The organism is Streptomyces sp. NPDC058052 (assembly GCF_042885515.1).
GTDB lineage: Bacteria > Actinomycetota > Actinomycetes > Streptomycetales > Streptomycetaceae > Streptomyces.
Genome location: NZ_JBHVRX010000003.1, coordinates 339983 through 394072, shown reverse-complemented (window position 1 = coordinate 394072; position 54090 = coordinate 339983). Strand labels below are relative to the sequence as shown.

The window sequence follows — 54090 nt, the reverse complement described above, 5'->3', positions numbered from 1 at the left end:
ACAAGGAGATGGCGCTGCGCCTGCGCTGGCAGTACGACGCCCTGCGGATCGTGGTCTACGACCAGCATCCGGCCCACCGTGGGCCGGACGCCGCCGAGGAGTGCCGCGACCGCCGCAGCCGCGGCATGTGGCTGCTGGCCGCGGCGGTCGAGGACCACGGCGGGGACTGGGGCCTGACCCCCGCCCTCACCCCGGACGGCGGGACCAAGTCCTGGGCGTTACTCCACCGTTGACACCGACGCCGCACGGAGCTCCTCCGCCGACGTCGGCCGCAGGCGGCCGTCGAGGAGCAGCCGGCGCGTGATCCCCAGCGACTCCAGGAACGCCAGGTCGTGACTGGCCACGACCAGTGCCCCCTCGTACGCGCGGAGGGCCGCCGTCAGCTTCCGCACCGACGCCAGGTCCAGATTGTTCGTCGGCTCGTCCAGCAGCAACAGCTGCGGAGCCGGCTCCGCCAGCAGCAGCGCCGCCAGCGTCGCCCGGAACCTCTCCCCGCCCGACAGGGTGCCCACCGGCTGATCCGCCCGGGCCCTGCGGAACAGGAACCGCGCGAGCCGGGCCCTGATCGCGTTCCCCGACGCCGTGGGCGCGAACCGGGCCACGTTCTCCACGATGCTCAGCCCGTCGTCGAGGACGTCCAGCCGCTGCGGGAGGAAACGGAGCGGCACCAGCCTCTCCACCTCCCCCGACACCGGCTCCAGTTCCCCGGCGACCGTCCGCAGCAGCGTGGTCTTGCCGGCGCCGTTGCGGCCCACCAGCGCGACCCGCTCCGGGCCCCGCAGCTCGAACCCGCCGTCGACCCGCGCCCCGTACCGCAGCTCCAGATCCGTGATCCGCAGCACCTCACGGCCCGGCGGCACCGACGTGTGCGGCAGCTCGACGCGGATCTCGTCCTCGTCCCGGACCGCCTCGGCCGCCACGTCCAGCCGCTCCCGCGCCTCCGCCAGCCGGTCCGCGTGCAGGTTGCGGTGCTTGCCCGCCGAGACCTGCGCCGCACCCCGCCGGGTGTTCGCCACGACCTTCGGCACGACCTTGTTCTCGAAGCTCTTCTGCGCGTACCGCCTCCGGCGCGCCAGCTTCATCCCCGCGTCCGCCAGCTCCCGCCGCTGCCGCTGCACGTCCGCCTCGGCGACCCGCACCATCCTTTCCGCGGCCTCCTGTTCGGCGGCGAGCGCCTCCTCGTACGCCGAGTAGGGGCCGCCGTACCAGCTCACCCCGCCCTCGTGGAGGTCGGCGATCTGGTCGACGCGCTCCAGGAGCTCCCGGTCGTGGCTGACCGCCACCAGCACCCCCGGCCAGCTCTCCACCGCCGCGTAAAGGCGCGAACGGGCGTACAGGTCAAGGTTGTTGGTCGGCTCGTCGAGGAGCAGCACGTCCGGCCGGGCCAGCAGCAGCGCCGCGAGACGCAGCAGCACCGACTCGCCGCCGGACACCTCGCCGACCGTACGGTCCAGGCCGATCGAACCGAGACCGAGCTGGTCGAGCGTGGCCAGGGCCCGCTCCTCCACGTCCCAGTCGTCGCCGAGCACCGCGAAGTGCTCCTCGGACGCGTCGCCCGCCTCGATGGCGTGCAGCGCGGCGCGCTTGCCGTCGATCCCGAGGATCGCGTCGACCCGCCGGCCGGTGTCCAGGACCAGGTTCTGCGGGAGGTGGCCGATCTCGCCGGAGGTCCGGACGACACCGGCGGTGGGGGTGAGCTCCCCGGCGAGGAGCCTCAGCAGGGTGGACTTCCCCGAGCCGTTCGTACCGACCAGGCCGGTACGGCCGGGACCGATCGTCACCTTGAGGTCGTCGAAGACCTCGGTGCCGTCCGGCCAGGCGAACGAGAGGGAGGGGGCGGAGAGAAAGACGGGCTGATGTGACACGAGGGCCTCCGGTGCCGCGAGCACGGTGTGAGCGTGGGTGGGGTGCGACGCGTGAGACACCGGGGCGCGGGCAGCGTGGGGAACGGCTCGTCCACCGAGGTCGAGAACGGCACGCACGGCACGGGGCACGCGCGCGGCACGGTGTCTCGGGACCTCAGATGAACAACGTTCCTTCTCCGATCGGGAGGCGATCTGACGTCGTCGACGGTAGGACCGCGCCCGCGGGGAGGCAAACGATTTACGGCGGCCCGGAGGCCGCCGCGGATTCAGGGCAGGTCGCCCAGGAGGGCGTCCAGATCCCGGTCCCAGTCCAGGTACTGGTGCTCGCGCCCGGCCGGCACCAGATGCTGCGACCGCTCCAGGAACCGGCGCAGTTCCGAGGTGCGCACATGGACCATCGCCACGCCCTCCGGGGCGTGGAACTCCACCACCGTGCGGTCGTAGCCGTACGGACGGAGCCGTACGTCCCCGTCGCCGGCGGGCCGTTCGACCCCCTGCGCGAGCAGCTCGCGGGCGAACGCCCAGGAGACCTCGACGCCCTCCAGGGTCGCCGGTGGAGGGAAGGCCATGCTCACCGCGTAAGGGTCCTCCCGGTCGTACCGGAGGGTGGCGGGGACGGTCTCCATCCGGGGAGCGGAAGCGACCAGACGGGCCTGGACGGGCTGCTCGATCACGGCGGACACGGCGGACTCCTCTCGCGCGGTTGCGATCCTGTGCGTCTCCCCGACACCAGGGCACCTGACACCCATGAAGACGAGCGGAAGCGCCGGAACGTGCACTCGTCCCCTACGTGAGGTGCGTCACCGCCGGGCGGAAGGGCCTCCCGGGGGCCTCCCGCCGCCGGAACCGGAACGCCCGGTAGACCGCGCGGAGCCGGGCACGAACCGGTCCACCGGGCGGTCCGCACGGCCTCCGGGCGTGCCCCGGACGTTCCGCTCGGGTCCGAAAGACGGTCTAGCGCTCCTCGGCCACGTCGTCGTCGGGCTCCGCGCAGGGGCCGGAGCGGTCGCAGTACGGCTGGTTACCGGACGCCCCGCAGCCGCAGAGCATCACCCGCGTCTCGTGCCGGGTCTCCTGCCCGGCCGAGACCAGCAGGTCGCCGCGGACCACCAGCCGGCCCGACGGGGTGCGGCGTACGGTCGTGGGGACGTCGGGCCGCTCCTCCGCGCCGCCCTCCACCGGGTGGTACTGGAGCGCCCCCGACGGGCAGCGCCGGATCACCTCGGCGACCCGGCCGGGCTCGGCGGCGTCCGGCAGCACCCAGGGGCGGCGGGACAGGTCGAAGACCTCCGGCAGGCCGTGGACGCACTCGGCGGCGTGCAGGCAGCGGCGCGGCTCGAACGTGACGGTGATGCCCTCGCCGTCGTACTCCTTGAGCCGCGGCTTCCCGGCGATCGGTGACTCCGCTCCCGGCTCCGCTGTTCCCTCGGTCATGCGCCCAGCCTAGGAACGCCCGGCGCGCCCCGCACCCCGGCGGCGCCGGGCGGGAGGGCGCGGAGGCGGGCGCGGGGGACGCCCTCTGGACGGGCCCGGGCCGCCGCCGCTAGCTTCCGGCGCCATGACACCTGTGCGAAAGATGCGAACGACGCGACGCACGATGACGGCGGGGCTCGTGGGGGCGGTGCTGGCGCTGACCCTCGCGGCCCCCGCGCGGGCCGGGGAGACCCCCGCGGCCCCCGCGGCGCCTTCGTCCGCGGACGGCTGGCAGCTCACCCCGACCGGCACCGACGTCCGCTTCCGGGGGCTGGCCGCGGTGGACCGCCGCACCGCCTGGGCCGCCGGCTCCAAGGGCACCGTCCTGCGCACCACCGACGCCGGCCGCACCTGGCGAAACGTCTCGCCGCCCGGTGGCGAGGCCCTGGAGCTCCGCGACGTGGAGGCGTTCGACGCCCGCCGGGCCGTCGTCCTGGCCATCGGCGAGGGCGAGGCGTCCCGGCTGCTGCGCACCGAGGACGGCGGCGCCACCTGGACCGAGACCTTCCGCAACACCGACCCGCGCGCCTTCTACGACTGCGTGACCTTCCTCGACCGGCGCCACGGCCTCGCCCTCAGCGACCCGGTCGACGGGAGGTTCCGCGTCCTCTCCACCCGCGACGGCGGCCGCACGTGGGAGGTCCTGCCCGACTCCGGGATGCCCGCGGCCCTCCCCGGCGAGGCCGGCTTCGCCGCGAGCGGCCAGTGCCTGGTCACGGCCACCGGCGGCGGGAAGGACGTGTGGTTCGCGACCGGCGGCGCCGCCACCGCCCGCGTCTTCCACTCGGCCGACCGGGGCCGCACCTGGACCGTCACCGACAGCCCGGTCCCGGCCGGCGACCCCGCCCGCGGCGTCTTCGCGCTCGCCTTCCGCGACCGCCACCACGGCCTCGCGGTCGGCGGCGACTACCGCGCCGGACAGCCCTCGCCGCGGGCGGCGGCGACCACCGCCGACGGCGGCCGCACCTGGACCCCGGCGGCCACGCCCCCGCCGGCCTACCGCTCCGGCGTCGCGTGGCTCCCGCACACCAGGACCGCCGCCCTCGCCGTCGGACCCACCGGCACGGACGTCACCCGCGACGGCGGCCGCACCTGGCGGACCGTGGACACCGGCTCGTACGACACCGTGGACTGCACCCCGGACGGCGGCTGCTGGGCCTCGGGCGAGAAGGGCCGGATCGCGCGGCTCACCCGCTGACGGGCCGGGCCGGGCCGGGGCCCGGGCGGGGCGGGCCGGGTCAGGCCGGCGGCTGCTCGCGGTAGCCGGCCAGGCCCTCCACCGTCTTCGACGCGTAGAACTCGGTGATCCGGTACGCGCACACGCCCTCGGAGCTGAAGGGGTCGGCCGCCGCGATCCGCTCGATCGCGGCCCGGTCGACCCCGGCCGCCAGGATCACCCCGCCGTCGCGCGGGTTCTTCCGCCCGGACGCGAGGAACACCCCGGCGGCGTACTGCTCGTCCAGCCAGGCGATGTGCGCGTCCATGAGGGCGTCCGCCCGCTCGACGGGCGCGGTGTAGGTCAATTCCAGTACGAACATGCGTGCAAGGCTACCGGCGGGGCGGGCCGCGGAGATCAGCCGCCGAACGCCTCGGCGGCCGTCTCGAAACGGTGCACCGCCGGCTTCCGCACCTCGTACAGGTAGCCGAAGTAGGAGGTCTCCACGGTGGCCGTGAGCACCCCGAGCAGGAAGGCGGCGCACCCCGGCCCGTGGTGCTCCCAGAGCGGGCCGCGCCCCTCGTTGTAGAGCACCGGCCACGAGTCGGGGTGCCGCCCCGGCCGCACCAGCCAGTACAGGAAGGCCCCCGAGCCCTCCTCGAACGCCCACGGCACCACGCGCGCCCCCGGCTCCTCCAGCTCCTCGGGCCGCTCCTCGCCGATCTCCCACAACGACGCGAGGATCTCGTCCCGTTCGGCCGTCTGCGCGACGAGTTCGTGGCCGGGGTCCGCCGCGCCCGGGGCGAGGAGCCACACGGTCTCGTCGAACACCCCCCAGCCGTACGTCTCGACCAGCCGCTTGTAGTCGCCGGGGAGCGGCACCCCGAGGGCGCGCTCGGTCTTCGCCCAGTCCACGGCGGGCGGCGGTTCGGCGGGAGGCGGACAGAGACGCAGGAGGTCGTCGATCGCGTTCACCGGAGGGACGCTACCGGACGCCCGCGCGGCGGGGATCGGACGTGTGCGCCAGGGGTGAAGGACCCCTTCCCGGGCAGGTCGCGGCCGCCCCGCGCTGCCAGACTTCCGGCAGGGACGTGCCGGCGGGGGCGCGGGCGAGCCGGGGTGGGCGAGGCAGGGGTGGGTGTGACGGACCGCGGTGCCGCGGACGGGGTGCGCGAACGGCCTTACGGGGCACGGGAGTCCGAGGGCGGCCTCAGCGACCGGGGCGACGGAGCAGGAGAGCCGGAGGGCGGCGTACGCGAACGGCCGCACGGGGCACGGGAGTCCGAGGGCGACGTACGCGACCGGGTCGACGGGGCGGGGGAGCCGGCGGACGCCTCGCGCGCCCCGCGGTCCGGCGGGGAGGGCCGTCCGGTGCCCCGGCACGTGGCGTGCGTGATGGACGGCAACGGCCGCTGGGCCACGGCGCGTTCGCTGCCCCGCACGGCGGGGCACCGGGCCGCCGAGACCACCGTCATCGACACCATCGAGGCGGCCCGGTCCGCCGGGGTCGAATGGCTCAGCCTCTACGCCTTCTCCACCGAGAACTGGAGCCGGCCGAGCGCCGAGGTCGACTATCTGATGCGGCTCGTCCGCCGGGTCGTCCGCAAGCACGCCCCGCTCCTCCTCGCCCGCGGCATCCGCTGCCGGTTCCTCGGCGTCACCGACCCCCGCATCCCCGCCGAACTCGCCCGGGACTTCCAGGACCTGATGACGCTCACGGCCGACAACCGGGGCATGACCCTCACCGTCGCCTTCGACCACGGCGGGCGCCGCGACATCGTCGAGGCCGCCCGCTCGCTCATCCGCGACGGCACCCCGGCCGAGGCCGTCACCGAGGAGCTGTTCGCGGCCCATCTGCCCTTCCCCGACACCCCCGACGTGGACCTCGTCATCCGCACCTCCGGCGAACAGCGCATCTCCAACTTCATGCTCTGGCAGGTCGCGTACGCCGAATGGGTCTTCCCCCGGGTGCTCTGGCCCGACTTCCGGGCCCCCGACTTCCTCGCCTGCCTGCACACCTACCGGCGCCGCGACCGCCGCTTCGGCGGCGTCGTGCCCCGGCAGAACGGAGAACCACGATGACCACCGCCACGGACACCCCGGACGGCACCGCGCGGCAGACCCCTCCCGGACCGGAGGACGCCCCGCCGCTCTTCGGCCCCGGCTCGCAGTTCCACGCGCTCTTCGACGACCCCCGGTGGGCCCTCGCCATGATCCGCGCCACCGTCCTGGAGGCGGCCCACCCGCGGATCGGCGCCGCCCTGATCGACAACTCCACCTTCGTCGCCCACCCCTGGCGCCGGCTGCGGAACACCTTCCTCTCCATGCGCCGGATGTTCGGCGCCGACCCCGAGGAGCGGGAGCGGGAGGCCGCCCGCCTCAACCGGCTGCACGCCCGCATGAGCGGCACCGACACCCGCGGCCGCCCGTACGACGCCGTGGACCCGGAGGCCCGCGCCTGGGTCGTGGCGACCCTCTTCGAGAGCGCCGTCACCATGTGCCGCCTGAGCGGCCGGCCGCTCGACCCGGCGGCGACGGAGCGGATGTACGCCGAGTACCGGGCGTTCCTCGCCGCCCTCGACGGCGACGCGCGCCATCTGCCCGAGGAGCTCCGCGACTTCTGGCGGTACTTCGACCGGGTCGTCGAGGAGGAGCTGGAGAACACCGAGGCGGCCCGGGTCATCCTCTACCGGCTCTTCGACCACCTGCCCGCTCCCGCGCTGCTCGACGGCGTGCCGACGCTGTGGGCGGCCGGCCGGGCCGTCGTCGGACCGGTGATGGGCGCGATCACCATCGCCTCCCTCCCCGAGCCCTTCCGCCGCCGCGCCGGACTGCCGGAGATGCCCGGCGTCCCGACCCTCATGCAGGGCGCGTACATCGCCGCCGGACTCGCCCGCTTCCTGCCCGGGGACCTGCTCCGGGCGGAGGCCGTCATCGACCTGCTCTCGCTCACCCCCGGGAGCGACGACCCCCGCGCCCGCACCGTCGCCGCCCTCCGCGCCCGGATGCAGCGGGCCGCGGCCCTGCTCCGCCTCCTCACCCCGCTCGCCCCGGACCCGGACCCGGAGGACGGCCCGGAGCCCGCCGCCGGCGACGGCCGCCGGCGCACCGCCGAGGACTTCTTCCGCCAGGTGCTCGACCAGACCGGCGACGGCTACCTCGACTGGCCGGACCTCGCCGCCATGGCCCGGGAACTCGCCACCCGCCTCGACCTCGGCGAACCGGAGGAGACCCGGCTCTACGACGCCTTCGCCGGCTGGTGGCGCGAGCTCCAGAGCGCCCTCGACGCGGACGGCGACGGCCGGGTCAGCGCCGCCGAGTACGCCGCCGCCGTCCCCTCCCTCTCCGGCCCCGCGCTGATCCGGGTCGCCGAGGTGCTCTTCGCCGCCACCGACAAGGACGGCAACGGCACCATCGACGCGGACGAGTACCGCGCCCTCTTCCGCACCGCCTTCCGCCGCGACGTCACCACGGGCGACGGCGGCTACGCCCGCAGCGCCTTCGTCGGCGACTTCCTCTCCTTCATGTCCGGCCGCCGCGCCGGCACCGCCTACGACCCCCTCCTCGCCGACGCCTGACCGGCCCGCCGCCGTAGGGTGGCCCGCATGGGGATCATCGGGGTTCCGGCGGGCTGGCCCGCCGGCGAGGACGCGGCGCTGGAGGTCCAGCGCGGGCTGCGGGAGCGGCTCGTGCTGGACGAGGAGGGGCCGCCTGCGGGGGAGGGGCACGTCACCGGGCTCGACGTGGCGTACGACGACGAGCGGGACCTGGTCGCCGCCGCGGCCGTGGTGCTCGACGCCCGGACCCTGGAGGTGGCCGAGGAGGCGACCGCCGTGGGCCGGGTCTCCTTCCCGTACGTCCCCGGGCTGCTCGCCTTCCGCGAGATCCCGACCGTGCTCGCCGCCCTGGACGCGCTCACCGTCGATCCCGGACTCCTCGTCTGCGACGGCTACGGGCTCGCTCATCCGCGCCGGTTCGGGCTCGCGAGCCATCTCGGCGTGCTCACCGGGCGGCCCGCGATCGGCGTCGCCAAGAACCCGTTCACCTTCTCGTACGAGCAGCCCGGCCCGGACCGGGGCGACGCCGCCCCGCTGCTCGCCGGCGGCGAGGAGGTCGGGCGGGCGCTGCGGACCCGGAGCGGGGTCAAGCCCGTCTTCGTCTCCGTCGGGCACCGGATCTCCCTCGGCAACGCCTGCGCGCACGCGCTCGCGCTCTCCCCGCGCTACCGGATCCCCGAGACCACCCGGCACGCCGACGCGCTCTGCCGGCGCGCACTGGCCGAGGCGCTGGCGGCTGAGTAGCGTCTGAGTACCCGTACGGATGCCCGCTGTCAGACCCGCACGGCACAGTGGCCGTCATGACAACCCCCGTCACCACGCACTCCCGTGGCCGTTCGGACGGCCGGGCGCTGCCCGCCGTCCTCGCGGTCGCCGCACTCTCCGCGCTCGCCTGGACCTGCGCCATCCTGTACGTGCTCGCCGACTGGACCACCGGATGATCGGGCGGCTGCGCTGCGTCGTGCTCGACTGCCCCGACGCCCACGAACTCGCCGCCTTCTACCGGGAGATGCTGGGCGGCGAGATCACGGCGCCCGACCCGGGGCTCGCCGTCGGCGCCGGCTCCGCCGTGCTGCGCGACGCGCACGGACCGGTCCTCGCCTTCCAGGACGTCGCCGACCACCGGCCGCCCGTCTGGGGCGCCCCGGAACAGCAGTTCCTGCTGGACGTCCGGGTCCCGGACCCGGACGCCGCCCACGAGACGGTGCTCGCCCTCGGGGCCGTCGCCCTCGGCGAGGGCGGGGACGCCGGTGACGACACCGGACCGCTGTGGCGGGTGTACGCCGATCCGGCCGGGCATCCGTTCCGGATCATGGGCGGCTGAGGACCCGGCAGGGTACCGCGAAGGGTGCCCCGCGCCGGGCTTTGACCCGGGGGCGCGGTGGGCAGGATGACCGGATGGACCTGCACACCACCCGACGACTCGTCTCCTCCGGCTCTCCCCTCGAACCGGAGATCGGCTTCTCCCGCGCGGTACGGCACGGCCCGTACGTCTCCGTCGCCGGCACCGCGCCGATCGCGCCCGACGGCACCACCACCGCACCCGGCGACGTCTACGCCCAGACCGTGCGATGTCTCGACATCGCCGAGGCGGCGCTCCGCGAGGCCGGCGCCCGCCCCGAGGACGTCGTCCGCACCCGGGTCATGCTCACCGACGCCACCGCCTGGCGCGAGGCGGCCCGCGCCCACGGCGAGCGGTTCGGCGCCGTCCGTCCCGCCTGCACCTTCGTGGAGGTGTCCCGGTTCATCGACCCCGACTGGCTGGTCGAGATCGAGATCGACGCGGTGGTGGCCGCCCCCGCCGGCCCTGACATGATCGGCTGGTGAACCACGCCTCCGAGCGGCCCGGCCGCCTCCGCCCCGTCCTGTTCGACGTCGACGGCACCCTCGTCGACGCCCTCGACAACCAGCGCCGGGTGTGGGCCACCTGGGCCGGGCGGCACGGCCTGGACCCGGACGCGGTGTACCGGACGGCGCTGCGCACCCGCCCGCTGGAGACCTTCGCCGAGGTCGCCCCGCACCTCGAACCCGGGGCGTGCCTCACGGAGTTCCACGCGCTGGAGGACGAGGACGTCCGCACCGGCGACTACGCGGCCTTCGACGGGGCGGCGGAGCTGCTGACCGCCCTGCCGCCCGGCTCCTGGGCGCTGGTCACCTCCAACTACGAGCACCGGGTCCGCGGCCGCTTCGAGCGGACCGGGCTGCCCGTGCCGGAGGTGATCGTGGACGCGGCGGCCGTGGCGGAGGGCAAGCCCTCGCCGGTCCCGTACCTGACCGCCGCGGCGCTGCTCGGCGCGGCGCCGGAGGACTGCCTGGTCGTGGAGGACGCCCCGTCCGGGGTGCGGTCCGGGCGGGACGCCGGGATGACCGTGTGGGGCGTCCACGCGCCGGAGCCGGTGGACGGTGTGCACCGGCACTTCGCCGGCCTGCGGGAGGCGGCCCCGCACGTCCTCGCCCACGTCCTGGGGTGAGCGTCCGGCCGGCCGCTACTCCGCGTGTGCCACCCGGAAGCGCAGGCCGGCCGCCCGCAGCCGGGCGATGAGCGCGTCGCCCATCGCGACCGCCGTCGTGACCTGGCCCGCCGTCGCCGGCAGCGGGTCGAGGGCGAGGCAGAGCGCGGACTCCGCGAGCATCTTCGCGGTCTCGTCGTAGCCGGGATCGCCGCCCGACACCTCGGTGAGGACCCGGCGTCCGCCGCCCTCGCCGACGAAGCGGACCGTGAACCAGCTGCGGGCGCGCCGCTCGGCGGACGGGCCGGAGCCCGCCTCGTACCGGTCCATCATCCACCGCCGTGCGGCGGGCACCTGGGCGGCGGTGACGGCCGCGCCGATCGCCGCCGTGCCGCCGAGCGCCATCGGCAGGGTCTTCACCGAGGCGTAGTGGCGGTAGCGGAAGTCGGGGCCGTACCGCTCCAGCGCGGCCGCCGAGCGGGCCACCACCTGCGGGTCGAGGGTGGGCAGCGGCAGCGCCCAGGTGCCCGTCTCGGTGCTGAAGCGGGGGGCGCCCAGCGGGGCGCGGGCCCGCCGGCCCACCAGCCGGGGGGCGTGCAGGCGGCGTTCGCGGGCGGCCCGCAGGATCTCCCGGCCGCGGCCGAAGGCGGTCAGCGCGGAGGCGAAGGTGCCGCCGGAGAAGACGGCGCCGGCCCGGACGAAGCCGTCGACGCGCAGCGGTACGCCCTCCGGCAGCTGCTCCACGGTGAAGAGGACGCCGAGGTCGTGCGGGACGGAGTCGAAGCCGCAGGCGTGCACGAGCCGGGCGCCGGTCTCCCGGGCGCGGGCGTCGTGGCGGACGTACATGAGGTCGACGAACTCGGCCTCGCCGGTCAGGTCCAGGTAGTCGGTGCCGGCGTCCGCGCAGGCGGCGACGAGGCCCTCGCCGTACCAGACGTACGGGCCGACCGTGGAGGCCACGACCCGGGCGGACCGGGCGAGGGCCCGCAGCGAGGCGGGGTCGCCGGAGTCGGCGACCACCAGGGGCAGTGCGGCGCAGTGCGGCCGGCGGGCGGCGAGCCGGTCCCGCAGGGCCTCCAGTCTCGCGGCCGAGCGCCCGGCGAGGGCCCAGCGGCACCCGGCGGGGGCGTGCTCGGCCAGATACTCCGCGGTGAGCTCGCCCACGAACCCGGTCGCCCCGTAGAGGACCACGTCGTACGGCCGCGCTCCGGCGTCCCCGCCGGGGTCCCGCCCCGCGTCCGCCCCTGTCTCCATCGCCCCACCGCTCCCGTCGTCCCGTAGCGCCGTCACGTCTCGTCGTCACGTCGTCGGCGGAGGATAGCGGACCCGCGGCGCCCACCGAATTTCCAAGCGCTTGCTCGGCCAGGGGGCTTGTGCCGAGTGGAACACGTTCCTAGCATCTTCGGTGTTACATCATTGGTGTCACACACTCCTGGGGGCTCGATGGGCACGAGGCAGACCGAGCGGACCGGCCCGCTCGCCGGCGTCCGGGTCGTGGAACTCGCCGGCATCGGACCCGGTCCCTTCGCCGCCATGCTCCTCGCCGACCTCGGCGCCGACGTGGTGCGCGTCGACCGCCCCGGCGGTCCCGGCCTCGGCGTCGACCCGGCCAAGGACCTCACCAACCGCAACAAGCGCTCGGTCCTCGTCGACCTGAAGGCCCCCGGAGGCCCCGCCGCCGTCCTCGACCTGGTCGAGCGCGCCGACGTGCTCGTCGAGGGCTACCGGCCCGGCGTCGCCGAACGCCTCGGCGTCGGCCCCGAGGAGTGCCTCGCCCGCAACCCGCGGCTCGTCTACGGCCGGATGACCGGCTGGGGCCAGGACGGCCCGCTCGCCCCCGCCGCCGGCCACGACATCGGCTACATCGCCGTCACCGGCGCCCTCGGCATGATCGGCCCCGACCCGGACGGGCCGCCGACCGTCCCCGCCAACCTCGTCGGCGACTACGCGGGCGGCTCCCTCTACCTCGTCATCGGCGTCCTCGCCGCCCTCCAGCACGCCCGCGCCCACGGCGAGGGCCAGGTCGTCGACGCGGCCATCGTGGACGGCACCGCCCACCTCACCACCATGATCCACGCCATGCTCGCGGCCGGCGGCTGGCAGGACCGGCGCGGGGTGAACCTCCTCGACGGCGGCTGCCCCTTCTACGGCGTCTACGCGACCTCCGACGGCGGCCACATGGCCGTCGGCGCCCTGGAGCAGCGCTTCTACACCGAGTTCGCCCGCCTCCTCGGCCTCGGCGACGACGCCACCCGGCTCCGCGACGACCTCGCCCGCTGGCCCGAGCTGCGCGAGGCCGTCGCCGCGCGCTTCCGGAGCCGCACCCGGGCCGAGTGGACCGAGGTCTTCGAGGGCACCGACGCCTGCGTCGCCCCCGTCCTCTCGCTCCGCGAGGCCCCCGGTCACCCGCACCTGGCCGCCCGCGCCACCTTCGCCGAGCACGGCGGACTCGTCCAGCCGGCGCCCGCGCCCCGCTTCTCCGCCACCCCCGGCACCCTCCGTACCGGCCCCGCCCTGCCCGGCGCCGACACCGCCGAGGTCGCCCGCGACTGGGCCGTCCCCGCCCTGCACACCCAGGAGTCGAAGACCGCATGAAGCGCACCCTCTACACCGAGGACCACGAAGCCTTCCGGGCCACCGTCCGCACCTTCCTGGAGAAGGAGGTGCTGCCCCACTACGCCCAATGGGAGAAGGACGGCATCGTCTCCCGCGAGGCATGGCTCGCCGCCGGCCGGCAGGGCCTCCTCGGCCTCGCCGTCGAGGAGGAGCACGGAGGCGGCGGCAACCCCGACTTCCGGTACGCCTCCGTCCTCGCCGAGGAGTTCACCAGGGCCGCGGCCCCCGGCCTCGCCATCGGCCTCCACAACGACATCATCGGGCCGTACCTCACCAAGCTCGCCACCGACGAGCAGCGGCGGCGCTGGCTGCCCGGCTTCTGCTCGGGCGAGATCGTCACCGCCATCGCGATGACCGAGCCCGGCGCCGGCTCCGACCTCCAGGGCATCCGCACCACCGCCGAGGACCACGGCGACCACTGGATCCTCAACGGCTCCAAGACCTTCATCTCCAACGGCATCCTCGCCGACCTGGTGATCGTCGTCGCCCGCACCACCCCCGAGGGCGGCGCGCACGGCCTCTCCCTCCTCGTGGTCGAGCGGGGCATGGAGGGCTTCGAGCGCGGCCGCAACCTCGACAAGATCGGGCAGAAGTCCCAGGACACCGCCGAGCTCTTCTTCACGGACGTCCGCGTCCCCAAGGAGAACCTGCTGGGCGAGCTCAACGGCGCCTTCGTCCACCTGATGACCAACCTGGCGCAGGAACGCCTCGCCATCGCGGTCGCCGGAATCGCCGGAGCGGAGCACCTCCTGGAGCTCACCACCCGCTACGTCAAGGAGCGCGAGGCGTTCGGCCGGCCGCTCGCGAAGCTCCAGCACGTGCGGTTCGAGATCGCGGAGATGGCCACCGAGTGCGCTGTCACGCGGACCTTCGTGGACCGCTGTATCGCCGAGCACGCCGACCCTACCGGTCTCGGCCTCGACCCCGTCAACGCCTCCATGGCCAAGTGGTGGGCGACCGAGCTGCAGAAGCGCGTCGCCGACCGCTGCCTGCAACTGCACGGCGGATACGGCTACATGAGCGAATTCCCGGTCGCCCGCGCCTTCACCGACGGCCGCATCCAGACCATCTACGGCGGCACGACGGAGATCATGAAGGAGATCATCGGCCGCTCCCTGCTCGGCTGATCCCCGGCCCCCCGACCCCTCCCGAGAGCAACCCTCACACCGCGAAAGGCTTCCCGTGAGCACCGAAGCGTACGTGTACGACGCGATCCGCACCCCGCGCGGACGCGGCAAGGCCAACGGCTCCCTGCACGGCACCAAGCCGATCGACCTGGTCGTCGGCCTGATCCGCGAGATCCAGACCCGCAACCCGGGTCTCGACCCGGCCGCCGTCGACGACATCGTCCTCGGCGTCGTCGGCCCCGTCGGCGACCAGGGCTCCGACATCGCCCGGATCGCCGCCATCGCCGCCGGCCTCCCCGACACCGTCGCCGGCGTCCAGGAGAACCGCTTCTGCGCCTCCGGCCTCGAAGCGGTGAACATGGCCGCGATGAAGGTCCGCTCCGGCTGGGAGGACCTCGTCCTCGCCGGCGGCGTCGAGTCGATGTCCCGGGTCCCGATGGCCTCCGACGGCGGTGCCTGGTTCGCCGACCCGATGACCAACCTGGAGACCAACTTCGTCCCGCAGGGCATCGGCGCCGACCTCATCGCCACCATCGAGGGCTTCAGCCGCCGCGACGTCGACGAGTACGCCGCCCTCTCCCAGGAGCGCGCCGCGACCGCCTGGAAGGAGGGCCGCTTCTCCCGCTCCGTCGTCCCCGTCGTCGACCGGGCCGGGCTGACCGTCCTCGACCACGACGAGTTCATGCGCCCCGGCACCACCGCCGACTCCCTCGCCCGGCTCAAGCCGTCCTTCAAGGACATCGGCGAGCTCGGCGGCTTCGACGCCGTCGCGCTCCAGAAGTACCACTGGGTCGAGGAGATCGACCACGTCCACCACGCCGGCAACTCCTCCGGCATCGTCGACGGCGCCTCCCTCGTCGCCGTCGGCTCGAAGGAGATCGGCGAGCGGTACGGGCTGACGCCGCGCGCCCGGATCGTCGCCGCCGCCGTCTCCGGCTCCGAGCCCACCATCATGCTCACCGGCCCGGCCCCGGCCGCCCGCAAGGCGCTCGCCAAGGCCGGTCTCACCATCGACGACATCGACCTGATCGAGATCAACGAGGCGTTCGCCGCGGTCGTCCTGCGCTTCGTCAAGGACATGGGCGTCTCCCTGGACAAGGTCAACGTCAACGGCGGCGCCATCGCGCTCGGCCACCCGCTCGGCGCCACCGGCGCGATCATCCTCGGCACCCTCGTCGACGAGCTGGAGCGCCAGGACAAGCGCTACGGCCTCGCGACCCTCTGCGTCGGCGGCGGTATGGGCATCGCCACCATCGTCGAGCGCGTCTGACCTCCCCGTCCGCACCCTTCTACCGGAGAAGCATCAGTCATGAGCGAGAGCACCACCATCCGCTGGGAGCAGGACGACACGGGGATCGTCACCCTCGTCCTCGACGACCCGAACCAGTCCGCCAACACCATGAACGGGGCGTTCCGCGCGTCGATCACGGCCGTCGCCGACCGCCTGGAGGCCGAGAAGGACTCCGTCCGGGGCATCATCTACACCTCCGCGAAGAAGACCTTCTTCGCGGGCGGCGACCTCAAGGACATGATCCAGGCGGGCCCCGAGCACGCCCAGGACATCTTCGACGCCGCGATGGAGATGAAGCGCGCCCTGCGCCGCATCGAGACCCTCGGCAAGCCGGTCGTCGCCGCCCTCAACGGCGCGGCCCTGGGCGGTGGTTACGAGATCGCGCTCGCCTCGCACCACCGGATCGCGCTCGACGCGCCCGGCTCCAAGATCGGCCTGCCCGAGGTCACCCTCGGCCTGCTGCCCGGCGGTGGCGGCGTCACCCGCACCGTGCGCCTCATGGGCATCACCGACGCCCTCCTGAAGGTCCTCCTCCAGGGCACCCAGTACACCCCCAAGCGCGCCCTGGACAGCGGCCTCGTCCACGAACTGGCCGCCACCCCGGAGGAGATGATGGCCAAGGCCATCGCCTTCATCGACACCCACCCCGAGTCGTCCCAGCCCTGGGACGTGCCCGGGTACCGGATCCCCGGCGGCACCCCGTCGAACCCGAAGTTCGCCGCGAACCTGCCGGCCTTCCCCGCCAACCTGCGCAAGACGCTCAACGGCGCCCCCTACCCGGCCCCGCGCAACATCATGGCCGCCGCCGTCGAGGGCTCCCAGGTCGACTTCGAGACCGCGCAGGTCATCGAGTCCCGGTACTTCACCGAGCTGGTCACCGGCCAGACCGCGAAGAACATGATCCAGGCGTTCTTCTTCGACCTCCAGGCCGTCAACTCCGGCGCCAGCCGTCCCAAGGGCGTCGAGAAGCGCCAGGTCCGCAAGGTCGCCGTGCTCGGCGCCGGCATGATGGGCGCGGGCATCGCCTACTCCTGCGCCCGCGCCGGCATCGAGGTCGTCCTCAAGGACGTCACCGACGAGGCCGCCGCCAAGGGCAAGGCGTACTCCGAGAAGCTCTGCGCCAAGGCCGTCTCCCGGGGCCGTACGACCCAGGAGAAGGCCGACGCCCTCCTCGCCCGGATCACCCCCACCGCCGACCCGCAGGCCCTCGCCGGCTGCGACGCGGTCATCGAGGCCGTCTTCGAGGACACCGCGCTCAAGCACAAGGTCTTCCAGGAGATCCAGCACGTCGTCGACGCCGACGCGCTGCTCTGCTCCAACACCTCGACCCTGCCGATCACCGTCCTCGCCGAGGGCGTCGAGCGCCAGACCGACTTCATCGGCCTGCACTTCTTCTCGCCGGTCGACAAGATGCCGCTGGTCGAGATCATCAAGGGCGAGCGCACCGGCGACGAGGCGCTGGCCCGCGCCTTCGACCTGGTCCGCCAGATCAACAAGACGCCGATCGTCGTCAACGACTCGCGCGGCTTCTTCACCTCCCGCGTCATCGGCCACTTCATCAACGAGGGCGTGGCGATGGTCGGCGAGGGCATCGAGCCCGCCTCCGTCGAGCAGGCCGCCGCCCAGGCCGGCTACCCGGCGAAGGTCCTCTCCCTCATGGACGAGCTGACCCTCACCCTGCCGCGCAAGATCCGCAACGAGACGAAGAAGGCGATCGAGGACGAGGGCGGCACCTGGGTCACCCACCCGGGCGAGGTCGTCATCGACCGCATGGTCGACGAGTTCGGCCGCCCCGGCCGCAGCGGCGGCGCCGGCTTCTACGACTACGACGAGTCGGGCAGGCGCGGCAAGCTCTGGCCGGGCCTGCGCGAGCACTTCACCCGGCCCGGGTACGAGATCCCCTTCCGCGACATGCAGGAGCGGATGCTGTTCTCCGAGGCCCTGGACACCGTCCGCCTCCTGGAGGAAGGCGTCCTGACCTCGGTCGCCGACGCCAACATCGGCTCCATCATGGGCATCGGCTTCCCGGCCTGGACCGGCGGCATCCTCCAGTACGTCAACGGCTACGAGGGCGGCGTCGCCGGCTTCGTCGCCCGCGCCCGCGAGCTGGCGGAGACGTACGGCGAGCGCTTCGCCCCGCCGGCCCTCCTGGTGGAGAAGGCCGAGCGCGGCGAGACGTTCACGGACTCCTGAACGCGGAGCGCAACTCCGCGCTCAGCGACCGCTGAAAGGCGGTGACGAGGGCCTGGACCACCATCGGCTGCATGTGCGCCGAGAGCGACCTCATCGCGGTCAGGTGGTCCGGGTCCTCCCCGCTCTCCCGGTACGGGTTCCACACCTCCTCCTGGAACAGGCGGGCCAACTCCTGTGCGGCGGAACGGGCGTGGGCGAGCAGCACGGTCCGGGAGGCGAGGATGGTCTCGTGCTCGATGGGCACGTCCAGGAGTTCGACGCCCAGCCGCAGCAGGGTGCCGTCGAGCCGGAACACCTCGGTGTCGCCGGTCGCCTCCAGCACCCCGATGGCGGCGAGTCGTTCGACGTCCCGGTCGGTCAGCTCCCGTCCGGCGCGCCGCTCCAGCTCCCGCCGGGTGATCGTCTCGGCGGACTCCGGCGCCCAGGACGCCACGAGGGCCCGGTGCACGGCGAGGTCCTGCGCGCTCAGGTCGGGCGGCAGCTGCTCCAGGTAGCGTTCGATCGCGGCGAGGGTCATGCCCTGCCGCTGGAGCTCCTCGATGAGCGCGAGGCGCGCCAGGTGCTCGGGGCCGTACCGCCCGACCCGGCGGGGGCCGATCACCGGTGGCGCCAGCAGCCCCCGCGTTCCGTAGAACCGCACGGTCCGCACCGTGACCCCGGCCCGCGCGGCCAGCTCGTCGACGGTGTAGCCGGGCAGCAGTCCCTCGTCGCTCGCGTCCTCCATGGTGGAACAGTATTGCTGTCTCACCAGCGCTGTAAAAGACCCTGGAGCGTGCGCCCTCAGCGCGGGGCGGGGGCGGCGAGCGCCGCGTCGACCGCCGCGTAGGTCACGCCGTGGTCGGCCAGGGCCTCGGCGACGACCCCGCCGGTGGTGGTGAGGGCGAGGAGCAGGTGCTCGTCGCCGATCTCGCGGTCCTTGCGGGCCAGCGCCACCCGGAGCGACTTCTCCAGGACGGTCTTCGCCTCACGGGAGAAGGTGCGGCGGCCGGAGGCCCCGCGGCCGCCGGAGAGGGCCCCGGCCCCGTGGGTCTCCTCGACGCGGTCGACGATCGCGCCGACGTCGATGCCGAGGTCCGCCAGGGCCTCCGTGTCCGCCCGGGAGAGCCCGGCCCGGCGGCGGGCGTCGGAGAGGGCGGCGAGCAGGGACGGGCGGCGGTCCGGCGGGCAGAGCCGGCCGAGCGCGCCCGCCGCGCGGGTGTCCTCGCGGTCGAGCAGGGCCAGCAGGAGGTGCTCCGGGGTGACGGTCCCGGCGCCGTCGCGCTCCGCGTGCTCGGCGGCGCCCTTCACCACGGCCCGCGCGGCCTTCGTGAAGCGTTCGAACATCACTGCCTCCCGTACTTCTTGTGGACGGCCTGCCGGCTGACGCCCAGCTCGGTCGCGATCTCCTGCCAGGACCAGCCCTGGTCGCGCGCGCTGCGCACCTGGACGGCCTCCAGTTGTTCCAACAGCCGCCGGAGGGCGGAGACGGCCCGCAGTCCGACCCGTGGGTCGCGGTCGCCGGCCCGTGCGGCGAGATCGGTCGCATCGGTCATGCTGTCAATGTAGGTTGACAGATGGAAGGTGTCAACCCTGGTTGACGAGGAGTCCGCCGTCCTCCGTCCGGCGGGCGCGCAGCCCGGTCCGCAGGAAGCCGTCCGGCGTGAAGGCGCGGGCGTCCGCGTCCGGTGCGCGGTAGTAGCCGCGCGGCACGGACGGCCCCCGGGCCAGCAGCTCGCCCTCGGGCGCGTCCGTGCCGTCCGCGCCGACGACCCGGAACTCGTCGTCGGGCGTCAGCGGCCGCCCCTCGACGAGGACCACGCCCTCGGCGAGCGCGACGACCCGCCGCGAGTCCGCCCCGTCGGCCCGGACGAGACGCGCGCCGCCGCCCTCCGGGGCCGCGCGGTCCGGCGCGACCGTCACCCGCTCCTCCCCGCCCCCGCCCAGCACGACCGTGCCGCCGACCGCCAGGGTGCCCACGACGCCGGGGCAGCCCAGCGAGAGCGGCGACCCGGCGGGGGAGACGGCGAGCAGCACGTCGTCCTCGCCCAGCGACACCGCCGCCGCGGCCGCCCGCGCCTGGTGGGCGTAGTCGTCGTGGGTGCGCGGCACGAGCAGCCGCTCCCCCGGCCGCCCGGAGAGCAGCAGGAGGGCCACGTCGGCGGAGCTCCGCGCGAGCGCGGGCCCGGGCGGCGCGTCGACCGCGCCCAGCGGGAAGTACAGGCACCCCGCCGAGTCCGCCGCCAGCCCGCCGTACGGCGAGGCGCCGCCCGGCTCGTCCAGGGTGAACACCCGCCGCAGGAACGGGCTCCGCGCCGCGATCCCCTCGGCGGCCGCGCGCCGGTCCTCCCCGCCGTACGAGGACAGCCCCACGTACCCGGCGGCCTCGGTCAGCCGGACCAGCCGCTCCACGTCCTCGCTCGGGTGGGCGACCGGGCAGACCACCGGCACCGCCTCGGCCCGCATCAGCGCGAAGAGCACGGCCACGAACTCGGGGACGTCCGGCAGCCGCACGACGACCCGCTGCCGGGGGGCGATCCCGCGCAGCCGGAACCCGGCGGCCGTCCGGTCCACCCACCGGTTCAGCCGCGCGTACGTCAGCCGCTGCCCGCCCCCCACGAGCGCGGTCCGCGGCCCGTGCTCCAGCGCCCACCCCCGCAGCAGGTTGTCCAGGGTGTTGCCGCGCCAGTACCCGGCCGCCCAGTACCGGTCGACGAACTCCTCGGGCCAGGGCGTGACGCCGTCGAGCATGCTGCCCTCACTTCCTCGAACCCCGCGCGATCATGACTCCCGCGATCCAAGGCCGCCGCCGGCCCCGGCACAACCCGCCGACCCCACCACCCCGCCCCCGCCCCCTGGTCGGAACCTCCAACCCCGCTGTCGGACCCACCCCCTACGGTGAGCGCATGACGGAGATCGCATACGTGCGCGGCGACGCCACCGCGCCCCAGGGGAAGGGCGTCCGGATCGTCGCCCATGTCTGCAACGACCTGGGCGGCTGGGGCAAGGGCTTCGTCCTCGCCGTCTCCCGGCGCTGGCCGGAGCCCGAGGCGGCGTACCGCCGCTGGCACCGGGAGCGGGCGACGAACGACTTCGGGCTCGGCGCGGCCCAGTTCGTCCAGGTCTCGCCCTGCCTCTGGGTGGCGAACCTGGTGGGCCAGCGAGGGATCCGCACCGGCCGGAGCAGCGGTGTCCCCGTGCGGTACGAGGCGATCGGCACCGCCCTCGGCCTGCTGGCGGACCGGGCGGTCGAGCTGGGGGCCTCGGTCCACATGCCCCGGATCGGCTGCGGTCTCGCGGGCGGCACCTGGGACCGGGTGGAGCCGCTGGTCCGGGAGCGGCTGTCGGCACGGGGCGTAGCGGTCACCGTGTACGACTTCGGCGCGTAAGGGGCCGGGAGCGGGGGCGGGGGCGGCGGGCCGCCCCCAGGGGGTTTAGAGTCGGCGGCCGGTCCGCGTCGGCGGGCGGGAACAGGGGAGTGGGATGTACGCGCAACTCAGGGAGACCGCTTCGGAATTGGCCGGAGTCCTGTGGCGGGAGCACACGGTGTACCGGGAGCGGGGCGGTGGCGTGGTGATCCGGAACGAGCACGTGGAACGGTGGATCAGCCTCGCGCCGACGGGCGGCAAGGACCGGGCGCTGCTGCGGGCCGGCCGGCTGCTCGACGGGGGGACCACGGCCCCGGCCCGTACCGAGGTCGTGGTGGACCTGACGGCGCCGGTCTCCGAGCTGGCCACCGTCTGCCGGCGGATGCTCGCCGAGGTCGCCGCGGCGGCGGAGCCGGACGCCGGACCCTCGCGCGCCGGGCGGCCCGCCGCGCCCCGGCGGCGGCCGGAGAAGGCCCGGGAGGCCGGGGCGCGCCGAGCCGGGGAGCGGAGGGGCGGGGGCCGGCACACGAGCGCCGGCTCCTGGCTGGTGCTGGTGCTGGTCGGCATCGCCGTGGCCGCCTGGGCGTACTCCGCCTTCGGCGGCCCCGGCTACTGACCCGCGGGCCCGGGAGGCCGGCTCAGAAGCCGGTCACCGGGTAGTGGTCGGAGAGGTTGGTGTACGTGTACGACGTGCCCCAGCTGGAGACCGTCCACGGCGCGGTCGACTCCAGGACGACGTGGTTGGTCCAGTTCGCCGGGCGGGCGTGGCCGGCCCGGTGGAGGACGTAGTCCAGGTCCTCGCGCGGGTCGTCCGGGTAGCGGTCCGCCGCGATCGAGTTCAGCTCGGTGTCGAAGGAGTAGGGGTGGCCGGTGCGGGCGTCCGTGCCGGCCAGCCCCGCGTCGGCGAGCATCGAGGCGTACTCGGGGGTGTGGGAGTCGACGTTCATGTCGCCCGCGACGATCACCTGCTCGCCCGCCGGGATGTTCTTGGCGTCGAGGAAGGCGTCCATCGCCTTGAACTGGCGGCTGCGCATCTGCGCCGCCTCGCCCGCCGAGCAGCCCGGGTCGGTGGACTGGGCGTGGGTGCCGACGACGTGCACGCGGGTGCCGTTCACGTCGAGGACCGCGTAGGCGAAGCCCTTGTTCGAGAACCAGTCGGCGCCGCAGGCGTCCTTGTAGACGTACTGCTCCTTGCGGACGATCGGCCACTTGCTGAGGATCGTCACGCCGCCGTCCTCGGGAGTGGTGGCCGAGTAGGCGCCGCCGGTGGCGTCCCAGCCGCTCTTGGAGCGGCCCACGACGGGCGTCTGGTGGGGGTAGGACGTGGCGGCGTTCGCCCGGAGCGCGTCCGAGGAGGAGTTGTCGAACGCCTCCTGGATCACCACGACGTCCTGGCCCTGGAAGAACGGGGCCGCGGGGATCGCCCGGGCCCGGTGGTCCTGTCCCCAGTTCGGGTAGAGGGTCTTGCTGAAGAGGAAGGCGTTGTAGGTGAGCACCTTCAGGCGGGGCGTCTCGGCCGCCGGGGCGGCGGAGGCGGCGGGGGCGGTCGCCGCCAGGCAGGCGGCGGCGAGCGCCAGCGGCACGGCGACACCGGGGATGCGGCGGAACGCGCTGAGGGACACGTGAACTCCCGACGAGTGGTGGGGGGTTGGACTCGGCGCGGGCCATACAACCAGTCGTAGTTACCTTCCGGTAGCCTTCAGGTGCCGGGAATCTTGCCCGCGTCGTACGAGCGCGCCAACGATCGCCCGGGTGTACGATTCGCCGCTTCCGGGACCAGGTAGAATGCGCGCCATGACGACCCTCGCCTCCAACGCCAAGATCTTCGACATGGACCTCGGTCCGCTCAACCCCGTCTGGGCTGAGCTCATCCTCGGCTTCGCCGTGTTCTTCCTGACCTTCTTCTTCCTTGCGAAGGTCATCCTCCCGAAGATCAAGCGGACGATCGAGCTGCGCGAGGACGCGACCGAGGGCGCCACCGGCCGCGCCGACGACCTGCGCGCCGAGGCCGCCGACATCCGCGCCCAGTACGAGGCCGAGCTGGCCGAGGCCCGCCACGAGGCCGCCCGGATCCGCTCCAAGGCCGTCGAGGAGGGCTCCGCCGCCATCGCCGCCGCCCGCGCCGAGGGCCAGGCCGAGCGCGACGCCATCCTCACCGCCGGCACCGCGAAGATCGCCGCCGAGCGCGACGCCGCCGAGCGCGAGCTCAACGCCGACGTCGACGCCTGGGCCCACGCCCTCGCCGGCCGCATCGTCGGCGAGCCGGTCGGCGCCGACCGCGCCTGACCGCGACCGCACGCACATCACCACGCCGGGGCCGTTCCCGGGGCGAGAGCCCTGGGAGACGGCCCCGGCGTCGTCGTCAGGAGCGGAGGGTGCACCCTGGAGGGGCGGCCACCGAGGCGAGAGGCAGGGGGACCCCGTATGAGCACCAGCGGCGAGGCCACGACGGGCCCGGCGGGCCCCTCCGGCACCGGAGCACGCACCGGCGGCGGAGCACGCACCGGACCCGGAGCCGGGACCGGCGCCGACGGCGGAGCCGGGACCGGAGCGGGGACCGGAGCCGGCGCGGGCGCCGCCCGGCCGTCGGCCGACCCCGTGCCGCCGCCCGTCGGCGGCGTGCTGTGGAGCGTCGCCGGTGACGTCCGCGCGCTCCTCATGCTCCCGGCCGCCCTCACCATGCAGGTCGCCCACCCCGCGATCGGCGCGGGCGTCGACGACCACTCCGTCTTCCGCACCGACCCCTGGGGACGCGGCGAGCGCTCGCTGCGCTCCGTCCAGCTCTGGGTGTACGGGGGCGACGCGGCCGCCGCCGAGGGGCGCCGGCTGCGCAGGCTGCACCGCGACATCCAGGGCACCGACGCGCACGGGCGCCGCTACCACGCCCTCACCCCGGCCTACTACGCCTGGGTCCACGCCACCGGCTACCCCGTCTACCGGCACGGCCTCGCCCTGCTCCACCGCCCCCTCACCGAGGCCCAGGACCGCAGGCTGTACGCCGAGTGGCTCCAGGTCGGCCGGATCCTCGGCATCCACGACCGGGACATGCCCCAGACCGTCGAGGAGTTCTGGCCCTACTACCGCAAGGTCCTCGCGGAGGAGCTGGAGGCCACCGCCGTCGTCCGCGAGCTCCTCGACCCGGACGCCCCCGTGCCCGCCCCCGACCGGGGCCCGCTCCCGCTCCGGCTCGCGCTCCGCCCGCTCTGGCCGCTGCTCCGCCGCCCCTTCCAGCGGATCCGCGCCTTCCTCACCGTGGGCCTGATGCCGCCGGACGCCCGCGCGGCCATCGGCCTGGAGTGGACGCCGGAGCAGGAGCGCCGGCTGCGCCGCCTCGCCCGGATCGTGCGGGCCGTCGTCCCGGTCCTGCCCGAGCGGCTGCGCTATCTGCCGCTCGCCCGGCGCGCCCGGGAGGCCGCCCGTCGCGCGGGGCGCTGACGGACGGCCTCCCGGGGCGGTGGCTCAGTGGTCCTCGTGGTCGTGGACCGTGTTCGTCGCGGCGATCTTCTTCCACGACTTCGGCGGGACGGGCTTCGACCGGACGGTCTTCGCCGGGGCGGCGTCCGTGCCCGCCGCCCGCGCCGCGGGGGCCGCGGCCGGCGAGGGGCCGGCGGCCGGCTTGGACGGCTCGTACAGCCAGGTGTCGAAGAGCGCCGCCAGCGGCTTGCCGGAGACCTGCTCCGCGTACCGGACGAAGTCCGCGACCCGCGCGTTGCCGTGCGCGAACCGCTGCGGCCAGCCCTTGAGGATCGCGAAGAAGTCCTCGTCGCCGATCTCGTTCCGCAGCGCCTGGAGCGCCAGCGCGCCCCGGTCGTAGACGGCGATGTGGAACTGGTCGTCCGGACCCGGGTCGCCCGGCTTCACCGTCCAGAACGGGTCCTCGGCCGTGCGCGTGGCGTACACGTAGTCCGCCAGCTCCTGGGCCGTGCCCTCGCCCTCCTTCTCCGACCACAGCCACTGGCTGTAGCGGGCGAAGCCCTCGTTGATCCAGATGTCCTTCCAGTCGCGCACCGAGACGCTGTCGCCGTACCACTGGTGGGCCAGCTCGTGCACGACCACCGACACGTTCGCGCCGTTGGCGAACTGGCGAGGGCTGTAGAACGGCCGGGTCTGCGTCTCCAGCGCGTAGCCGCTGGTCACGTTCGGCACGTAGCCGCCGAGCGCGTTGAAGGGGTACGGGCCGAAGACCCCCTCCAGCCACTCCGCGACCTCGGCGGTCCGCTCGATCGAGGCGCGGGCCGCGCCCGCGTTGTCGCCGAGGTCCTTGCTGTACGCGTTGAGGACGGGCAGTCCGTTCGCCGTCCGGTCCGTCGTGATGTCGAACTTCCCGACCGCGAGCGTGGCCAGATAGGTCGCCTGCGGCTTGTTGGAACGCCAGTTGAAGCGGGTCCAGCCGAGCCGGGAGGACTGCGACTGGAGCACGCCGTTGCTGATCGCCTGGGTGCCGTCCGGCACCGAGACGGACACGTCGAAGGTGGCCTTGTCGCGCGGGTGGTCGTTGGACGGGAACCACCAGGCGGCCGAGTCCGGCTCCTGCGCGGCGACGCCGCCGTCCGGGGTGCGGTGCCAGGCCGACCAGCCGTCGACCTTGAACTCGGACGGCTTGCCGGCGTACCGGACCACCACCGTGACCTGCTTGTTCTTCGGCAGCGGCACGGCCGGGACGATCTCCAGCTCGTGCGCCCCGGTCGCGGTGAACTTCGCGAGCCGGCCGTCGACCCGCACCTCGCTCGCCTTCAGGCCGAGGTCCAGGTTGAACCGGGAGAGGTTCTGCGTGGTCGTCGCCAGGATCGTCGCCGTGCCCTCCAGGAGGTCGGTCGACGGCTGGTACTTCAGGCGCAGGTCGTAGTGGGAGACGTCGTAGCCGCCGTTGCCGCTGGCGGGGTAGTAGGAGTCGCCGATGCCCGGCGCGCCCGGGACGTAGTCGGCCGCCGATGCCGGGATCGCCAGCAGCAGCGAGGCCGCGAGGGCGCTCGGAACGATGAATCTGCGGTGCACGGGTGTTCTCCAAATCGTCGGCAACGTAAGAGACGTAAGACGCGTGGGTGGGCGTCGGTCCTTAGTTCGTACGCTTCGGACTCTATGAACCACGCGACGCAGCGTCACGTAAAGGGCGCGTCCCGTCACATGATCGCCATTCGGCCGACATGAACCGCCGGTTCACCCGTTTCCCGCACACGGTCTTCCGCCCCGCCCGGCGCGGCGAGTACGTTCCCGCCCATGCCGATGCGATTCCGTGCCGCACGCCGCGTCCTGGCCCTCGCCGCCGGGACCGCCGTGCTCGGACTGCCCCTCGTCGCCCTCCCGGCGAAGGCGGCCGGCCCGACCGGGCCGCCGGCCCCGCCCCGGACCGGGTTCGAGACGAGCGGCGGCGCCCGCTGGACCACGGACGCGGAGGAGCGGGACTTCCTCGCCGCCGTCGACCGGGGCAGCGACCGGGTCACGGTCACCGCCATCGGCACCACCGAGCAGGGCAGGCCGCTGCGGCTCGCCGCCCTGGGCCCCGCGCGCGGCGCCACCACCGTCCTGCTCGTCTGCGGCCAGCACGGCGACGAACCCGCGGGCCGGGAGGCGTGCCTCACCACCGTCCGCGACCTCGCCCACACCCGCGACCCCGCCGCCCTGCGCCTCCTCGCCCGCACCACCCTCCTCGTCGTGCCCAACGCCAACCCCGACGGGCGCGAGGCCGACACCCGGGGCAACGCCGCCGGCGTGGACGTCAACCGCGACCACCTCGCCCTGCGCACCGCCGAGGCCCGCGCCCTCGCCGCCGTCCTGCGCGACCGGCGGCCCGACCTCGTCCACGACCTCCACGAGTACGGCGCCACCCCCGGCTACTACGACAAGGACCTGCTCGCCCTCTGGCCGCGCAGCCTCGACACCGACGCCCGCGTCCACGCCGAGTCCCGGACCCTCTCCGAGGAGTACGTCCGCCCCGGCGCCGGCCGCGCCGGGTACACCCACGGCGTCTACGGCATCTGGACCGACCCCCTCACCGGACGTCCGGTGCGGCAGGTCGCCGGCGACGGCCAGGAGCGCATCCTGCGCAACACGGCCGGGATCAAGCACATGGCCGCGCTCCTCGCCGAGACCCGGGAGGACCCGCTCGGCGAGGCGGAGGAGCGCGACCCGGCGCTCAACCAGCGGCGCAGGGTCGCCACCCACCTCACGGCCCTGGAGGACGTCTTCGGGTACGTGTCCGAGCGCCGCGGCCCGCTCGCCGCCGCCTCCGCCGCCGCCCGTCTCGCCGGGCTGGCCGACCGGGGCCCGGTCTACCTCGGCGGCGCCGACAACGACCCGCCCGAGCCCGCCGAGATCCTCGCCGACCCGCCCTGCGGCTACCGCCTCGACGCCGCGCAGTTCGCCGAGGCGGGCGACGAACTCGCCCTGCACGGGGTGAAGGCGATCCGTCACCCCGACGGCGGCGCCTTCGTCCCGCTGCGCCAGTCCCAGCGACCGCTCGTCCCGCTGCTCCTCGACGGCCGGGCGACCTACCACCTCGTCAGTGGGCGTCCTGTGGAGGCGTGTTGACGATCGGGTGGATTCGGCGGGTCGTGTCCGATCGGTCCTTTCGCTCCAGGTAAAGTTACCGATCGGTACTGACCATGCCTCATCCGGTCCCGCACGGACCCGACTTGGAGAAGCACATGCACCACGCGACGCGCGCGCGCCGCATCCTGCCCGCCCTGTTCACCACGACGCTGCTGGCCGGGGGCCTGCTGCTCGGACAGGCGGCCGCCGCCCCGACGGCCGAGGCGGCACCGCACCGCACCTGCAACGTCAAGCAGTTGAGGAGCCAGGCCCAGGACGAGCGCGACCGGGGAGCGCAGCTCAAGCGCCTCGGCGCCCGCGAGGAGTCCCGCCGGGCCTACGCCCGCGCCGCGGCCCTGGACACCCGCGCCAAGCAGTGCGAGCGCGCCGACGAGATCGTCGCGCCGCCCATCTGGAAGTGACCGGCGGCGGGACCTCCCGCCCCCGGGCCGAAGGCCCCCGTCCCCTCAGGGCGGGGGCCTTCGGCCGTTCAGCCCGTCACCAGCTCCGCCGCCCGCAGCGCGCAGCCCCACGCCACCGTGACCCCGGCGCCCCCGTGGCCGTAGTGGTGCACCAGGCGGGTGCCGTCCGGCAGCCGCTCCGCCTCGATGCGCACCCCGCCGGAGCGGGACGGGCGCAGCCCCACCCGGTGGCCCAGCACCCGGGCCCCGGCGATCTCCGGCCGGATCCGGGCGCACCGCTCCACGATCCGCGCCGCCGTCGCCGGATCGGGCGCCAGGCCCTCCGCCCCCTCCTCCGCGGTCCCGCCGAGGACGAGCCGCCCCGGCTGCGGGAAGAAGTACGTGGTCTCCGCGGCCCCCGCGTCCGCCGCCGTGAACCACTCCGCGATCCCCGGGTTCTCCACCAGCACCAACTGCCCCCGCACCGGCCGCAGTCCGTCGTCCCGCGCCAGCTCCCGCGCGGCCAGACCCGTGCAGTTCACTACCACGGGCGCCGCCGAGGCCGGCTCCGCCCACCCCCGTGCCGTCCGCCGCTCGACCACCCCGCCCGCCGCCTCCAGACGCGTCCGCAGCCAGGCCAGGTGGACCGGCATGTCGATCAGTGGAAGGCGGGCCGCGAGCCCGGTGGCGTACGGCCCCGGGACCTCGCCCGCGGCCAGCTGCCGCAGCCCCTCCACCCGGGCCGCCCAGGCGCCGAGGCCGTCGAGGACCGTGTCGGCGTGGACGCCCGCCACCCACCGCACCCCGGTCGCCTCCGGCGCCCCGGCCAGCTCCCCGTACACCCGCAGCGACTCCAGCGCCCAGGCCCCGGCCTCCTCCGCCGGCTCGATCCGGTACGGCCACCACAGGGCGCCGGCCACCGCCGAGGTCGTCTCCTCCGCCGCGTCCCGGGACCAGACCCGTACCCGCAGGCCCCGCTCCGCCAGCGTCACCGCCGTCGTCAGCCCGACGACCCCGCCGCCCACCACGATCACGTCGCTGTCCATGCCCGGACCGTACCCGGACGACCCCCGGCGCCCACGTAGGATGCGTGGTCTGATGACTGCCACTCTCGTCGCCAAGGACCTCGCCGCCGGCCACGGCGAACGCACCCTCTTCGCCGGGCTCGACCTCGTCGTCGCCCCCGGCGACGTCATCGGCCTCGTCGGCGTCAACGGCGCCGGCAAGTCCAGCCTGCTGCGGCTGCTCGCCGGGCTCGACGCCCCCGAGGAGGGCGAGGTCCGGCTCTCCCCGCCGACCGCGAACGTCGGCCACCTGCCGCAGGAGCCCGAGCGGCGCGCGGGCGAGACCGTCCGGGAGTTCCTGGCCCGCCGCACCGGCGTCGCCGCCGCCCAGGCCGCGATGGACGAGGCCACCCAGGGCCTGGTCGACGGCACCCCCGGCGCCGACGACGCCTACGCGACCACCCTGGAGCGCTGGCTCGACCTCGGCGGCGCCGACCTCGACGAGCGCGCCGAGGAGGTCGCCGCCTCCCTCGGCCTCACCGTCGGCCTCGACCAGGCGATGACCGGCCTCTCCGGCGGCCAGGCCGCCCGCGCCGGCCTCGCCTCCCTCCTCCTCTCCCGCTACGACGTCTTCCTCCTCGACGAGCCGACCAACGACCTCGACCTGGACGGCCTGGAGCGGCTGGAAGCCTTCGTGAAGAGCCTGCGGGCCGGCACGGTCGTCGTCAGCCACGACCGCGAGTTCCTCACCCGCACCGTCACCAAGGTCCTCGAACTCGACCTCGCCCAGCAGCAGATCACCCTCTACGGCGGCGGCTACGACGCCTACCTGGAGGAGCGGGCCACCGCCCGCCGGCACGCCCGCGAGGAGTACGAGGAGTACGCCGACAAGAAGTCCGCCCTGGAGAGCCGGGCGCTCATGCAGCGCAACTGGATGGACAAGGGCGTCCGCAACGCCCGCCGCAAGGCGGGCGACAACGACAAGATCGGCCGCAAGCTGCGCGGCGAGTCCAGCGAGAAGCAGGCCGCCAAGGCCCGCCAGACCCAGCGCATGATCGAACGCCTCGACGTCGTCGACGAGCCCCGCAAGGAGTGGGAGCTGCGGATGGAGATCGCCGCCGCGCCCCGCTCCGGCTCCGTCGTCGCCACCCTCAGGGACGCCGAGGTCCGCCGGGGCGACTTCTCCTTCGGGCCGGTCTCGCTCCAGATCGACTGGGCCGACCGGGTCGCCGTCACCGGGGCCAACGGCGCCGGCAAGTCCACCCTGCTCGCCGCCCTCCTCGGCCGCCTCCCGCTCGACTCCGGCCACGCCGTCCTCGGCTCCGGCGTCGTCGTCGGCGAGGTCGACCAGGCCCGCAAGCTCTTCCACGGCACCGAGACCCTCCTCGACGCCTTCTGCGCCGCCGTCCCCGACACCGAGCCGGCCGACGTGCGCACCCTGCTCGCCAAGTTCGGCCTCAAGGCCGAGCACGTGCTGCGCCCCGCCACCACCCTCTCCCCGGGGGAGCGGACCCGCGCCGCCCTCGCCCTCCTCCAGGGCCGGGGCGTCAACCTCCTCGTCCTCGACGAGCCGACCAACCACCTCGACCTGCCCGCCATCGAGCAGCTGGAGTCCGCCCTCGACTCCTACGAGGGCACGCTGCTCCTGGTCACCCACGACCGCCGGATGCTCGACGCGGTCCGCGTCGACCGGCGCGTCGAGGTCGCCGACGGCAAGGTCACCGAACTCTGATGGGCGTCGCCTTCGGCTGGGGGCCCGTCGAGGCACGGGCCCTCGCCCCGGCCGCGGCCTGCCTGGTCGTCGTCGACGCGCTCTCCTTCACCACCGCCGTCGGCGTCGCCGTGGAGCGCGGCACGGCCGTGCTCCCGTACCGCTGGAGGGACGCCACGGCCGCCCCGTACGCGCGCGAGCGGGACGCCACCCTCGCCGTCGGGCGCCGGGAGGCCACCCCGGACCACCCCTGGTCGCTCTCCCCGGCGGCACTGCGCACCGCCCCCGCGCCGGCCCGGCTGGTCCTGCCGTCGCCGAACGGCTCCACCATCGCCGCCGGGGCGGGCGGGGCGACCGTCGTCGCCGCCTCCCTGCGCAACCGCACCGCCGTCGCCCACTGGCTCGCCCGCCACGGGTACGGCTCCGGCGAGCGGCCCCTCGCCGTGATCGCCTCCGGCGAGCGGTGGCCGGACGGCTCGCTGCGTCCCGCCCTGGAGGACCACCTGGGGGCCGGCGCGGTCCTCGACGCCCTGCGCGCCCTCGCGCCGGGGCTCCACCTGACCCCGGAGGCGACCGCGGCGGCCACGCTGTGGGCGGCGACGGACGACCCGGCCGCCGCCTTGCACGGCTGTGACTCGGGCCGTGAACTGTACGAGTACGGCTATCCCGAGGACGTGGCCGTGGCCGCCGAGATCGACGGCTCCACGACCGTGCCGGTCCTCGTGGACGGCGCATTTACGGAGGCACCATGACCGACGACAGCGTGACCCGGCTCCTCGCGATGCTGGACGACCTCGACGCGGACGTCGACGCCACGATCGACCTCGCCGACGAGATCGCGGCCGGCGGCGACCGGGCGCTGCTGCCGCGCCTGGAGTCCGAACTGGACCGGGCCGTCGCCGAACGCAACGGCTACGCCCGCGAACTCCTCGGCGGCGTCCTCGCCGCCGTCGGCGGCCCGGACACCCTCCCGGTGCTCGTCCGGGCCTCGGCCGCCGACCTCGGCGACGACCAGGACGGCCTCGCCACGGAGATCGTCGACCTCGTCCAGGCCGACCCGAAGACCGCCGAGCGCGTCCTGCGGCCGCTCGCCGGGGACGACGACCTCACGATCGCGAACCGGGCCGACTGGGCGCTGCGCTTCCTGCCGTGACCCCCGCGGCGGCGGGGCCGGCCGCGAGCAGCGCGGCGAACGCGAGCGGAGCCACCGCCTGGTAGCCGACCCACAGCTCGCCGCCGGACCCGCCGCCGCGCCACGCCACCAGGGCACCCGCCGCCGCGGCGAGCGCCCACCCGCCGTCGTAGGCCGCCATCAGCGGCAGGTGCCTCCGGAGCGGCCGGCGGCGCAGCAGGGCGAGCTCGACGGCGCCGCCGAGGAGCAGGGCGGCGCCGGCGGCGGCGCACAGCGGGCCGGGCACGCCGAGCAGCCGGCCCGCCGGGGCCGCTCCGGCGAGGAAGGCGCCGCCGAGCAGCACCTTCACGATCCCGTCCGCGACGATCCCCGCCGCCATGACGCCCCGTGCCTTCTCCATCGCCGTCTCCCCTCGGTCGGTGGTGCGTGTCGGTGATTGCGTGTGGGTGGTGCGCGCCGAATCCGTAATCCGGTTACTAGAATAACGGGATGACGAGAATGACGAGAGCGGAGTCCAAGGAGCGCAACCGCCGCGCCCTGCTGGACGCGGCGGGCGAGCTCGTCGCCAGGGACGGCCACCGGGCCCGGCTGGACGAGATCGCCGAGCGGGCCGGGCTGACCACCGGCGCCGTCTACTCGCTGTTCGGCAGCAAGAGCGGCCTCGTGATCGCCCTCGTCGCCGACCGGCTCGGGCCGTACTACGAGGAGCTCGGACGGGCGGTGCCGGACGGCGCCGACCTCCTCGGCGCCGTGGACGCCCTCGCCCGCCACCACCGCCGCGGCTGGGACGCCCCCGAGGCGCGGGCCGCCGTCGTCCTCCAGATCACCCTGCTCGACATGGCGCTGCGCGACGCCGCCCTCGGGGAGCGGCTCGCCGTCGCCGTCCGGGAACAGGACGCGCACCTCGCCGCCCTGCTCACCGGCAGGCGGCACCGGGACGGCACCGTCACGAAGGAGCGGGCGCGGCAGCTCGCCCTCGCCCTCCGGGCGCTCCTCGTCGGCCTCGGGCAGGGCGTCGTCCTCGGCCTGGCGCCCGGCGCGGACGAGGAGCACGTCGCCGCCGCGGCCCGGGCCCTGGCCGGGGCCGCCTTCCCGGAGCCCGCCGGCGCGCGGGACTGACCGGGCGGACCACGCACGACGCCCCCGGCGCCGCGGAGAGCGGCACCGGGGGCGTCCGTCACGGGGTCAGCGGCGCTTGCCGCCGCCCTCGCCGAGCAGACCCGCCTTCCGGAGGGCGTCCGCCATCGCGCTGTTCGCGGGCGCGGCGGCCTGGCCCCGGCCCTGCCCCTGGCCCTGGTTCTGGCCCCGGCCCTGCCCCTGGGCGCGACCCTGGCCCTGTCCCTGGCCACGGCCCTGACCGCGGTCGCGGCCCTGGCCGGCCTGGCCGCCCTGGCGCTGCTGAGGCGGCCGGCCGCCCCGCTCGCGCCGCTGCCCGCCGGGGGCGTTCGCGCCGTCGGCGCCGTCCGCGGCCGCCTCGTCGTCGAGCCGCAGCGTCAGCGAGATCCGCTTCCGCGGGATGTCGATGTCGAGCACCTTCACCTTCACCACGTCACCCGGCTTCACCACGTCCCGGGGGTCCTTCACGAAGGTCCTCGACATGGCCGAGACGTGCACCAGGCCGTCCTGGTGCACACCGACGTCCACGAACGCGCCGAACGCGGCCACGTTCGTCACCACGCCCTCCAGGACCATCCCCGACACCAGGTCGCCGATCTTCTCGACGCCCTCCTTGAAGGTGGCCGTCCTGAAGGCCGGGCGCGGGTCGCGGCCCGGCTTCTCCAGCTCCCGCAGGATGTCGGTGACGGTCGGCAGGCCGAAGGAGTCGTCGACGAAGTCGGCCGGCCGCAGCGACCGCAGCGTGCCGGTGTCGCCGATCAGCGCGGCGACCTCGCCGCCCGTGGTCTTCGCCATCCGCCGCACCACCGGGTACGCCTCCGGGTGCACCGAGGAGGCGTCCAGCGGGTCGTCGCCGCCTCGGATGCGCAGGAAGCCCGCGCACTGCTCGTACGCCTTCGGGCCGAGCCGGGCCACGTCCTTCAGCCCCTTGCGGGAGCGGAAGGGGCCGTTGGTGTCGCGGTGCGCCACGATGTTCTCGGCGAGGCCGGCGCTGATCCCGGAGACCCGCGAAAGCAGCGGCGCGGAGGCGGTGTTGACGTCCACGCCGACACCGTTCACACAGTCCTCGACCACCGCGTCGAGCGAGCGCGACAGCTTCGTCTCGGCGAGGTCGTGCTGGTACTGGCCCACGCCGATCGACTTCGGGTCGATCTTCACCAGCTCGGCCAGCGGGTCCTGGAGGCGGCGGGCGATCGACACCGCGCCGCGCAACGACACGTCCAGGCCAGGGAGTTCCTGCGAGGCGAAGGCGGAGGCCGAGTACACCGAGGCGCCCGCCTCCGAGACCATCACCTTCGTCAGGCCCAGCTCGGGGTGCTTCGCCAGCAGTTCGGCGGCGAGCTTGTCGGTCTCGCGGGACGCCGTGCCGTTGCCGATCGCGACCAGCTCGACCGCGTGCTCCTTCGCGAGCCGCGCCAGCTTCGCCAGCGACTCGTCCCACCTGTTGGCCGGGACGTGCGGATGGATCGTGTCGGTGGCGACGACCTTGCCGGTCCCGTCGACCACCGCCACCTTCACCCCGGTACGGAAACCGGGGTCGAGGCCCAGCGTCGCCCGGGTGCCCGCCGGGGCGGCGAGGAGCAGGTCCCGCAGGTTCGCCGCGAAGACCCGGACCGCCTCGTCCTCGGCGGCCGTCCGCAGCCGCAGCCGCAGGTCGATCCCGAGGTGCACCAGGATCCGGGTGCGCCAGGCCCAGCGGACCGTGTCCTGGAGCCACTTGTCGCCCGGGCGCCCCCGGTCGGCGATGCCGAAGCGGCCGGCCACGATCGGCTCGTACGACGAGGGCCCGTCCGTGGCCTCCTCCGGCTCCAGGTCCAGGCTGAGCACGTCCTCCTTCTCGCCGCGCAGCATCGCGAGGATCCGGTGCGAGGGCAGCTCGGTGAACGGCTCGGCGAAATCGAAGTAGTCGGCGAACTTCGCGCCGTCCTGCTCCTTGCCCTCGCGGACCTTCGCCGCGAGCCGGCCCCGCACCCACATGCGCTCGCGCAGCTCGCCGATGAGGTCGGCGTCCTCGGAGAACCTCTCGGTGAGGATCGCCCGCGCGCCCTCCAGGGCCGCCGGGGCGTCCGCCACGCCCTTGTCCGCGTCGACGAAGGCGGCCGCGGCGGCGGCCGGCTCCACCGACGGGTCGGCCAGCAGCCCCTCGGCCAGCGGCGCGAGCCCGGCCTCGCGGGCGATCTGCGCCTTGGTGCGCCGCTTCGGCTTGAACGGCAGGTAGATGTCCTCCAGGCGCGCCTTGGTGTCGGCGGCGAGGATCCGCGCCTCCAGCTCCTCGGTGAGCTTGCCCTGCTCGCGCACGGAGTCGAGGACGGCGGTCCGCCGGTCCTCCAGCTCGCGCAGGTAGCGCAGCCGCTCCTCCAGGGTGCGCAGCTGCGCGTCGTCGAGCGTCTCGGTCGCTTCCTTGCGGTAGCGCGCGATGAACGGCACGGTGGAGCCGCCGTCGAGCAGCTCGACCGCCGCCCTCACCTGTCGCTCGCGTACGCCGAGCTCCTCGGCGATCCTTGCTTCGATGGACGTGGTCACGGTGTCCCGACTCGCCTTCTCGTGCCTGCTGCTTGCGACAAGCATTCTGCCGGGTCGGTCACCCGTACGCGGCAACCGACCCGTCCCCGCGCGCCGCGGGCCGCGGGGCGCCCGGCCGGCTCAGCCCTTGCCGACGAGGTCCGCGGGGAAGGCGCCCGAGCCCGCGGCGGCGATCAGGAAGCCGCGGCCCAGCTCGGTGAGCCGCTCCACGCCGGCCGCGCCCAGGTGCTCGTACGGGGCGGCGTCCAGGCGGTCGGTGGTCTCCTCCAGCTCCTCCCGCAGCCGGACCCCGGCCTCCGTCAGCTCGCCGTCCGCGTCGAGCAGCCCGCGCCCGCGCAGCCGGTCCCGGGCGGCCTCCCAGTCGGCGCGGCCCCAGCCGCGGGTGCCGAGGACCCAGCGCGGCGCCATGCCCTTGCCGGTGGCGGTGTGCGAGGCGAGCGCCTCGACGGGGTCGAGCCCGGAGGAGAGCAGGGCCGCCAGGTGGCCGTCGCCGCGGTGCTCGCGCAGCAGGGTCGCCGCGTGCCAGTAGGCGAGGTGCGGCTCCTCGGGGACCGGCAGGTCGGCGTTGGCGGAGTAGAGCGGGCGGGCGTGCCGGGTACACGCCTCGGCGGCCTTCAGGGCGAGACCGGCGGCCTCGGCCATCTCGGGGGAGGCGACGGCCTCCTCTCCGAGCAGCCGGCGCAGGGTGGCGTCGGCGGTCCGCAGCCGGGCGTCGAGGACGGCGGCGGGGGAGGCGGTGTCCCAGGCGGCCGGCAGGTGCCGGGAGAGCAGCTCGTGGCGGTAGTTGTAGAAGGTCGCGGCGACCGTGCCGGCGCCGACGGCGCCGAGCGGGGCGCTGCGGGCGGCGAGCCGCATGGCGGCCGGGTCGGTGAAGCCGAGCGCGCCGAACTCCCGGTCCAGGTCGGGGGAGAAGTACAGCGTCGAGTGGAGCGGGTTCAGGGCGTTGTGGCAGCGGCGCCCGGCCCGCGGCGGCAGCGAAGTCGTCATGACACCAGAACCTAACCGACTGCTTGGTACGGAGGGAACGCCCCCCTGCCCCTCTCCCGCGCCGGACGGCGGAACGGACGGGGAGGCCCCCGGGGCGGGAGAGGGCGGAGCACCCCCGCCCGCCGCCCCGCCCCCATGGCAGAAAAGGTGGGGTCGTCGTCCTTGCCGCCATCCCCGGCGGACGCGAAGGATGGAGCCATGACCCCGCGCCCCGTCCTCGTCGTCCTCTTCGACGGCGTGCAGAGCCTCGACGTCACCGGCCCCGTCGAGGTGTTCCACGCCGCCGCCTGGGCCTCGGGTGCCGAGGAGGACCCGTACCCGATCCGTACCGCCTCCCTGGACGGCGGACCGGTCCGCACCAGCAGCGGCCTGCGGATCCTCCCCGACACCGGGCTGGAGGAGGCCGTCGCCGGCGGACCGCCGCACACCCTCGTCGTCCCCGGCGGCGAGGGCACCCGGGGCACCGATCCGGCCCTCGTCGACTGGCTGCGCGTCCACGGTCCGCGCGCCGAGCGGCTGGTCTCGGTCTGCACCGGGGCGCTGCGGCTCGCCGAGGCGGGTCTCCTCGACGGGCACCGGGCCACCACCCACTGGATCGCCTGCGAGCACCTCGCCCGCCGCCACCCGGCGGTCGACGTCGACCCGGAGCCGATCTTCGTCCGGGACGGCCGGATCGCCACCTCTGCGGGCGTCACCGCCGGCATCGACCTGGCCCTCGCGCTCGTCGAGGAGGACCTGGGCCGGGAGGCGGCCCTCGCCATCGCCCGGATGCTCGTGGTCTTCCTCCGCAGACCCGGCAACCAGGCGCAGTTCAGCGCCCAGCTCGCCGCCCAGACCGCGCGCCGCGAACCGCTGCGCGACGTCCAGGCATGGATCGCCGAGCACCCGGACGGCGACCTCTCGGTCGAGCGGCTCGCCGCCCGGGCGCGGCTCTCGCCCCGGCACTTCGCCCGCGCCTTCCGCGCCGAGACCGGGGTCACCCCGGGCCGCTACGTCGAACGGATCCGCCTCGAACACGCCCGCAGGCTCCTGGAGGAGACCAGCCACGGCGTCGAGGAGGTCTCCCGCGCCGCCGGCTACGGCACGCCCGAGGCGATGCGCCGCGCCTTCACGAAGGCGCTCCGCACCGCCCCGGTCGACTACCGCCGCCGATTCCACTCACCCGTCACCGGACCCGTCAGCTGAAAGGCACGCCAGCCATGCAGATCGCCATCCTGCTCTTCGAGGGCTTCACCTCGCTCGACGCCGTCGGCCCGTACGAGATCCTCTCCCGGCTCCCCGGGGCGGAGACCGTCTTCGTCGCCAAGGAGGCGGGCCCGGTCCGCAACGACCAGGGCAGCCTCGCGCTCTCCGCCGACAAGTCCCTCGCCGACGTCCCCCGCCCGGACATCGTCCTCGTCCCCGGCGGCCCCGAGACCCGGAAGGCCGCGCACGACCCGGAGATCCAGGAGTGGCTCCGCACCGCCGACGCCACCAGCACCTGGACCACCTCGGTCTGCACCGGCTCGCTCCTGCTCGCCGCCGCCGGGCTCCTCTCCGGCCGCCGCGCGACCACCCACTGGCTGGCCTTCGACGAACTGCGCGAGCTGGGCGTCGAGCCCACCGGCGAGCGGGTCGTCTTCGACGGCAAGTACGTGACCGCCGCCGGCGTCTCCTCCGGCATCGACATGGGCCTGCATCTGCTCGGCCGGATCGCCGGCGACGAGGCCGCCATGACGGTCCAGCTGCTCACCGAGTACGACCCCCAGCCCCCGTACGACGCCGGCTCCCCGCTCAAGGCCCCCGCCCACCTGGTGGAGCGGTGGCGCGGTGTGGCGACCGAGGAGCTGCCCCAGGGCTGACCCTCAGAGCCCGTAGGTGAAGCGGGGCGCCCGGCGCTCCAGGAAGGCGGCGACACCCTCCGCGGTGTCGCCGCTGCCGTGCGCCTGCGCCGTCCAGTGCGCGTCCCGGTCGAGGCGCCCGTCGGAAAACTCCTTGGCCGCGGCCTGGGTGAGCAGCGACCGCGAGGCGAGGATCCGGCAGAACTCCTCGACCCGCTTCGCCAGTCCCTCCGCCGGGTGCACCTCGTCCACGAAGCCGGTCCGCAGGGCCCGTTCGGTGTCGATCAGCTCGCCGGAGAAGAGCAGGTATTTGGCGGTCGCCGGGCCCACCAGGGCGGTGAGCCGCCGGGTGGAGGAGGACGGGTAGACGATGCCCAGTTTCGCCGGGGTGATCCCGAAGAGGGTGCCCTCCGCGGCGAACCGCAGGTCGCAGGCGCCGGCCAGCTGGCTGCCGCCGCCGACGCAGTAGCCGCGGACGGCGGCGAGGGTCGGCTTGGGGAAGGCGGCGAGCGCCTCCTCGGCGCGGACCGCCAGTGCCTGCTGCTCGTCGCCGGGTTCGCGCAGCGTCGAGATGTCGGCGCCGGCGCAGAAGGTGTCGCCCGCGCCGGTCAGCACCAGGACCCGGACGGCGGGGTCGGCGGCGAGGCGGTCGAGCACGCCGGGCAGCGACCGCCACATCCCGGCCGTCATGGCGTTGCGCTTGGCCGGGTTGGTGATGACGAGGGTCGCGACCCCGTCCGTGACGGTGTCGACGAGGCGGGGCTCCACGGTCTCCATGGGCCGGATGCTATCCACCGGTGCCGAACGTACGATCAGGAAGGGGTCGTCAGGCAGCCGTGAGGAGGCAGGCACGATGGCCAAGGAGTCCCGGGACGACGGCCTCGATCCCGTGCAGGAGATGGCCCGTGAGGGGAAGAAGCTCGGCCGGAGCTTCGGCTGGCTCGCCGCGCTCGGCGTGATCCTCGTGATCTGCGGCGTCGTGGGCCTGGTCTACACCGGGCTCGCCACCCTCACGTCCATGTGGCTCTTCGGCTGGCTGCTCCTGATCGGTGGCCTGGTGGGTCTCCTCCAGGCGTACTCGTCGAGGGGCACCAGCTACTTCTGGCTGGCGGCGGTGGTGGCGGCGGTGAACCTCGCGGCCGGCTGCGTGGTCCTCCGTCACCCGGAGGGCTCCGCCGAGGCGCTGACGATGTTCGCCGCCCTGCTCTTCCTCACCGGCGGGGTCTTCCGGCTGGTCGGCAGCGTGGTGGTGCGCGGCCCGCAGTTCGGCTGGACGCTGCTCCAGGGCGCCTTCGGGGTGCTGCTCGGCCTGCTGGTGCTCTTCGACTGGCCGGACAGCAGCCGGTACGTTCTCGGGGTCTTCTTCTCGCTGGCGCTGCTCTTCGACGGCCTGGGGCTGATCGCGATCGGTGTCGGTGGCCGGCGGATCATCGGCCTGGTCACCCCGCAGCCGGAACCGGCCACGGGACCGCCCCCGGCGCCTCCCGCGGAAAAGGAACAGGACCAGTCGAACAACTGACGTCGGCATACTCCACCGATCAGAAGGTGGTCGATAAGTGTCGACTTCTGGTCAGTAGGTCGGGAGACCCCTCCGGATTGCCAAGACTCGCAGTGTGGCGAGAATCGAGCACGAGGGTGGGAACCGGATCATGGATGCCCGCGGAGGTGTCCCCGCCCGGCCACCGTCCTACGAAGGAGTCTGGCGCTTCACCGCTCCCGCGGTCGACGTCTCCGTCCCCCAGGCCCGGCACGCGGTACGCGACCTGCTGGCCCGCCAGGGAGTCCCGGTCCACGAGGACATCAAGGACGGACTGTTGCTGATCGTCTCCGAGCTGGTCACCAACGCCGTGCGGCACGCGGCGCTGCTCTCCCCGGAGATAGCGGTCGAGGTGGCCATCGGGCCGGAGTGGGTGCGGGTGTCCGTCGAGGACAACCACCCCTACCGGCCCAAGGCGCTGGAGGCCGACTACGGCCAGACCGGCGGCAGAGGGCTGCACCTGGTGAAGGAGATCGCGCTGGAGAGCGGCGGCGCCTGCGACGTCGAGCACACCGCGGGCGGCGGCAAGATCATCTGGGCGGCGCTGCCCCTGGCCCCGATGGCACCGGGGCCGGGGACGGCGGACGGCCGGGTCACCAGCCCCCGGCAGGACCCGTCAGCTCCCTGATCGCGGGACGCGCCGCGTCGAGCACCGTCATGAACCAGGCGGAGAACGGCGCGGCCGCGTGCCGCTCGGCCAGCTCGGCCGGGGTGACGAAGGCGTACTCGCCGATCTCCTCCGGGTCCGGCCGCGGCGTCGCCTGCACCAGGCCGACGAAGAGGTGGTTGAACTCCTGCTCCACCAGGCCCGAGGCCGGGTCCGGGTGGTTGTACCGGACGGTGCCGGCCTCGCCCATCAGGGTGGGGGAGACGCCGAGCTCCTCGAAGGTGCGCCGGGCGGCCGCCGCGAACGGCGCCTCGCCCGGGTAGGGGTGGCCGCAGCAGGTGTTCGACCACACGCCGGGGGAGTGGTACTTGCCGAGCGCCCGGCGCTGGAGCAGCAGTCGTCCCTCCTCGTCGAAGAGGAAGACCGAGAACGCGCGGTGCAGCTGCCCGGGGGCCTGGTGGGCGGCGAGCTTCTCCGCCGTACCGATGGTGTTCCCGGCCTCGTCGACCAGTTCCAGCATGATCGGCTCCGGGGTGACGGACGGCTCCACGCCGTTCGACGAGAGCTTCGACGCAAGCCCCGGCGCGATCGCGGCCGCGGTGCCCTGTGTGGTCGGCATACCCATCCTTCGCTTCGGTCCTCGGCCCGTGGGGGCCACCCCAGTCTGCCGCACAAAAGCGGCTTGTCCGCACTTCGGCGGCCGGAGCCCGCCGCTCCCACCGCACCGGAGTACCCCGGCACGGGGGAGCGGCGGGCCCGTCAGGGGCAGGTCAGACCCCGAAAGCCGCCGGATAGACGATCATGCCCGACGGAACCGGACCGGAACCGTCCAGGGTGAGGGCCATCATCGCTTCGTCCGGAACATCGAAACCTGGCTTGATTCCGTACGCGGACGCCCGTACGAAGCCGAACCGGGGGTAGTACTCCGGATGGCCCAGCACCAGCACCAGCCGCTCGCCCGCGAGCCGCGCCGCGTCGAGCACCGCCCGGGTGACGGCCTGTCCGGCGCCCGTGCGCTGGTGCTCCGGCGCCACCGAGACCGGCGCGAGCGCCGCGGCCGGCACCCCGCCCACCCGGCAGCGGGTGATCAGCGCGTGGGCGGCCACCGAGCCGTCCGGGGCCTCGGCGACCACCGAGAGCCCGGGCAGCCAGGCGTCCGGGTCGGCGCGCAGGGCGTCGACCAGGTCCGCCTCGGCCGGCGACCCGAAGGCCGCCGCGGTCACCTCCCGTACGGCCGCGCGGTCGCCCTCCCGCTCGGTGCGGGTGGGCCAGTGGGGGTCGGCGGGCCGGAGCACGAGGCCCGCGTAGCCGTAGTCGCCGCCGTGGGCGCGGCGCAGCGCGATCTCGGCCCGGGCGCCCGCCACGGCCTCGGCCATGCCCGGCACCGAGGTGTCGGCGGCGTCGGCGTGCCGGGCGAGCGGGACGTAGTACTCGTCCCAGTCGCCGTCGGGCTGGGTGAAGGCGCCGAGGACGTGATAGCCGGCCGCGACGGCCGTCGCGGACAGCTCCGCGACGGAACGGAGCGGATAGTGCTCGTCCCAGAAGGCGCGGGCCTCCTCGGCGGGCGTGCCGGTGGTCCACACGCACTCGGTGAGGACGAGCGTCCCGCCCGGCGCGAGCAGCCGGCGCCACTCGGCGAGCGCCCGGTCGAAGCCGATGACGAAGACCGAGCTCTCGGCCCAGACGAGGTCGAAGGAGCCGTCGGGGAAGGGCAGCGCGCCCATGTCGGCCCGCACCGGGCGGACCAGGCCGGCGAGACCGCGGGCGGCGGCCGCCGCCCGCAGCTCGTCGAGGAACGGCTCGTGGGTGTCGACGGCGGTCACCTCGGCGCCCGCCTCGGCGGCCAGGAGTAGCGCGGAGCGACCGGGGCCACAGCCCAGGTCGAGGACGCGCGGACGCTCCGGCAGCCTCCCCGCGAGCGCGAGGAGACGACGGGTGGTGGCGTCGGAGCCCGGACCCTGCCGCGGAAGACCGTGGTGCAGGGCGAAGAAGGCGTCGTGGGACGCGGAAGCGTTCTGGATGTCGTTGTCGGACAACGTGGAAACCCTTGGTGTGAAAGGGTCCCGGCCGACGACGTGACGGACCGGTGGAAGAACCGGGATCAGGTCAGCCGGAGACCCGGGAGCTGAAGCTGGACCGGGTGCGGCCGCGCACAGCGGCCTCCATCGCGACGGTCATCAACCCCAGCTCCTCTCACGCACGTGTTCGTACGACGAGCCTAACAGTCACAGACAGAGCTTCGCCTCGTGCTCGGCGTGCCCGGCCGGCTCCAGCTGGAAGGTGCAGTGCTCCACGTCGAAGTGGTCGCCCAGGCAGCCCTGGAGCTGGTGGAGCATCTTCTCGTGGCCTCCCGAGTCCAGCGTCCCCGCGTCCACCACCACGTGCGCGGAGAGGACCGGCATCCCGGAGGTGATGGTCCAGGCGTGCAGGTCGTGCACGTCCTCGACGCCCGGCAGGGCCAGGATGTGCGCCCGCACCTCCGCCATGTCCACGCCCTTGGGCGCCGCCTCCAGGAGCACGTCGAGCGTCTCCCGCAGCAGCTTCACCGTGCGCGGCACGATCATCAGGCCGATGACCAGGGAGGCGATCGGGTCGGCGTACTGCCAGCCGGTCGCCAGGATGATCGCGGCGGAGACGATGACCGTCACCGAGCCGAGCGCGTCGGCCAGTACCTCCAGATAGGCGCCGCGGACGTTCAGGCTCTCCTTCTGTCCACGCATGAGCAGCGACAGCGAGATGACGTTGGCCACCAGGCCGACCAGGGCGAAGGCGATGGCGAGCCCGCCCTTGGTCTCGGCCGGCTCCATGAACCGCTGGACCGCCTCGTAGAGCACGTACCCGCCGACGCCGAGCAGCAGCAGACAGTTGGCGAGCGCCGCCAGGATCTCGGCCCGGGCGAAGCCGAAGGTGCGGTTCCCGGACGGCGGCCGGTTGGCGAAGTGGATCGCGAGCAGCGCCATCGCCAGCCCGATCGCGTCGGTCGCCATGTGCGCCGCGTCGGCGATCAGCGCGAGCGAGTCGGCGACCACGCCGCCGACGATCTCGACCACCATCACGGAGAGCGTGATCCCGAGCGCGATCCGCAACCGGTTGCGGTACGCGGCGCCCGCGGTGCCGGTCGGCGGCGTCCCCCCGTGGCTGTGCCCGTGGTCGTGTCCAGCCCCCATGACATGGCCTCCCAAGTCCTGTTCCGTCGGTGCCCCAAGTCGCCAGTGAACTACGGGTGGGGGGTATGTGCAACACGGTACTGAACACCGTTGTCATTGCTCTGACCTGCGGTGATGCCCGAACGGCCGGCATTCGTGCGATCACCTGCCGGAATGCCGCCGGAGGCTTCGCCGGGACGGGTTTGGAGGGCGGGCCGCCGATCCCCGATGATGATCGAGCGGAGCGCGGCGCACCCCGGCGGCGAGGGGCGGACCGGGGGGAGTCCGGCGTGCGAAGCCTCGGTGAACTCACGCTCCGTTCATCCGATAGCCTCAGCCGACGTGCCGCCGCCCGGTGCCGGGGCGCACCGCCGCGCCCGGGGCCGTCAGGGCCCCGCCGGCCCACTGCCCGTTCCAAGGAGTGAGTTCGTCTGTCGACCGCCATCCTCACCGGCCCGCCGGCACCCGGATCCTCGCTCGACGCTGATCTGCGGTCGCTCGGCTTCGACGTCCGCCGGGCCACAGGCGCCGAGGAGGCCCGTACCCTCCTGGCCGCCGTCCCCGCGGGCGAGCGCGTCGCCCTCGTCGACTCCCGCTTCGTCGGACACCCGCACGCCCTGCGCCTCGCGCTGACCGACCCCCGCTTCCCGGCCGCCGCCGTGCCCGGCGCGCTCACCGCGCAGCCCGAGGCCCGCCCGGCCCTGGCCCGCGCGCTGACCGCGGCGCCCGTGCTCACCGTCCCGGCCGCCGCCGAGCCCGAGCGGGACCTCACCGAGTCCGTGGCCGACGCCCTCGACGCCGACGGCGTCGCCGTGCACCGGCCCGCCCTCGGCACCCTCGTCGCCACCGTCCCCGCCGACGCCGCGGCCCGCCACGAGGCCCGCGCCGCCGTCGACGCCGTCGACGACGAGGCCGTCCGCCTCCGCTCCGCGGTGAAGGCCCACGACGGCTTCTTCACCACCTTCTTCATCAGCCCGTACTCGCGGTACATCGCCCGCTGGTGCGCCCGCCGCGGCCTCACCCCCAACCAGGTCACCACCGCCTCGCTGCTCACCGCCCTGATCGCGGCCGGCTGCGCGGCCACCGGGGAGCGCGGCGGCTACATCGCCGCCGGCGTGCTGCTGCTCGTCTCCTTCGTCCTCGACTGCACCGACGGGCAGCTCGCCCGGTACGCGCTCAAGTACTCGACGATGGGCGCCTGGCTCGACGCCACCTTCGACCGGGCCAAGGAGTACGCCTTCTACGCCGGCCTCGCCCTCGGCGCGGCCCGCGGCGGCGACGACGTGTGGACGCTCGCGCTCGCCGCGATGATCCTCATGACCTGCCGCCACGTCGTGGACTTCGCGTTCAACGAGGCGAACACGCCCGACGAGGCGACCGCCGGCACCACGGCCAGGACCGGCCTCGCGCTCTCCAGCCGCCTCGACGGCGTGGGCTGGACCGTCTGGGCCCGCCGCATGATCATCCTGCCGATCGGCGAGCGCTGGGCGATGATCGCGGTCCTCACCGCCGTCACCAGCCCCCGGATCGTCTTCTGGGCCCTGATCGCCGGCTGCGCCTTCGCCGCCTGCTACACCACCGCCGGCCGCGTCCTGCGCTCCCTCCGGAACCGGACCCCGCGCGGCGAGCGCGCCACCCGCGCCCTGTACGAGCTCACCGACTCGGGGCCGCTGGCCCGCGGCGTCGGCCGGGTGTTCGGCGGCAGCGCCAGGGGCGCGGGCCTCAGGGTCCCCCTCGGCGCCGCGATCGTGGCCGGGCTGCTGTACGCGGCCTGGCAGTGGCCGCACGACCACCGCCTGGCCGTGATCGCCGCCGTCGGCTACGTCGTCGTCTCCGGAGCGCTCGTCGCCGCCCCCCTCACGGGCCGCTTCGACTGGCTCCTCCCGCCGCTCTTCCGCGCCGCCGAGTACGGCACGGTCCTGGTCATCGCCGCCCGGTCGGACGTGCCGCAGGCCGTCCCCGCCGCATTCGGCCTGGTCGCGGCGGTCGCCTACCATCACTACGACACGGTGTACCGCATTCGCGGCGGCACCGGCGCGCCGCCCGCCTGGCTGGTGCGGATCACCGGCGGACACGAGGGGCGCACGCTCCTGGTGACCGTCCTCGCCGCGCTCCTCGGAGACCGCGGCGACGACTTCACCCTGGCGCTGACCGCTCTGGCGGGCGCGCTCGCCCTCGTGGTGCTCGTGGAGTCCATCCGCTTCTGGGTCTCCTCCGGAGCACCCGCCGTTCACGACGAAGGAGAAACAGCATGATCGGCCTCGTTCTGGCAGCCGGTGCCGGACGGCGACTGCGCCCCTACACCGACACCCTCCCGAAGGCCCTCGTGCCCGTCGACGGTGACACCACCGTCCTCGACCTCACGCTGAAGAACTTCGCCGAGGTCGGCCTCACCGAGGTCGCGATCGTCGTCGGCTACCGCAAGGAAGCCGTCTACGCCCGCAAGGAGGCCCTGGAGGCGCAGTACGGCCTCTCCCTCACCCTGATCGACAACGACAAGGCCGAGGAGTGGAACAACGCCTACTCCCTGTGGTGCGCCCGTGAGGTCCTGAAGCGCGGTGTGATCCTCGCCAACGGCGACACCGTCCACCCGGTCTCCGTCGAGAAGACCCTGCTCGCCGCCCGCGGCAAGGGCCAGAAGATCATCCTCGCCCTCGACACGGTGAAGCAGCTCGCCGACGAGGAGATGAAGGTCGTCACCGCCGAGGGCAAGGGCGTCCAGAAGATCACGAAGCTGATGGACCCGGCCGACGCGACCGGCGAGTACATCGGTGTCACCCTCATCGAGGCCGAGGCCGCCGAGGAGCTCGCCGACGCCCTGAAGACCACCTTCGAGCGCGACCCCGACCTCTACTACGAGGACGGCTACCAGGAGCTCGTCAACCGCGGCTTCACCGTCGACGTCGAGCCCATCGGCGAGGTCTCCTGGGTCGAGATCGACAACCACGACGACCTCGCCAAGGGCCGGGAGATCGCGTGCCGGTACTGACCCGACTGATCCCGTCGCCGGTCGTCGTCGACATCCGCAGGGGAGCGCTGGACGACCTGTCCGCGCTCCTCGCGGACCAGCGGATCTCCAGCAACGGCAAGATCGCCGTCGCCATCAGCGGCGGCTCCGGGCTCAAGCTCCGCGACCGGTTCGCCCCCGAGCTGCCCGGCGCCGACTGGTACACGGTCTCCGGCGGCACCATCGACGAGGCCGTCAAGCTCGCCGACGCCATGCGCGGCAAGCGGTACGACGCCGTGGTCGCCCTCGGCGGCGGCAAGATCATCGACGTGACGAAGTACGCGGCGGCCCGGGTCGGGCTGCCCCTGGTGGCCATAGCCACCAACCTGTCGCACGACGGCATCTGCTCGCCGATCTCCACGCTGGACAACGACAACGGGCGCGGCTCGTACGGCGTCCCGACCCCGCTCGCGCTGGTCATCGACCTCGACGTGATCCGGGACGCCCCGATCCGCTTCGTCCGCTCCGGCATCGGCGACGCGATCTCCAACATCTCGGCCCTCGCGGACTGGGAGCTGTCCCACCGCGAGAACGGCGAGAAGATCGACGGCCTGGCGGCCGCGATGGCCCGCAGCGCGGGCGAGGCGGTCCTCCGCCACCCCGGCGGCGTCGGCGACGACGACTTCCTGGTGACGCTCTCCGAGGGCCTGGTGATGTCCGGCATCGCCATGTCGATCAGTGGCGACAGCCGCCCCTCCTCGGGCGCCTGCCACGAGATCAGCCACGCCTTCGACCTGCTCTTCCCGGCCCGCGCGGCCAGCCACGGCGAGCAGTGCGGCCTCGGGGCGGCCTTCGCGATGCACCTGCGCGGTGCCCGCGAGGAGTCCGGCGTGATCGTGGAGACCCTGCGCCGGCACGGGCTGCCCGTGCTGCCGGAGGAGATGGGCTTCACGGTCGACGAGTTCGCGCGGGCGGTGGAGTTCGCTCCGCAGACCCGGCCGGGCCGGTTCACCATCCTGGAACACCTCGACCTGTCAGCCGACGAGATCAGGGACGCGTACGCCGACTATGCCAAAGCCATCGGTAGCTGAGCTCCGACCGGTCGTCCACCCGCCGGGTGTGAAGGACCGGCGGAGCGGCGAGCACTGGGGCGGCCGCCTCTACATGCGGGAGATCTCCCTGCGGATCACCCGCCAGCTGGCGAACACCCGGGTCACCCCGAACCAGCTGACGTACCTGATGACCCTGGCGGGCGTCCTCGCCGCCCCGGCCCTCCTGGTGCCGGGCGTGTGGGGCGCCGTGCTCGGCGTCGTCGCGGTGCAGCTGTACCTGCTGCTCGACTGCGTCGACGGCGAGCTGGCCCGCTGGAAGAAGCAGTACTCGCTCGCCGGCGTCTACCTGGACCGGGTCGGCGCCTACCTGTGCGACGCGGCGGTGCTGGTCGGCTTCGGCCTGCGCGCCGCCGACCTGTGGGGCGAGGGCCGGATCGACTGGCTGTGGGCCTTCCTCGGCACCCTGGCCGCGCTCGGCGCCATCCTGATCAAGGCCGAGACCGACCTGGTCGGCGTCGCCCGCCACCAGAACGGCATGGCCCCGGTCAAGGAGGCGGCCTCGGAGCCGCGCTCCTCCGGCATGGCGCTGGCCCGCCGGGCCGCGGCCGCGTTCAAGTTCCACCGGCTGATCCTCGGGATCGAGGCGTCCCTGCTCATCCTGGTCCTGGCCGTCGCCGACCAGATGCGCGGAGACCTCTTCTTCTCCCGGCTCGGCGTCGCCGTCCTCGCCGGCATCGCCCTGCTCCAGACCGTCCTGCACCTCGTGTCGGTGCTGGCGTCCAGCAGACTGAAGTAGAGGCCCCCGGGTCCGCCGTCCGCCGGGAAGATCGCCCGGCGTCCCGGCGGGCCGCCCGGATGGCGTACGGTGTGGCGGCGGACCCGGTGCCGGGGGCCGCCCACCGGTCAGCTGACATCGTGGCACCCCGACGTGCCGCACATCGTGAACACGAAAGTTTCGACTGTGAGTGACATTCACCAGGGCGGGGCGGTCGCGACCAGCGCGCCTCCGGCCCCCGTCGACGCGGGCCTCACCCCGGGCGACCTCGCCGCGAAGTACGGCCTCGCGGTCAGCGGCGCCAGGCCCGGACTGTTCGAGTACGTCCGGCAGCTGTGGAGCCATCGCCACTTCATCATGGCCTTCTCCTCGGCGAAGCTCACCGCCCAGTACAGCCAGGCCAAGCTCGGCCAGGTCTGGCAGGTGGCGACGCCGCTGCTGAACGCCCTGATCTACTACCTGATCTTCGGCCTCATCCTGGGCGCGGGGAAGGGCATGGACAAGGACGTCTACATCCCCTTCCTGGTCACCGGCATCTTCGTGTTCACCTTCACGCAGAGCTCCGTCATGGCCGGCGTACGGGCGATCTCGGGCAACCTCGGACTGGTGCGGGCGCTGCACTTCCCGCGCGCCAGCCTTCCCATCAGCTTCTCGATCCAGCAGCTCCAGCAGCTGCTCTTCTCGATGATCGTGCTCGTCGCGATCGTCATGGTCTCCGGCAGCTACCCGTCGGCGAGCTGGCTCCTGGTGATCCCCGCGCTGGCGCTCCAGTTCGTCTTCAACGTGGGTCTCGCGCTGATCATGGCCCGGGCCGGCGCCAAGACGCCCGACCTCGCGCAGCTGATGCCCTTCGTCATGCGGACCTGGCTGTACGCCTCCGGCGTCATGTTCTCGATCCCCGTGATGCTCCAGGACAAGCCGCAGTGGATCGCGGACATCCTCATGTACAACCCGGCGGCGGTCTACATGGACCTGATCCGCTACGCCCTCATCGACGGCTACGGCTCCGAGAACCTGCCCGACCACGTCTGGGCCACCGGCCTCGGCTGGGCGCTGCTCCTCGGGATCGGCGGCTTCGTCTACTTCTGGAAGGCCGAGGAGAGGTACGGCCGTGGCTGACACCATCCAGGGCGCCAAGACGCCCACCGTCATCTGCGACGACGTCCACATCGTCTACCGGGTCAACACCGGTGGCGGCGGCAAGGGCAGCGCGACGGCGGCCCTCAGCCGGATCGTCGGCAAGGGCAAGGCCGAGGTCTCCCGGGGCGTCCGCAAGGTGCACGCGGTCCGCGGCGTCACCTTCACCGCCTACCGCGGCGAGGCCATCGGCCTCATCGGCACCAACGGCTCCGGCAAGTCGACCCTGCTGCGCGCCATCGCCGGCCTGCTCCCCACCGAGAGCGGTCAGGTCTACACCGACGGCCAGCCCTCGCTGCTCGGCGTCAACGCGGCCCTGATGAACGACCTCACCGGCGAGCGCAACGTCATCCTCGGCGGCCTCGCCATGGGCATGAGTCGCGAGGAGGTCCACGCGCGGTATCAGGACATCGTCGACTTCTCCGGGATCAACGACAAGGGCGACTTCATCAGCCTGCCCATGCGCACGTACTCCTCCGGCATGGGCGCCCGGCTCCGCTTCGCCATCGCGGCCGCCAAGAACCACGACGTGCTCCTCATCGACGAGGCGCTCGCCACCGGTGACCGCAAGTTCCAGATCCGCTCCGAGGAGCGCATCCGCGAGCTGCGCAAGGAGGCCGGCACGGTCTTCCTGGTCAGCCACAGCAACAAGTCCATCCGGGACACCTGCGACCGGGTGCTCTGGCTGGAGAAGGGCCAGCTCCTGATGGACGGCCCGACCGACGAGGTGCTCAAGGCGTACGAGCGCGAGACCGCACGCTGACGCCACGCCCCCTCGCGTACCGCACGCCCCCCGCCGGTCCGGCGGGGGGCGTTCCGGTTTTCGCCGGTCGGGCCGCCGGCGGAATGTTCATGCGGTCAACATCGGGCAGGATGAGCCCATGGCAGGGATCTCGGGCGGAAAGAACTACCACCACGGCGACCTGCGCAACGCCCTGGTCTGCGCGGCCGTCGGCCTCGCCGCCGAGGGCGGCCCCGAGCGGGTGGTCCTGCGCGAGGCGGCCCGCCGCGTCGGCGTCTCGCCCACCGCCGCCTACCGGCACTTCGACGGACGCGGCGAGCTGCTCCGCACCGTCCGCGCCCACGCCCGGGTCCGGCTCGCCGAGGCCATGGAGCGGGCCGCCGCCCGCGAGCCCGGAGCCGACGACCCCGCCCTCGCCGCCGAGCGCCGGCTCGCCGCCCTCTGCCGCGGCTACGTCGGCTTCGCCGTCGAGCACCCCGGCCTCTACCGGGCCGCCTTCGGCACCGTCCGCCCCGCCGCCGAACCGCCGGCGGGCCGCCCCGTGCCCCCGGAGCCCGAGATCCGCGCCTTCACGCTGCTCCGCGAGGCCCAGGAGGCCCTCGACCGGACCGGTGGCCGGCGCCCCGCAGCCGGCGCCGCCGCCTGGTCGGCCGTGCACGGCCTCTCGCTGCTCCTCCTCGAAGGCCCGCTGCGCCGGCTCTCCGCCCAGCGCCGCGCCGACGTCGTCGAGACCACCCTCGCCATGGTCGTCTCCGGAGCCCGCGCCCGCTGACCTTCCACCGGGCCCCGCATCGCCACAGGTCAGCCCCGCCGGACCGGCCCGGCGTGGCGCAGGGCCCCCCGAATGGCGACATCTCTCGTACAACGTAAGCTGTACCGGTCTGATCCACACCGCCCCACGGCGCCCCCGGACGCCCCGGCGGGCGCGTGCTCCGTGTGCGGCGGCGTGTCCGAAATAGGATGGATTGGGTCGGCAGTGTAGAACGGGAGATATGACGGCCATGACGCAGAATCTCCAGCTTCACGTGGGTGTCGCCGTCCCCGCGCCGGGCGCCGCCCGGTGACGGCTTCCCGGTACGTGCGCGCCGACGACCCCTCGCGCACCACACTCGGCAAGGCCGCGGACGAGAACTTCCCCGTGGCCCCCTTCTTCCTGCCCCGCGCCTGGCGCGACGACCTCATGGCCGTCTACGGATACGCCCGCCTGGTCGACGACATCGGCGACGGCGACCTCGCCCCCGGCGGAGCCGACGCCCGCCGGCTGGGCCTCGGCCCCGAGGAGGCCGCCGACCGGCTCGTCCTCCTCGACGCCTTCGAGGAGGACCTGGAGCGGGTCTTCGACAGCACCCCCCGCCACCCGCTGCTGCGCGCCCTCCAGCCCACGGTCCGGCGCCGCGGCCTCACCCCGGGTCCCTTCCTCGGTCTGATCCAGGCCAACCGGCAGGACCAGCTCGTCCGCCGCTACGAGACGTACGACGACCTCCTCGCCTACTGCGAGCTCTCCGCCAACCCCGTCGGCCGGCTCGTCCTCGGCATCACCGGCACCGCCACCCCCGAGCGGATCCGCCGCTCCGACGAGATCTGCACCGCCCTCCAGATCGTCGAGCACCTCCAGGACGTCGCCGAGGACCTCGCCCGCGACCGGATCTACCTGCCCGCCGAGGACCTCAAGCGGTTCCACGTCACCGAGGACGACCTCGCCCGGCCCACCGCCGGCGCCGCCGTGCGCTCCCTCGTCGCCTTCCAGGCCGAACGCGCCCGCGGCCTGCTGCACGCCGGAACCCCCCTCGTCGGCAGCGTCCACGGCCGTCTCCGCCTGCTGCTCACCGGCTTCACCGCCGGCGGACTCGCCGCGCTCGACGCCATCGCCGCCGCCGGCTTCGACGTCCTCGCCGGACCGCCGAAGCCCACCAAGCCGAGCCTGACGCGCCAGGCGGGAGCGGTCCTGCTCCGGGCGCGGAGAGAGGGGGGATCGTGACCGTGGAGGAACTGACCCGGCCGTCCGCGCCGGTACAGGCCGCGTACAGCTACTGCGAGGCCGTCACCGGACAGCAGGCCCGCAACTTCGCCTACGGCATCCGCCTCCTGCCCGCCGAGAAGCGCCAGGCCATGTCGGCCCTGTACGCCTTCTCGCGGCGCGTCGACGACATCGGCGACGGCACCCTCGCCCCCGAGGTGAAGCGCGAGCGCCTGGAGGCCACCAGGACCCTGCTCGACCGGGTCCGCAAGGACGACGTGGCCGAGGACGACACCGACCCCGTCGCGGTCGCCCTCGCCGACTCCGCCCGCCGCTTCCCGATCCCCCTCGAAGGGCTCGACGAACTCATCGACGGCGTCCTCATGGACGTCCGCGGCGCCACCTACCGCACCTGGGACGACCTCAAGGTCTACTGCCGGTGCGTCGCCGGCGCCATCGGCCGGCTCTCCCTCGGCGTCTTCGGCACCCAGCCCGGCGCCGCCGACGCCCACCGGGCCGCCGAGTACGCCGACACCCTCGGCCTCGCGCTCCAGCTCACCAACATCCTCCGGGACGTCCGCGAGGACGCCGGCAACGGCCGCACCTACCTGCCCGCCGACGACCTCGCCCGCTTCGGCTGCGAGGACGGCTTCGGAGCCCCCGTGCTGCCGTCCGGCGCCGACTTCGCCGGCCTCGTCCACTTCGAGGTCCGCCGCGCCCGCGCCCTGTTCGCCGAGGGCTACCGGCTGCTCCCCATGCTCGACCGGCGCAGCGGCGCCTGCGTCGCCGCCATGGCCGGCATCTACCGCCGGCTCCTCGACCGCATCGAGCGCGACCCCGCGGCCGTGCTCCGCGGCCGGGTCTCGCTGCCCGGCCCCGAGAAGGCGTACGTCGCCGTCCGCGGCCTCTCCGGACTCGACGCCCGCCACATCGCCCGCTCCACCGTCAGGAGGCGCGCCTGATGGCCCCCACCGACGCGCGCGGCGCGGCGGCCCGCCCCGGGGCCGTCGTCGTCGGCGGCGGGCTCGCCGGCATCACCGCGGCGATCCAGCTCGCCGACGCCGGCGTCGCCGTCACCCTCCTCGAAGGCCGGCCCCGCCTCGGCGGCCTCGCCTTCTCCTTCCGCCGCGGCGACCTCACCGTCGACAACGGCCAGCACGTCTACCTGCGCTGCTGCACCGCCTACCGCTGGTTCCTCGACCGCGTCGACGGCGCCCGCCTCGCCCCGCTCCAGGACCGGCTCGACGTCCCCGTCCTCGACGTCGCCCACCCCCGCGGCCCGCGCCTCGGCCGGATCCGCCGCGACCCGCTGCCGGTCCCCTTCCACCTGGCCCGCAGCCTCGCCACGTACCCCCACCTCTCCCTCGCCGAGCGGGCCTCCGTCGGCCGCGCCGCGCTCGCGCTCAAGAAGCTCGACCCCGCCGACCCGGCCCTCGACGGCATCGACTTCGCCACCTGGCTCGGCCGCCACGGACAGTCCCCGCGGGCCATCGAGGCCCTGTGGGACCTGGTCGGCATCCCCACCCTCAACGCCCCCGCCCCGGACGCCTCGATGGGGCTCGCCGCCATGGTCTTCAAGACCGGGCTGCTCACCGACCCCGGCGCCGCCGACATCGGCTGGGCCCACGTGCCGCTCGGCCACCTCCACGACACCCTCGCCGCCAAGACCCTCGACGGACTCGGCGTCCGGACCCTGCTCCGCACCAAGGCCGAGCGGATCTCCCGCACCGACGACGGCCGCTGGACCGTCGAGCTGCCCGGCGAGACCCTCCACGCCGACGCCGTCGTCCTCGCCGTGCCGCAGACCGAGACCCACGCCCTGCTCCCCGAGGACGCGCTCGACGACGCCGACCGGCTCCTCGACATCGGCACCGCGCCCATCCTCGACCTGCACGT

The 54090-nt window shown here is 74.3% G+C and carries 57 protein-coding genes (2 of these 57 only partly in view); 37 read left to right on the top strand and 20 right to left on the bottom strand.

Annotated elements, in window-relative coordinates:
- Window positions 1-233, top strand: the 3' end of a protein-coding gene (locus tag ACFVU3_RS06480; protein ID WP_390064192.1) for an ATP-binding protein. 244 nt of this gene lie to the left of the window's left edge; the window shows 233 of its 477 coding nt (coding positions 245-477); its start codon lies beyond the left edge, outside the window; the stop codon is at window positions 231-233.
- On the opposite strand, the gene ACFVU3_RS06475 is transcribed toward ACFVU3_RS06480, so the two are convergent.
- From ACFVU3_RS06475 to ACFVU3_RS06465, 3 genes are all read right to left on the bottom strand, one after another.
- Window positions 219-1865, bottom strand: coding sequence for an ABC-F family ATP-binding cassette domain-containing protein (locus tag ACFVU3_RS06475; RefSeq protein WP_390064191.1), 1647 nt, complete (start codon window positions 1863-1865; stop codon window positions 219-221). The two genes, ACFVU3_RS06480 and ACFVU3_RS06475, sit on opposite strands and share 15 nt — an antisense overlap.
- A 266-nt stretch (window positions 1866-2131) precedes the next feature.
- Window positions 2132-2548 carry an SsgA family sporulation/cell division regulator gene (locus ACFVU3_RS06470; RefSeq protein WP_390064190.1) on the bottom strand — a complete coding sequence of 139 codons (417 nt, stop codon included), beginning with the start codon at window positions 2546-2548 and terminating at the stop codon, window positions 2132-2134.
- A gap of 271 nt (window positions 2549-2819) precedes the next feature.
- Window positions 2820-3299 carry a (4Fe-4S)-binding protein gene (locus tag ACFVU3_RS06465; RefSeq protein ID WP_390064188.1) on the bottom strand — a complete coding sequence of 160 codons (480 nt, stop codon included), beginning with the start codon at window positions 3297-3299 and terminating at the stop codon, window positions 2820-2822.
- A 163-nt stretch (window positions 3300-3462) separates the two neighbouring features.
- Here ACFVU3_RS06465 and ACFVU3_RS06460 point away from each other — a divergent pair, with 163 nt between their 5' ends.
- The gene (locus tag ACFVU3_RS06460) at window positions 3463-4536 is read left to right on the top strand and encodes a WD40/YVTN/BNR-like repeat-containing protein (RefSeq protein WP_390064320.1); all 1074 of its coding nucleotides are present in this window, start codon (window positions 3463-3465) and stop codon (window positions 4534-4536) included.
- 40 nt (window positions 4537-4576) lie between these two features.
- On the opposite strand, the gene ACFVU3_RS06455 is transcribed toward ACFVU3_RS06460, so the two are convergent.
- Both ACFVU3_RS06455 and ACFVU3_RS06450 read right to left on the bottom strand, forming a co-directional pair.
- Window positions 4577-4876, bottom strand: a complete 300-nt coding sequence (locus tag ACFVU3_RS06455) for a YciI family protein (RefSeq protein WP_360315913.1) — start codon at window positions 4874-4876, stop codon at window positions 4577-4579.
- Window positions 4877-4911: 35 nt separating this feature from the next.
- A complete protein-coding gene (locus ACFVU3_RS06450; protein WP_390064186.1) occupies window positions 4912-5469 on the bottom strand; it encodes a hypothetical protein in 558 nt (185 codons plus the stop codon).
- A 420-nt stretch (window positions 5470-5889) separates the two neighbouring features.
- Here ACFVU3_RS06450 and uppS point away from each other — a divergent pair, with 420 nt between their 5' ends.
- The 7 genes from uppS to ACFVU3_RS06415 all read left to right on the top strand — a co-directional run bounded on the left by uppS (window position 5890) and on the right by ACFVU3_RS06415 (window position 10522).
- Complete coding sequence (gene uppS, locus ACFVU3_RS06445; protein ID WP_390064318.1) at window positions 5890-6576, top strand: polyprenyl diphosphate synthase; 687 nt, start codon at window positions 5890-5892, stop codon at window positions 6574-6576.
- Entirely contained in the window at window positions 6573-8072 is a 1500-nt protein-coding gene (locus tag ACFVU3_RS06440) for an oxygenase MpaB family protein (RefSeq protein WP_390064184.1), read from the top strand. The genes uppS and ACFVU3_RS06440 overlap by 4 nt, the downstream gene beginning before the upstream one ends.
- 27 nt (window positions 8073-8099) lie before the next feature.
- Entirely contained in the window at window positions 8100-8795 is a 696-nt protein-coding gene (locus ACFVU3_RS06435) for an endonuclease V (protein WP_390064183.1), read from the top strand.
- Between the two features lie 56 nt (window positions 8796-8851).
- Entirely contained in the window at window positions 8852-8992 is a 141-nt protein-coding gene (mmpA, locus tag ACFVU3_RS06430; RefSeq protein WP_390064181.1) for a morphogenic membrane protein MmpA, read from the top strand.
- On the top strand, window positions 8989-9375 hold the full coding sequence (locus ACFVU3_RS06425; RefSeq protein WP_390064179.1) for a VOC family protein: 387 nt from the start codon (window positions 8989-8991) through the stop codon (window positions 9373-9375). The genes mmpA and ACFVU3_RS06425 overlap by 4 nt, the downstream gene beginning before the upstream one ends.
- Before the next feature lie 74 nt (window positions 9376-9449).
- A complete protein-coding gene (locus ACFVU3_RS06420) occupies window positions 9450-9878 on the top strand; it encodes a RidA family protein (RefSeq protein WP_390064178.1) in 429 nt (142 codons plus the stop codon).
- A complete protein-coding gene (locus ACFVU3_RS06415) occupies window positions 9875-10522 on the top strand; it encodes an HAD family hydrolase (RefSeq protein ID WP_390064177.1) in 648 nt (215 codons plus the stop codon). Before ACFVU3_RS06420 ends, ACFVU3_RS06415 begins: the two co-directional genes overlap by 4 nt.
- A 15-nt stretch (window positions 10523-10537) precedes the next feature.
- Here ACFVU3_RS06415 and ACFVU3_RS06410 read toward each other — a convergent pair whose 3' ends face one another.
- A complete protein-coding gene (locus ACFVU3_RS06410) occupies window positions 10538-11755 on the bottom strand; it encodes a saccharopine dehydrogenase family protein (RefSeq protein WP_390064176.1) in 1218 nt (405 codons plus the stop codon).
- Window positions 11756-11944: 189 nt separating this feature from the next.
- Here ACFVU3_RS06410 and ACFVU3_RS06405 point away from each other — a divergent pair, with 189 nt between their 5' ends.
- Genes ACFVU3_RS06405 through ACFVU3_RS06390 form a run of 4 tightly spaced genes read left to right on the top strand, consistent with a single transcriptional unit; the run spans window position 11945 to window position 17728 of the window.
- On the top strand, window positions 11945-13096 hold the full coding sequence (locus ACFVU3_RS06405; protein ID WP_390064175.1) for a CaiB/BaiF CoA transferase family protein: 1152 nt from the start codon (window positions 11945-11947) through the stop codon (window positions 13094-13096).
- Window positions 13093-14244, top strand: a complete 1152-nt coding sequence (locus ACFVU3_RS06400) for an acyl-CoA dehydrogenase family protein (protein WP_390064173.1) — start codon at window positions 13093-13095, stop codon at window positions 14242-14244. The genes ACFVU3_RS06405 and ACFVU3_RS06400 overlap by 4 nt, the downstream gene beginning before the upstream one ends.
- Window positions 14245-14299: 55 nt before the next feature.
- Complete coding sequence (locus tag ACFVU3_RS06395; protein ID WP_390064171.1) at window positions 14300-15514, top strand: acetyl-CoA C-acetyltransferase; 1215 nt, start codon at window positions 14300-14302, stop codon at window positions 15512-15514.
- A 39-nt stretch (window positions 15515-15553) separates the two neighbouring features.
- On the top strand, window positions 15554-17728 hold the full coding sequence (locus ACFVU3_RS06390; RefSeq protein WP_390064169.1) for a 3-hydroxyacyl-CoA dehydrogenase NAD-binding domain-containing protein: 2175 nt from the start codon (window positions 15554-15556) through the stop codon (window positions 17726-17728).
- Here ACFVU3_RS06390 and ACFVU3_RS06385 read toward each other — a convergent pair.
- The 4 genes from ACFVU3_RS06385 to ACFVU3_RS06370 are packed head-to-tail and all read right to left on the bottom strand — an operon-like array spanning window position 17715 to window position 20455.
- Window positions 17715-18452 carry a MerR family transcriptional regulator gene (locus tag ACFVU3_RS06385; RefSeq protein WP_390064167.1) on the bottom strand — a complete coding sequence of 246 codons (738 nt, stop codon included), beginning with the start codon at window positions 18450-18452 and terminating at the stop codon, window positions 17715-17717. The genes ACFVU3_RS06390 and ACFVU3_RS06385 overlap by 14 nt on opposite strands.
- Before the next feature lie 56 nt (window positions 18453-18508).
- Window positions 18509-19051, bottom strand: a complete 543-nt coding sequence (locus ACFVU3_RS06380; RefSeq protein WP_390064165.1) for a Clp protease N-terminal domain-containing protein — start codon at window positions 19049-19051, stop codon at window positions 18509-18511.
- The gene (locus ACFVU3_RS06375; RefSeq protein ID WP_383865982.1) at window positions 19051-19260 is read right to left on the bottom strand and encodes a helix-turn-helix domain-containing protein; all 210 of its coding nucleotides are present in this window, start codon (window positions 19258-19260) and stop codon (window positions 19051-19053) included. Before ACFVU3_RS06375 ends, ACFVU3_RS06380 begins: the two co-directional genes overlap by 1 nt.
- Before the next feature lie 31 nt (window positions 19261-19291).
- On the bottom strand, window positions 19292-20455 hold the full coding sequence (locus tag ACFVU3_RS06370; RefSeq protein WP_390064163.1) for an AMP-binding protein: 1164 nt from the start codon (window positions 20453-20455) through the stop codon (window positions 19292-19294).
- 155 nt (window positions 20456-20610) lie between these two features.
- Here ACFVU3_RS06370 and ACFVU3_RS06365 point away from each other — a divergent pair, with 155 nt between their 5' ends.
- Both ACFVU3_RS06365 and ACFVU3_RS06360 read left to right on the top strand, forming a co-directional pair.
- Window positions 20611-21093 (top strand): macro domain-containing protein, encoded by a 483-nt coding sequence (locus ACFVU3_RS06365; protein WP_390064162.1) that lies wholly within the window; start codon window positions 20611-20613, stop codon window positions 21091-21093.
- A 94-nt stretch (window positions 21094-21187) separates the two neighbouring features.
- The gene (locus tag ACFVU3_RS06360; protein ID WP_390064160.1) at window positions 21188-21688 is read left to right on the top strand and encodes a hypothetical protein; all 501 of its coding nucleotides are present in this window, start codon (window positions 21188-21190) and stop codon (window positions 21686-21688) included.
- Window positions 21689-21710: 22 nt separating this feature from the next.
- On the opposite strand, the gene sph is transcribed toward ACFVU3_RS06360, so the two are convergent.
- Window positions 21711-22694, bottom strand: coding sequence for a sphingomyelin phosphodiesterase (sph, locus tag ACFVU3_RS06355; protein WP_390064158.1), 984 nt, complete (start codon window positions 22692-22694; stop codon window positions 21711-21713).
- Between the two features lie 172 nt (window positions 22695-22866).
- Between sph and ACFVU3_RS06350 the strand changes: the two genes are divergently transcribed.
- Entirely contained in the window at window positions 22867-23358 is a 492-nt protein-coding gene (locus ACFVU3_RS06350; protein ID WP_390064156.1) for a hypothetical protein, read from the top strand.
- Between the two features lie 138 nt (window positions 23359-23496).
- Window positions 23497-24507, top strand: a complete 1011-nt coding sequence (locus tag ACFVU3_RS06345) for an oxygenase MpaB family protein (RefSeq protein ID WP_390064155.1) — start codon at window positions 23497-23499, stop codon at window positions 24505-24507.
- Window positions 24508-24531: 24 nt separating this feature from the next.
- Here the strand turns inward: ACFVU3_RS06345 and ACFVU3_RS06340 are convergent, their stop codons facing one another.
- Window positions 24532-26067: a M1 family metallopeptidase gene (locus tag ACFVU3_RS06340; RefSeq protein ID WP_390064153.1), complete on the bottom strand. Its 1536-nt coding sequence runs from the start codon at window positions 26065-26067 to the stop codon at window positions 24532-24534.
- A gap of 222 nt (window positions 26068-26289) precedes the next feature.
- Between ACFVU3_RS06340 and ACFVU3_RS06335 the strand changes: the two genes are divergently transcribed.
- Both ACFVU3_RS06335 and ACFVU3_RS06330 read left to right on the top strand, forming a co-directional pair.
- Window positions 26290-27600 carry a M14 family zinc carboxypeptidase gene (locus ACFVU3_RS06335; protein ID WP_390064152.1) on the top strand — a complete coding sequence of 437 codons (1311 nt, stop codon included), beginning with the start codon at window positions 26290-26292 and terminating at the stop codon, window positions 27598-27600.
- A gap of 116 nt (window positions 27601-27716) precedes the next feature.
- Complete coding sequence (locus ACFVU3_RS06330; RefSeq protein ID WP_390064150.1) at window positions 27717-28022, top strand: hypothetical protein; 306 nt, start codon at window positions 27717-27719, stop codon at window positions 28020-28022.
- Between the two features lie 68 nt (window positions 28023-28090).
- On the opposite strand, the gene ACFVU3_RS06325 is transcribed toward ACFVU3_RS06330, so the two are convergent.
- On the bottom strand, window positions 28091-29047 hold the full coding sequence (locus ACFVU3_RS06325; protein ID WP_390064148.1) for an NAD(P)/FAD-dependent oxidoreductase: 957 nt from the start codon (window positions 29045-29047) through the stop codon (window positions 28091-28093).
- A gap of 52 nt (window positions 29048-29099) precedes the next feature.
- Between ACFVU3_RS06325 and ACFVU3_RS06320 the strand changes: the two genes are divergently transcribed.
- The 3 genes from ACFVU3_RS06320 to ACFVU3_RS06310 are packed head-to-tail and all read left to right on the top strand — an operon-like array spanning window position 29100 to window position 31869.
- Window positions 29100-30737: an ABC-F family ATP-binding cassette domain-containing protein gene (locus ACFVU3_RS06320; RefSeq protein ID WP_390064146.1), complete on the top strand. Its 1638-nt coding sequence runs from the start codon at window positions 29100-29102 to the stop codon at window positions 30735-30737.
- Window positions 30737-31468 (top strand): 2-phosphosulfolactate phosphatase, encoded by a 732-nt coding sequence (locus ACFVU3_RS06315; RefSeq protein ID WP_390064144.1) that lies wholly within the window; start codon window positions 30737-30739, stop codon window positions 31466-31468. Before ACFVU3_RS06320 ends, ACFVU3_RS06315 begins: the two co-directional genes overlap by 1 nt.
- The gene (locus ACFVU3_RS06310; protein WP_390064142.1) at window positions 31465-31869 is read left to right on the top strand and encodes a hypothetical protein; all 405 of its coding nucleotides are present in this window, start codon (window positions 31465-31467) and stop codon (window positions 31867-31869) included. The genes ACFVU3_RS06315 and ACFVU3_RS06310 overlap by 4 nt, the downstream gene beginning before the upstream one ends.
- On the opposite strand, the gene ACFVU3_RS06305 is transcribed toward ACFVU3_RS06310, so the two are convergent.
- A complete protein-coding gene (locus ACFVU3_RS06305; protein WP_390064141.1) occupies window positions 31823-32248 on the bottom strand; it encodes a hypothetical protein in 426 nt (141 codons plus the stop codon). The two genes, ACFVU3_RS06310 and ACFVU3_RS06305, sit on opposite strands and share 47 nt — an antisense overlap.
- Before the next feature lie 98 nt (window positions 32249-32346).
- Between ACFVU3_RS06305 and ACFVU3_RS06300 the strand changes: the two genes are divergently transcribed.
- Window positions 32347-32967 (top strand): TetR/AcrR family transcriptional regulator, encoded by a 621-nt coding sequence (locus tag ACFVU3_RS06300; protein WP_390064316.1) that lies wholly within the window; start codon window positions 32347-32349, stop codon window positions 32965-32967.
- A 66-nt stretch (window positions 32968-33033) separates the two neighbouring features.
- On the opposite strand, the gene ACFVU3_RS06295 is transcribed toward ACFVU3_RS06300, so the two are convergent.
- Together ACFVU3_RS06295 and ACFVU3_RS06290 are read right to left on the bottom strand one after the other, a co-directional pair.
- Entirely contained in the window at window positions 33034-35487 is a 2454-nt protein-coding gene (locus ACFVU3_RS06295) for a Tex family protein (RefSeq protein WP_390064139.1), read from the bottom strand.
- A gap of 120 nt (window positions 35488-35607) precedes the next feature.
- Entirely contained in the window at window positions 35608-36474 is an 867-nt protein-coding gene (locus tag ACFVU3_RS06290) for a hypothetical protein (RefSeq protein WP_390064137.1), read from the bottom strand.
- A gap of 198 nt (window positions 36475-36672) precedes the next feature.
- Here ACFVU3_RS06290 and ACFVU3_RS06285 point away from each other — a divergent pair, with 198 nt between their 5' ends.
- Window positions 36673-37659, top strand: a complete 987-nt coding sequence (locus ACFVU3_RS06285) for a GlxA family transcriptional regulator (RefSeq protein ID WP_390064135.1) — start codon at window positions 36673-36675, stop codon at window positions 37657-37659.
- Between the two features lie 14 nt (window positions 37660-37673).
- Entirely contained in the window at window positions 37674-38315 is a 642-nt protein-coding gene (locus tag ACFVU3_RS06280; RefSeq protein ID WP_390064133.1) for a DJ-1/PfpI family protein, read from the top strand.
- Window positions 38316-38318: 3 nt separating this feature from the next.
- Here the strand turns inward: ACFVU3_RS06280 and ACFVU3_RS06275 are convergent, their stop codons facing one another.
- Window positions 38319-39071, bottom strand: coding sequence for an enoyl-CoA hydratase/isomerase family protein (locus tag ACFVU3_RS06275; protein ID WP_390064131.1), 753 nt, complete (start codon window positions 39069-39071; stop codon window positions 38319-38321).
- Window positions 39072-39147: 76 nt separating this feature from the next.
- On the opposite strand from ACFVU3_RS06275, the gene ACFVU3_RS06270 reads away from it, so the two are divergent.
- Window positions 39148-39813, top strand: coding sequence for an HdeD family acid-resistance protein (locus tag ACFVU3_RS06270; protein WP_390064130.1), 666 nt, complete (start codon window positions 39148-39150; stop codon window positions 39811-39813).
- A gap of 130 nt (window positions 39814-39943) precedes the next feature.
- Window positions 39944-40459, top strand: a complete 516-nt coding sequence (locus tag ACFVU3_RS06265; RefSeq protein ID WP_390064129.1) for an ATP-binding protein — start codon at window positions 39944-39946, stop codon at window positions 40457-40459.
- Here ACFVU3_RS06265 and idi read toward each other — a convergent pair.
- From idi to ACFVU3_RS06250, 3 genes are all read right to left on the bottom strand, one after another.
- Entirely contained in the window at window positions 40425-41057 is a 633-nt protein-coding gene (gene idi / locus ACFVU3_RS06260) for an isopentenyl-diphosphate Delta-isomerase (RefSeq protein WP_390064128.1), read from the bottom strand. The two genes, ACFVU3_RS06265 and idi, sit on opposite strands and share 35 nt — an antisense overlap.
- A 151-nt stretch (window positions 41058-41208) precedes the next feature.
- Window positions 41209-42474 (bottom strand): GNAT family N-acetyltransferase, encoded by a 1266-nt coding sequence (locus tag ACFVU3_RS06255; protein WP_390064126.1) that lies wholly within the window; start codon window positions 42472-42474, stop codon window positions 41209-41211.
- A gap of 189 nt (window positions 42475-42663) precedes the next feature.
- Window positions 42664-43605 (bottom strand): cation diffusion facilitator family transporter, encoded by a 942-nt coding sequence (locus ACFVU3_RS06250; protein WP_390064125.1) that lies wholly within the window; start codon window positions 43603-43605, stop codon window positions 42664-42666.
- A 410-nt stretch (window positions 43606-44015) separates the two neighbouring features.
- On the opposite strand from ACFVU3_RS06250, the gene ACFVU3_RS06245 reads away from it, so the two are divergent.
- The 10 genes from ACFVU3_RS06245 to hpnE all read left to right on the top strand — a co-directional run.
- A complete protein-coding gene (locus ACFVU3_RS06245) occupies window positions 44016-45839 on the top strand; it encodes a DUF5941 domain-containing protein (protein ID WP_390064314.1) in 1824 nt (607 codons plus the stop codon).
- Window positions 45836-46573, top strand: a complete 738-nt coding sequence (locus tag ACFVU3_RS06240) for a sugar phosphate nucleotidyltransferase (protein ID WP_390064123.1) — start codon at window positions 45836-45838, stop codon at window positions 46571-46573. Before ACFVU3_RS06245 ends, ACFVU3_RS06240 begins: the two co-directional genes overlap by 4 nt.
- Entirely contained in the window at window positions 46561-47622 is a 1062-nt protein-coding gene (locus tag ACFVU3_RS06235) for an iron-containing alcohol dehydrogenase family protein (protein WP_390064121.1), read from the top strand. The genes ACFVU3_RS06240 and ACFVU3_RS06235 overlap by 13 nt, the downstream gene beginning before the upstream one ends.
- Window positions 47600-48379: a CDP-alcohol phosphatidyltransferase family protein gene (locus ACFVU3_RS06230; protein WP_390064119.1), complete on the top strand. Its 780-nt coding sequence runs from the start codon at window positions 47600-47602 to the stop codon at window positions 48377-48379. The genes ACFVU3_RS06235 and ACFVU3_RS06230 overlap by 23 nt, the downstream gene beginning before the upstream one ends.
- A gap of 165 nt (window positions 48380-48544) precedes the next feature.
- A complete protein-coding gene (locus ACFVU3_RS06225; protein ID WP_390064117.1) occupies window positions 48545-49477 on the top strand; it encodes an ABC transporter permease in 933 nt (310 codons plus the stop codon).
- The gene (locus ACFVU3_RS06220; protein ID WP_390064115.1) at window positions 49470-50258 is read left to right on the top strand and encodes an ABC transporter ATP-binding protein; all 789 of its coding nucleotides are present in this window, start codon (window positions 49470-49472) and stop codon (window positions 50256-50258) included. The genes ACFVU3_RS06225 and ACFVU3_RS06220 overlap by 8 nt, the downstream gene beginning before the upstream one ends.
- 118 nt (window positions 50259-50376) lie before the next feature.
- Window positions 50377-51009 carry a TetR/AcrR family transcriptional regulator gene (locus ACFVU3_RS06215; RefSeq protein ID WP_390064113.1) on the top strand — a complete coding sequence of 211 codons (633 nt, stop codon included), beginning with the start codon at window positions 50377-50379 and terminating at the stop codon, window positions 51007-51009.
- 288 nt (window positions 51010-51297) lie between these two features.
- Window positions 51298-52215: a squalene synthase HpnC gene (gene hpnC / locus ACFVU3_RS06210; protein WP_390064111.1), complete on the top strand. Its 918-nt coding sequence runs from the start codon at window positions 51298-51300 to the stop codon at window positions 52213-52215.
- Window positions 52212-53156 (top strand): presqualene diphosphate synthase HpnD, encoded by a 945-nt coding sequence (hpnD, locus tag ACFVU3_RS06205; RefSeq protein ID WP_390064110.1) that lies wholly within the window; start codon window positions 52212-52214, stop codon window positions 53154-53156. The genes hpnC and hpnD overlap by 4 nt, the downstream gene beginning before the upstream one ends.
- Window positions 53156-54090, top strand: partial view of a hydroxysqualene dehydroxylase HpnE gene (gene hpnE, locus ACFVU3_RS06200; RefSeq protein ID WP_390064108.1) — the 5' portion only. 466 nt of this gene lie beyond the right edge of the window; 935 of the gene's 1401 nt are visible here — the first part of the coding sequence; its start codon is at window positions 53156-53158; its stop codon lies beyond the right edge, outside the window. The genes hpnD and hpnE overlap by 1 nt, the downstream gene beginning before the upstream one ends.

Bases quoted from the DNA above. Each gene is read 5' to 3' on its own strand.
- ACFVU3_RS06465 (WP_390064188.1), bottom strand. From the start codon at position 3,299: ATGACCGAGGGAACAGCGGAGCCGGGAGCGGAGTCACCGATCGCCGGG.
- ACFVU3_RS06460 (WP_390064320.1), top strand. From the start codon at position 3,463: ATGACGGCGGGGCTCGTGGGGGCGGTGCTGGCGCTGACCCTCGCGGCC.
- ACFVU3_RS06455 (WP_360315913.1), bottom strand. From the start codon at position 4,876: ATGTTCGTACTGGAATTGACCTACACCGCGCCCGTCGAGCGGGCGGAC.
- uppS (WP_390064318.1), top strand. From the start codon at position 5,890: ATGGACGGCAACGGCCGCTGGGCCACGGCGCGTTCGCTGCCCCGCACG.
- ACFVU3_RS06440 (WP_390064184.1), top strand. From the start codon at position 6,573: ATGACCACCGCCACGGACACCCCGGACGGCACCGCGCGGCAGACCCCT.
- ACFVU3_RS06435 (WP_390064183.1), top strand. From the start codon at position 8,100: ATGGGGATCATCGGGGTTCCGGCGGGCTGGCCCGCCGGCGAGGACGCG.
- mmpA (WP_390064181.1), top strand. From the start codon at position 8,852: ATGACAACCCCCGTCACCACGCACTCCCGTGGCCGTTCGGACGGCCGG.
- ACFVU3_RS06425 (WP_390064179.1), top strand. From the start codon at position 8,989: ATGATCGGGCGGCTGCGCTGCGTCGTGCTCGACTGCCCCGACGCCCAC.
- ACFVU3_RS06420 (WP_390064178.1), top strand. From the start codon at position 9,450: ATGGACCTGCACACCACCCGACGACTCGTCTCCTCCGGCTCTCCCCTC.
- ACFVU3_RS06410 (WP_390064176.1), bottom strand. From the start codon at position 11,755: ATGGAGACAGGGGCGGACGCGGGGCGGGACCCCGGCGGGGACGCCGGA.
- ACFVU3_RS06405 (WP_390064175.1), top strand. From the start codon at position 11,945: ATGGGCACGAGGCAGACCGAGCGGACCGGCCCGCTCGCCGGCGTCCGG.
- ACFVU3_RS06400 (WP_390064173.1), top strand. From the start codon at position 13,093: ATGAAGCGCACCCTCTACACCGAGGACCACGAAGCCTTCCGGGCCACC.
- ACFVU3_RS06390 (WP_390064169.1), top strand. From the start codon at position 15,554: ATGAGCGAGAGCACCACCATCCGCTGGGAGCAGGACGACACGGGGATC.
- ACFVU3_RS06385 (WP_390064167.1), bottom strand. From the start codon at position 18,452: ATGGAGGACGCGAGCGACGAGGGACTGCTGCCCGGCTACACCGTCGAC.
- ACFVU3_RS06380 (WP_390064165.1), bottom strand. From the start codon at position 19,051: ATGTTCGAACGCTTCACGAAGGCCGCGCGGGCCGTGGTGAAGGGCGCC.
- ACFVU3_RS06375 (WP_383865982.1), bottom strand. From the start codon at position 19,260: ATGACCGATGCGACCGATCTCGCCGCACGGGCCGGCGACCGCGACCCA.
- ACFVU3_RS06370 (WP_390064163.1), bottom strand. From the start codon at position 20,455: ATGCTCGACGGCGTCACGCCCTGGCCCGAGGAGTTCGTCGACCGGTAC.
- ACFVU3_RS06365 (WP_390064162.1), top strand. From the start codon at position 20,611: ATGACGGAGATCGCATACGTGCGCGGCGACGCCACCGCGCCCCAGGGG.
- ACFVU3_RS06360 (WP_390064160.1), top strand. From the start codon at position 21,188: ATGTACGCGCAACTCAGGGAGACCGCTTCGGAATTGGCCGGAGTCCTG.
- ACFVU3_RS06350 (WP_390064156.1), top strand. From the start codon at position 22,867: ATGACGACCCTCGCCTCCAACGCCAAGATCTTCGACATGGACCTCGGT.
- ACFVU3_RS06345 (WP_390064155.1), top strand. From the start codon at position 23,497: ATGAGCACCAGCGGCGAGGCCACGACGGGCCCGGCGGGCCCCTCCGGC.
- ACFVU3_RS06335 (WP_390064152.1), top strand. From the start codon at position 26,290: ATGCCGATGCGATTCCGTGCCGCACGCCGCGTCCTGGCCCTCGCCGCC.
- ACFVU3_RS06330 (WP_390064150.1), top strand. From the start codon at position 27,717: ATGCACCACGCGACGCGCGCGCGCCGCATCCTGCCCGCCCTGTTCACC.
- ACFVU3_RS06325 (WP_390064148.1), bottom strand. From the start codon at position 29,047: ATGGACAGCGACGTGATCGTGGTGGGCGGCGGGGTCGTCGGGCTGACG.
- ACFVU3_RS06320 (WP_390064146.1), top strand. From the start codon at position 29,100: ATGACTGCCACTCTCGTCGCCAAGGACCTCGCCGCCGGCCACGGCGAA.
- ACFVU3_RS06315 (WP_390064144.1), top strand. From the start codon at position 30,737: ATGGGCGTCGCCTTCGGCTGGGGGCCCGTCGAGGCACGGGCCCTCGCC.
- ACFVU3_RS06310 (WP_390064142.1), top strand. From the start codon at position 31,465: ATGACCGACGACAGCGTGACCCGGCTCCTCGCGATGCTGGACGACCTC.
- ACFVU3_RS06305 (WP_390064141.1), bottom strand. From the start codon at position 32,248: ATGGAGAAGGCACGGGGCGTCATGGCGGCGGGGATCGTCGCGGACGGG.
- ACFVU3_RS06300 (WP_390064316.1), top strand. From the start codon at position 32,347: ATGACGAGAGCGGAGTCCAAGGAGCGCAACCGCCGCGCCCTGCTGGAC.
- ACFVU3_RS06290 (WP_390064137.1), bottom strand. From the start codon at position 36,474: ATGACGACTTCGCTGCCGCCGCGGGCCGGGCGCCGCTGCCACAACGCC.
- ACFVU3_RS06285 (WP_390064135.1), top strand. From the start codon at position 36,673: ATGACCCCGCGCCCCGTCCTCGTCGTCCTCTTCGACGGCGTGCAGAGC.
- ACFVU3_RS06280 (WP_390064133.1), top strand. From the start codon at position 37,674: ATGCAGATCGCCATCCTGCTCTTCGAGGGCTTCACCTCGCTCGACGCC.
- ACFVU3_RS06275 (WP_390064131.1), bottom strand. From the start codon at position 39,071: ATGGAGACCGTGGAGCCCCGCCTCGTCGACACCGTCACGGACGGGGTC.
- ACFVU3_RS06270 (WP_390064130.1), top strand. From the start codon at position 39,148: ATGGCCAAGGAGTCCCGGGACGACGGCCTCGATCCCGTGCAGGAGATG.
- ACFVU3_RS06265 (WP_390064129.1), top strand. From the start codon at position 39,944: ATGGATGCCCGCGGAGGTGTCCCCGCCCGGCCACCGTCCTACGAAGGA.
- idi (WP_390064128.1), bottom strand. From the start codon at position 41,057: ATGCCGACCACACAGGGCACCGCGGCCGCGATCGCGCCGGGGCTTGCG.
- ACFVU3_RS06250 (WP_390064125.1), bottom strand. From the start codon at position 43,605: ATGGGGGCTGGACACGACCACGGGCACAGCCACGGGGGGACGCCGCCG.
- ACFVU3_RS06240 (WP_390064123.1), top strand. From the start codon at position 45,836: ATGATCGGCCTCGTTCTGGCAGCCGGTGCCGGACGGCGACTGCGCCCC.
- ACFVU3_RS06230 (WP_390064119.1), top strand. From the start codon at position 47,600: ATGCCAAAGCCATCGGTAGCTGAGCTCCGACCGGTCGTCCACCCGCCG.
- ACFVU3_RS06215 (WP_390064113.1), top strand. From the start codon at position 50,377: ATGGCAGGGATCTCGGGCGGAAAGAACTACCACCACGGCGACCTGCGC.